General features: G+C 32.9%; 44 protein-coding genes and 1 pseudogene. 15 read left to right on the top strand and 30 right to left on the bottom strand.

All coding sequences use genetic code 11. The features are described from left to right. Positions 1–253 (bottom strand): annotated as a pseudogene (locus ACYSNW_RS17265) (glutamate decarboxylase); the annotation flags it as partial. A gap of 252 nt (positions 254–505) precedes the next feature. Between ACYSNW_RS17265 and ACYSNW_RS17260 the strand changes: the two are divergent. Further along, a complete protein-coding gene (locus ACYSNW_RS17260) occupies positions 506–2,005 on the top strand; it encodes a helix-turn-helix domain-containing protein (RefSeq protein WP_461746630.1) in 1,500 nt (499 codons plus the stop codon). A gap of 87 nt (positions 2,006–2,092) precedes the next feature. Here ACYSNW_RS17260 and ACYSNW_RS17255 read toward each other — a convergent pair whose 3' ends face one another. Beyond that, the gene (locus tag ACYSNW_RS17255) at positions 2,093–2,599 is read right to left on the bottom strand and encodes a QueT transporter family protein (RefSeq protein ID WP_461746628.1); all 507 of its coding nucleotides are present in this window, start codon (positions 2,597–2,599) and stop codon (positions 2,093–2,095) included. 247 nt (positions 2,600–2,846) lie between these two features. Here ACYSNW_RS17255 and ACYSNW_RS17250 point away from each other — a divergent pair, with 247 nt between their 5' ends. Beyond that, a complete protein-coding gene (locus tag ACYSNW_RS17250) occupies positions 2,847–3,806 on the top strand; it encodes a diacylglycerol/lipid kinase family protein (RefSeq protein WP_461746626.1) in 960 nt (319 codons plus the stop codon). Between the two features lie 327 nt (positions 3,807–4,133). On the opposite strand, the gene ACYSNW_RS17245 is transcribed toward ACYSNW_RS17250, so the two are convergent. From ACYSNW_RS17245 to ACYSNW_RS17235, 3 genes are all read right to left on the bottom strand, one after another. After that, positions 4,134–5,243 carry a PLP-dependent transferase gene (locus ACYSNW_RS17245; protein WP_461746624.1) on the bottom strand — a complete coding sequence of 370 codons (1,110 nt, stop codon included), beginning with the start codon at positions 5,241–5,243 and terminating at the stop codon, positions 4,134–4,136. Between the two features lie 223 nt (positions 5,244–5,466). Further along, the gene (gene recD2, locus ACYSNW_RS17240) at positions 5,467–8,070 is read right to left on the bottom strand and encodes an SF1B family DNA helicase RecD2 (RefSeq protein ID WP_461746622.1); all 2,604 of its coding nucleotides are present in this window, start codon (positions 8,068–8,070) and stop codon (positions 5,467–5,469) included. Positions 8,071–8,094: 24 nt separating this feature from the next. Continuing rightward, complete coding sequence (locus ACYSNW_RS17235; RefSeq protein ID WP_461746620.1) at positions 8,095–8,727, bottom strand: histidine phosphatase family protein; 633 nt, start codon at positions 8,725–8,727, stop codon at positions 8,095–8,097. A gap of 208 nt (positions 8,728–8,935) precedes the next feature. Here ACYSNW_RS17235 and gloA2 point away from each other — a divergent pair, with 208 nt between their 5' ends. Then, complete coding sequence (gene gloA2, locus ACYSNW_RS17230) at positions 8,936–9,316, top strand: SMU1112c/YaeR family gloxylase I-like metalloprotein (RefSeq protein ID WP_461746618.1); 381 nt, start codon at positions 8,936–8,938, stop codon at positions 9,314–9,316. A gap of 110 nt (positions 9,317–9,426) precedes the next feature. On the opposite strand, the gene trmL is transcribed toward gloA2, so the two are convergent. Beyond that, on the bottom strand, positions 9,427–9,942 hold the full coding sequence (gene trmL / locus ACYSNW_RS17225; RefSeq protein ID WP_461746616.1) for a tRNA (uridine(34)/cytosine(34)/5-carboxymethylaminomethyluridine(34)-2'-O)-methyltransferase TrmL: 516 nt from the start codon (positions 9,940–9,942) through the stop codon (positions 9,427–9,429). Between the two features lie 230 nt (positions 9,943–10,172). Next, a complete protein-coding gene (locus tag ACYSNW_RS17220; RefSeq protein WP_461746615.1) occupies positions 10,173–11,030 on the bottom strand; it encodes a methyltransferase domain-containing protein in 858 nt (285 codons plus the stop codon). A gap of 293 nt (positions 11,031–11,323) precedes the next feature. On the opposite strand from ACYSNW_RS17220, the gene ACYSNW_RS17215 reads away from it, so the two are divergent. Further along, the gene (locus tag ACYSNW_RS17215) at positions 11,324–11,956 is read left to right on the top strand and encodes a copper homeostasis protein CutC (RefSeq protein WP_461746613.1); all 633 of its coding nucleotides are present in this window, start codon (positions 11,324–11,326) and stop codon (positions 11,954–11,956) included. Positions 11,957–12,098: 142 nt separating this feature from the next. On the opposite strand, the gene mgtE is transcribed toward ACYSNW_RS17215, so the two are convergent. The 4 genes from mgtE to ACYSNW_RS17195 are packed head-to-tail and all read right to left on the bottom strand — an operon-like array spanning position 12,099 to position 15,864. Beyond that, a complete protein-coding gene (mgtE, locus tag ACYSNW_RS17210; RefSeq protein ID WP_461746611.1) occupies positions 12,099–13,460 on the bottom strand; it encodes a magnesium transporter in 1,362 nt (453 codons plus the stop codon). Positions 13,461–13,477: 17 nt separating this feature from the next. Next, positions 13,478–14,371, bottom strand: a complete 894-nt coding sequence (locus ACYSNW_RS17205; protein WP_461746609.1) for an RluA family pseudouridine synthase — start codon at positions 14,369–14,371, stop codon at positions 13,478–13,480. 6 nt (positions 14,372–14,377) lie between these two features. Then, complete coding sequence (locus tag ACYSNW_RS17200) at positions 14,378–15,175, bottom strand: NAD kinase (RefSeq protein WP_461746607.1); 798 nt, start codon at positions 15,173–15,175, stop codon at positions 14,378–14,380. Between the two features lie 2 nt (positions 15,176–15,177). Next, positions 15,178–15,864, bottom strand: coding sequence for a GTP pyrophosphokinase (locus ACYSNW_RS17195; protein WP_461746605.1), 687 nt, complete (start codon positions 15,862–15,864; stop codon positions 15,178–15,180). A 181-nt stretch (positions 15,865–16,045) separates the two neighbouring features. Here ACYSNW_RS17195 and ACYSNW_RS17190 point away from each other — a divergent pair, with 181 nt between their 5' ends. After that, entirely contained in the window at positions 16,046–16,627 is a 582-nt protein-coding gene (locus ACYSNW_RS17190) for a CYTH domain-containing protein (protein WP_461746603.1), read from the top strand. Between the two features lie 83 nt (positions 16,628–16,710). Further along, positions 16,711–17,355 carry a DsbA family protein gene (locus tag ACYSNW_RS17185; protein WP_461746601.1) on the top strand — a complete coding sequence of 215 codons (645 nt, stop codon included), beginning with the start codon at positions 16,711–16,713 and terminating at the stop codon, positions 17,353–17,355. A gap of 77 nt (positions 17,356–17,432) precedes the next feature. On the opposite strand, the gene pepF is transcribed toward ACYSNW_RS17185, so the two are convergent. From pepF to ACYSNW_RS17160, 5 genes are all read right to left on the bottom strand, one after another. Further along, positions 17,433–19,244, bottom strand: coding sequence for an oligoendopeptidase F (gene pepF / locus ACYSNW_RS17180; RefSeq protein WP_461746599.1), 1,812 nt, complete (start codon positions 19,242–19,244; stop codon positions 17,433–17,435). Positions 19,245–19,273: 29 nt separating this feature from the next. Further along, positions 19,274–20,464: a competence protein CoiA gene (locus ACYSNW_RS17175; protein WP_461746597.1), complete on the bottom strand. Its 1,191-nt coding sequence runs from the start codon at positions 20,462–20,464 to the stop codon at positions 19,274–19,276. Between the two features lie 142 nt (positions 20,465–20,606). Continuing rightward, entirely contained in the window at positions 20,607–20,882 is a 276-nt protein-coding gene (locus tag ACYSNW_RS17170) for a hypothetical protein (RefSeq protein ID WP_461746595.1), read from the bottom strand. Between the two features lie 21 nt (positions 20,883–20,903). Then, a complete protein-coding gene (locus ACYSNW_RS17165; RefSeq protein WP_461746593.1) occupies positions 20,904–21,074 on the bottom strand; it encodes a transposase in 171 nt (56 codons plus the stop codon). A 339-nt stretch (positions 21,075–21,413) separates the two neighbouring features. After that, a complete protein-coding gene (locus ACYSNW_RS17160) occupies positions 21,414–21,884 on the bottom strand; it encodes a GNAT family N-acetyltransferase (protein ID WP_461746591.1) in 471 nt (156 codons plus the stop codon). Positions 21,885–22,119: 235 nt separating this feature from the next. On the opposite strand from ACYSNW_RS17160, the gene ACYSNW_RS17155 reads away from it, so the two are divergent. After that, positions 22,120–22,881: a class I SAM-dependent methyltransferase gene (locus ACYSNW_RS17155; RefSeq protein WP_461746589.1), complete on the top strand. Its 762-nt coding sequence runs from the start codon at positions 22,120–22,122 to the stop codon at positions 22,879–22,881. Positions 22,882–23,081: 200 nt separating this feature from the next. Here the strand turns inward: ACYSNW_RS17155 and ACYSNW_RS17150 are convergent, their stop codons facing one another. Continuing rightward, entirely contained in the window at positions 23,082–23,732 is a 651-nt protein-coding gene (locus tag ACYSNW_RS17150) for an adaptor protein MecA (RefSeq protein ID WP_461746587.1), read from the bottom strand. A 328-nt stretch (positions 23,733–24,060) separates the two neighbouring features. Beyond that, positions 24,061–24,459 (bottom strand): transcriptional regulator SpxA, encoded by a 399-nt coding sequence (gene spxA, locus ACYSNW_RS17145; RefSeq protein ID WP_461746586.1) that lies wholly within the window; start codon positions 24,457–24,459, stop codon positions 24,061–24,063. A 345-nt stretch (positions 24,460–24,804) separates the two neighbouring features. Between spxA and trpS the strand changes: the two genes are divergently transcribed. Continuing rightward, positions 24,805–25,818, top strand: a complete 1,014-nt coding sequence (gene trpS / locus ACYSNW_RS17140; RefSeq protein ID WP_461746584.1) for a tryptophan--tRNA ligase — start codon at positions 24,805–24,807, stop codon at positions 25,816–25,818. Positions 25,819–26,034: 216 nt separating this feature from the next. Here the strand turns inward: trpS and ACYSNW_RS17135 are convergent, their stop codons facing one another. After that, positions 26,035–27,762, bottom strand: coding sequence for an ABC transporter ATP-binding protein (locus tag ACYSNW_RS17135; protein WP_461746582.1), 1,728 nt, complete (start codon positions 27,760–27,762; stop codon positions 26,035–26,037). A 350-nt stretch (positions 27,763–28,112) separates the two neighbouring features. Here ACYSNW_RS17135 and ACYSNW_RS17130 point away from each other — a divergent pair, with 350 nt between their 5' ends. After that, the gene (locus tag ACYSNW_RS17130) at positions 28,113–28,826 is read left to right on the top strand and encodes an HAD family hydrolase (RefSeq protein ID WP_461746580.1); all 714 of its coding nucleotides are present in this window, start codon (positions 28,113–28,115) and stop codon (positions 28,824–28,826) included. A gap of 125 nt (positions 28,827–28,951) precedes the next feature. On the opposite strand, the gene ACYSNW_RS17125 is transcribed toward ACYSNW_RS17130, so the two are convergent. The 3 genes from ACYSNW_RS17125 to ACYSNW_RS17115 form a co-directional block, all read right to left on the bottom strand. Continuing rightward, positions 28,952–29,509: an NUDIX hydrolase gene (locus tag ACYSNW_RS17125; RefSeq protein WP_461746578.1), complete on the bottom strand. Its 558-nt coding sequence runs from the start codon at positions 29,507–29,509 to the stop codon at positions 28,952–28,954. A gap of 158 nt (positions 29,510–29,667) precedes the next feature. Continuing rightward, entirely contained in the window at positions 29,668–32,883 is a 3,216-nt protein-coding gene (locus ACYSNW_RS17120) for an SNF2 helicase associated domain-containing protein (RefSeq protein WP_461746576.1), read from the bottom strand. A gap of 339 nt (positions 32,884–33,222) precedes the next feature. Continuing rightward, positions 33,223–33,846 (bottom strand): lysophospholipid acyltransferase family protein, encoded by a 624-nt coding sequence (locus ACYSNW_RS17115; protein ID WP_461746574.1) that lies wholly within the window; start codon positions 33,844–33,846, stop codon positions 33,223–33,225. A 636-nt stretch (positions 33,847–34,482) separates the two neighbouring features. Here ACYSNW_RS17115 and ACYSNW_RS17110 point away from each other — a divergent pair. The 3 genes from ACYSNW_RS17110 to ACYSNW_RS17100 are packed head-to-tail and all read left to right on the top strand — an operon-like array spanning position 34,483 to position 36,444. Beyond that, a complete protein-coding gene (locus ACYSNW_RS17110) occupies positions 34,483–35,397 on the top strand; it encodes a helix-turn-helix domain-containing protein (protein WP_461746572.1) in 915 nt (304 codons plus the stop codon). A 23-nt stretch (positions 35,398–35,420) separates the two neighbouring features. Then, positions 35,421–36,155 (top strand): tRNA1(Val) (adenine(37)-N6)-methyltransferase, encoded by a 735-nt coding sequence (locus ACYSNW_RS17105; RefSeq protein ID WP_461746570.1) that lies wholly within the window; start codon positions 35,421–35,423, stop codon positions 36,153–36,155. Continuing rightward, positions 36,145–36,444, top strand: coding sequence for a GIY-YIG nuclease family protein (locus tag ACYSNW_RS17100; RefSeq protein WP_461746568.1), 300 nt, complete (start codon positions 36,145–36,147; stop codon positions 36,442–36,444). Before ACYSNW_RS17105 ends, ACYSNW_RS17100 begins: the two co-directional genes overlap by 11 nt. 52 nt (positions 36,445–36,496) lie before the next feature. On the opposite strand, the gene ACYSNW_RS17095 is transcribed toward ACYSNW_RS17100, so the two are convergent. The 5 genes from ACYSNW_RS17095 to ACYSNW_RS17075 form a co-directional block, all read right to left on the bottom strand. Then, complete coding sequence (locus ACYSNW_RS17095; RefSeq protein WP_461746566.1) at positions 36,497–38,377, bottom strand: sortase family protein; 1,881 nt, start codon at positions 38,375–38,377, stop codon at positions 36,497–36,499. 773 nt (positions 38,378–39,150) lie between these two features. After that, complete coding sequence (locus ACYSNW_RS17090; protein WP_461746564.1) at positions 39,151–39,696, bottom strand: cysteine hydrolase family protein; 546 nt, start codon at positions 39,694–39,696, stop codon at positions 39,151–39,153. Between the two features lie 17 nt (positions 39,697–39,713). Further along, entirely contained in the window at positions 39,714–40,406 is a 693-nt protein-coding gene (locus ACYSNW_RS17085) for a 5'-methylthioadenosine/adenosylhomocysteine nucleosidase (protein WP_461746563.1), read from the bottom strand. A 23-nt stretch (positions 40,407–40,429) separates the two neighbouring features. Then, a complete protein-coding gene (macP, locus tag ACYSNW_RS17080) occupies positions 40,430–40,726 on the bottom strand; it encodes a cell wall synthase accessory phosphoprotein MacP (RefSeq protein WP_461746561.1) in 297 nt (98 codons plus the stop codon). Then, the gene (locus tag ACYSNW_RS17075; RefSeq protein WP_461746559.1) at positions 40,723–41,301 is read right to left on the bottom strand and encodes an NUDIX hydrolase; all 579 of its coding nucleotides are present in this window, start codon (positions 41,299–41,301) and stop codon (positions 40,723–40,725) included. Before ACYSNW_RS17075 ends, macP begins: the two co-directional genes overlap by 4 nt. Before the next feature lie 496 nt (positions 41,302–41,797). Here ACYSNW_RS17075 and ACYSNW_RS17070 point away from each other — a divergent pair, with 496 nt between their 5' ends. After that, a complete protein-coding gene (locus ACYSNW_RS17070; protein ID WP_461746557.1) occupies positions 41,798–42,460 on the top strand; it encodes a 5-bromo-4-chloroindolyl phosphate hydrolysis family protein in 663 nt (220 codons plus the stop codon). A gap of 28 nt (positions 42,461–42,488) precedes the next feature. Further along, positions 42,489–43,679 (top strand): toxic anion resistance protein, encoded by a 1,191-nt coding sequence (locus ACYSNW_RS17065; protein ID WP_461746555.1) that lies wholly within the window; start codon positions 42,489–42,491, stop codon positions 43,677–43,679. 100 nt (positions 43,680–43,779) lie between these two features. Here the strand turns inward: ACYSNW_RS17065 and ACYSNW_RS17060 are convergent, their stop codons facing one another. The 3 genes from ACYSNW_RS17060 to abc-f form a co-directional block, all read right to left on the bottom strand. Next, entirely contained in the window at positions 43,780–44,103 is a 324-nt protein-coding gene (locus ACYSNW_RS17060) for a CHY zinc finger protein (protein ID WP_461746554.1), read from the bottom strand. Then, on the bottom strand, positions 44,100–44,633 hold the full coding sequence (locus ACYSNW_RS17055; RefSeq protein WP_461746553.1) for a biotin transporter BioY: 534 nt from the start codon (positions 44,631–44,633) through the stop codon (positions 44,100–44,102). Before ACYSNW_RS17055 ends, ACYSNW_RS17060 begins: the two co-directional genes overlap by 4 nt. A gap of 383 nt (positions 44,634–45,016) precedes the next feature. Beyond that, complete coding sequence (gene abc-f, locus ACYSNW_RS17050) at positions 45,017–46,564, bottom strand: ribosomal protection-like ABC-F family protein (protein WP_461746552.1); 1,548 nt, start codon at positions 46,562–46,564, stop codon at positions 45,017–45,019. Between the two features lie 385 nt (positions 46,565–46,949). On the opposite strand from abc-f, the gene ACYSNW_RS17045 reads away from it, so the two are divergent. Next, positions 46,950–47,774, top strand: a complete 825-nt coding sequence (locus ACYSNW_RS17045) for an NUDIX domain-containing protein (protein WP_461746550.1) — start codon at positions 46,950–46,952, stop codon at positions 47,772–47,774. Positions 47,775–48,047: the final 273 nt, after the last annotated feature.

The following is a 48,047-nucleotide window of genomic DNA, read 5'->3' as shown; positions in this document are numbered from 1 at the left end:
GGTATTCTGATTTGTCGATCGCATTTTTTTCAAACGTTTCTGCCATTAACTGTTGTGCTTCAGGTTCCATATACGTTTGACAGAACGTTGCCATATTTTGGCGCGCATTTCCTTCATCAATTAATTGGTCCTTGATTAAACGATAAGCCAATTTTGATTCGACAGGATTTAGTCGTAATTTCTTTAAAATGACATTTTCAGTTGCTTCAACTGTACCAAAAAATGGTTCATTAGCACCATCCACTATAGTCATATTGTATTCCTCCTAGTAAATTTGATAAACTAAGTTTACACCTAACCTCCACTTTAAAATTCCTAATACTTGTCGTATCTTCCGCCATTTTTTTATACTTACCAATGCAATTTAAATAAATAAAAAAATAAAAACAGATAAAAATTCATTATTTTTTACATTATATTCGTAAATTTTCATATCACATGTTATATTTTAAATGACTAGTTTTCATTTTCAGTACAATTCTATTACAGAAAGTAGGTTAAGTAAGTGGACTATAAACTGAATAATTTACTATCAAGTAAACATCATATATTTTTAGAACTTCTTAAAAATATTTCCGAAAGTAAGAATTGGCTTCAAATGTCACAACTAAGTAACTCTATGTGTCTATCAACCAGAACGATTCAAAGATACATTAATCAATTAGATACTTTAATAAGACGATTTAATACTGAAAAAAATCAATCAATCAACTTTGAAATAAGTAAAGGTTTAGGAGTTAGATGTAATTTTTTCAACGAAACAAACAAACTTTTATTAAAAAATTATATTTATGAACAAGATAAAGAAATACAATTGTTAGTTTTTTTACTTTTTAATAAAAATAGCACGAGACAAAAATATTGTGAAGACCATTCCTTAAGTGACAACACGCTCTTTAAAAGCATAGGAAAAATAAATATGTTTTTATCAGAATTTAATTTGAAAGTTTCTGAACGTGGAATGACTATAATAGGACAAGAGAGTCAGATTAGAATGGTTTGTTATAGTGTGGCTTGGGTTTTATTTGAATCAACTAGTTGGCCGAGTGCGTTTGGAAGTATTTCTGAACATAAAATTAAAGAAGATGTTGACATTTTAATCGATGATCTCCATCTTTCAATCAACTACATAAAAAAAAGAGAGCTCGCATATCTTATTACCATTGCCATTTTAAGATATCGATTGGGGTTTACTGTGAAGTGTGAAGAAGAATGGCAGGATTATTTTCCTACCGAAGTAGCTTCTGAATTATCCCATGTTGTATCGAAAATTTTTTTTAATCATCACATTATTTCTAATGAAGAGATTCGTTTTTTTACTATAAATATGTTTACTCGTTCATGCATCTATGAGAACATCCCTTTAAAAAAAGATATTTTACGTTTTATACAAAAAGATACGATTGTTTATAGATCAACATTACTCTTTTTAAACGAGTTTAACGACAAAATACTTTCCATTCCTTTAGCACTTTATGATGAAATTTTTATTTTTGCCTATAGATCTCACCTTTATGCTCACTTATATGTAAAAATTGATTTTGATTACAATGCATATTACTTACTCGAAGAAATCTCACAAAAATTTCCAAGTTATCAATCAGAAATGTCTGCTTTTATAGATCAACTGTTTTCTAAAAATAGTTTTACTTTATTTTTAGAAAAAGACTACTTAACACAACGCTATTTCATGATTGAAACATTTATAAAACCGGAATTACTTATTGGCTCTCCAATAAAGGTTTCATTAGAAACAGATTTACCGGAAATCTACGAAAATACCATAAAAAAAATTTTATATGATTATTTTAAATATCAATATAATTTAATATTTTTGAATAACATGCACTTGCAAAAAATAGATTTAACATTAACAACAATGTTGCAAACTCAAACTAAGAAAAATCTAGTCTACTTTAATTATCCTTTTAAAAAAAGTGACTTTCTAAGTATCTCTAAAGAACTAGAAATAATTCATCAAGCATTGTACTATAACTCAGACTAAAGAACATTAAAAAAACCATAAGTCTTGTATTTAACAAATTTATGGTTTTTTTATCGTTATTATAAATGTAAAAAAGAAAATAGTCGGCTAGATTCTTTTGTCAAAATGAACTGCTGAATTAATCCAATACATCAACGGTGCTGAAATCGCCATAATAATGAATTCACTAGCTGCCAATGTACCATAAGTAATCCATAGTTGTTGCCCTCCAGTTGGCACTAACATAATAGCGATTAAAATCATACTAATCGTGAAAAAGAATGTGTTCAATGCTAATCGAATTTTAACATTTGACACTTTCTTTTGTAATAAGGCAGTGAGTCCTAATGATAAAAAGGTTTGAGTTCCGCCATATAAAGCATCAATCACACCAAATCCAAAAAAAACATTATAAATAATTACCCCACCCAGAACGCCCCACATCAACTTTCGATTAAAGACCACTAAATGATTTAAACTTTCAGAGATCCTAAATTGAATCGGACCTGATGAAACAGGCGCAACCAGAATAGTCAAGCCTAAATAAAGAGCCATAATTAGACCATTCATTGCGACACTACGAACTTTATTACTTCTTGAAACTGTGCTTTGCATATTTTCCCCTTCTTTCTCCGAGTTTTTTAACGAGGGATGGTTGATGAACCTCGACCACAAAAAAATATTTCCTTTTTTTGTAACAGCTTCATTCTATTATTATCCTCTTACAAAGTCAACTAAGTTATATACGGTAAATCACAAGAAAACTGGAGAAATTAAAAAGAATTAGGAAGGATTTTTTGCAAGTTGCTTCTGAAAACGGAAATTATCTGCTATAATAAACTTTCGCATAAGGAGGAAACAAATGAAGATTCATTTTTATCTCATTATAAATGAAAATGCTGGTAGCGGAAATGGTAGAAAAACCGCTAAAAATATTATTAAAAAATTGCAAGAAAAACAAGCTGACTATACAACTTTATATACTGAATATGCAGGACATGAAATCGAATTAACACACAAATTAGCACAAGAAAAATTAATTCCTTGGTCTGAAGAAAAAAAAGAAAATTTCTTTCCATTGCTTGTTGTTTTTGGCGGCGATGGCACTTTACACACAGTCGTAAATACGTTGAGTGACTACGATTCAAAAATCCCAGTTGGATATATCCCCTGTGGATCTGGGAATGATTTTGCTAGAGGGGTAGGGATTTCAAGACAAGCAGATCATGCATTTAAACAATTAATGTCCGCTTGCGAACCCAAAGAGATACAAGTCATTACTTATGAGGAAGCTGTTCAAGGAGAAAAAGGAATCGCAATCAATAATATTGGACTAGGAATTGACGCGGCAATTTCAGACACAACGAACAAGTCTTCAAGTAAGCAGACATTGAATAAATTTAAATTAGGTTCTTTTGCCTATATTTTTTCAGTTTTAAAAGTGCTATTTAGACAAAAAGGCTTTCCAATTTTAGTAGAACTAAATGGTGCAACATTCGAATTCAATCAAGCTTTTTTGTGTACTGTCACAAAACACCCTTATTTTGGAGGTGGTGTCGCAATTGCACCAGACGCAGACCCACGAAAAAATGTGTTGGATTTTGTTTTGGTTGAACGCGTCCATCTTTTTAAAATATTTTGGCTGATTATCCTGCTTTCTCGCAAAAAACAAAAACAATCAAAATATTTCCACTCCTTTCAAACAAGCAAAGTCAGAATTGTTTCCACGGTTCCACAAGCCATGCACGCAGACGGCGAATCTTTAGGAGAACGGAGTATTGATTGTTCTTTTGGTACCATGACTAGATTATTTTGGTTTTAAAAGCGAAGTAGTACAAAATTTTGAAAAAACACCGAACAAGAATCCTTCACTATCAAGTGATTCCAGCTCGGTGTTTTTATTCGTTTCGTGGTTTGTCGCTTACTATAGCAAAAGTCGTTTTACTACCACCATAAAAAAACTTTTGAATTAAGTAATCGGACGACGAATCATTCATTGCATAAACTCAGAAACTGATTTTGCAAAAATTCTTGCTTATTGCGGTAACTCACGAAGAATAAAGTGAGTTGCTAATATATCGCACTTACTTCGTTCTCAGAGCTAACCACTTTTTTCCAGATTTTTTGGAACAATTCTTAGTTGTTTATTTTATCCCAATTTTTGAAAAGCTTGTTTTAAATCATTAATAATATCCTCACTCGCTTCAATTCCCGTTGACATCCGCAACAAATCAGGTGTTAGTCCATATGATTCTCTTAAATCTTCTGGAATATCCGCATGCGTTTGAGTCGTTGGATAAGTAATCAAACTTTCCACGCCACCAAGACTTTCAGCAAAAGTCACAATTTTCAACTCTTTTAAAAATGGCTTGATATAAGCAACTTCTTTAATACGGAAACTTAACATACCGCCACGACCTGTAAATAATACATCTTTTACAAACGGCTCTGTTTCTAAATAGTCAACAATCGCCCGAGCATTTTCTTCATGACGTGCCATTCTTAACGAAAGTGTTTTTAAACCTCTAATCAATAACCAACAATCAAAAGGCGCTAATACAGCACCTGTTGTATTTAAATTAAACGATAGCTGTTCTCCCAATTCCTTTGAACGAGTAACTAATGCACCAGCTAGTATATCATTATGACCGCCTAAATATTTTGTTGCACTATGCATAACAATATCTGCGCCTAAATCCAACGGTTTTTGCAATAATGGCGTATAAAAGGTATTATCTACGATTAATTGTGCATTTTTTGCATGAGCAAGTTTGGCAATTTTTTCAATTGAAACTTCTTCCATCAATGGATTAGTTGGTGTTTCAATAAATACTGCTGTCGTTTCATCGGTAATAGCTTTTTCAAAATTAGCCTCTTCATCGACATAAACAAATTCATATAATCCTTGTTTTTCTAATTCTTTAAAATAGCGATAGCTTCCGCCATACAAATCTCTAGAAGCGACAATTTTACTTCCAACAGGAAATTGACTGAATGCTAATTGAATCGCACTCATTCCTGAACTTGTCGCTAAACCAACAGCACCATTTTCTAAAACCGCCAAAGCTTCTTGGACAACTTCTCTAGTTGGGTTTTTTGTTCTAGTATAGTCATATCCCGTTGACTCTCCTAGAGTTGGATGTTCATATGTCGTTGAAAAATAAATCGGTGTATTAATCGAACCCGTAACAGGATTCTTATGATTCCCAATTTGCGCTAAAAATGTATCTTCATGCAATTTTTCTTGATTTTCTTTCATCATACTCTCCCTTTCAAATAAATTTAACTATTCCCTCATTTTTTGTAAAATAAATAGTATAATTTATTATATACAGGGTTATTAGTAGATAGCAAGAACAATCCAACCTATTTTATTGCTTATTGTCCGTATTTAGAGGAAAGATAAAAAATATTACTCACTATTAAAAAAACAGGAAGAGTTATTGCAACCGACTCCTCCTGTTTTCATTTTAGTTAGCAATTCATTTCATAAAATCATAGGGACTCGTTTCTCCCATTCCAATCATAGGATCTACCGTATTTTGTTTAATCAATTGAATCGTCAAATAAGGCTCTCTTTCTTCTATCACTTCAACTGGCTCTTCTTGAGAATCACTCTGAAACAAAGAAATTTCTTCAACTTGTTTTTCAGTTTTTTGTTTTGAAAAATCATCGGCTTTCTCTTCCACAATGACTTGCTCTGGTTCTTTTTCAGTATATTGACTAGCTTTTTTTTCAGTTACCAAAGGCATTACAGAGTCAAATGGATCTTCTTTCGCTAAGTTTTCTTCATAATTTTCTAATTGTGTTCGAACACTTAATGACATCTCACTCGCTTCAGTGATTCGTTCTTTCAGCATCGTCAATCGACTAGCAGATTCATGAGCTACGCAAGTTTGAAAAGCAGGAACTTCCCCTAATAAAATCAATAATTCTTTACTTCGCGTAACCGCCGTATACAATAAATTTCGTTGTAACATTCGCTGATATTGATGAACCATCGGCAAGATAACCATTTTAAATTCGCTACCTTGAGCTTTATGGATTGAACAACAATAAGATAAAGTGATTTTATTCCACTCATTTCGCTTATAAGTGACCTCATTATTATCAAATTGAATTACTAATTCATCAACTTTATCATCGGATTCTTTCGCTAAAATAATTCCAACAATTTCTCCCATATCTCCATTAAACACGTTTAATTCAGGTGTGTTTACAAGCTGTAGCACTTTATCTCCAATCCGATAAACCGATTCATTCCATTTAACTTCTTTTCGCTTAGCATCACCAGGATTAAAAATTTCCTGCATCATTTTATTCAAAGCATCGATTCCCGCTGCACCACGATACATAGGCGCTAATAATTGAATATCTTGTGCTGTAAAACCTTTTAGCTTCGCTTTAGTTACGATCTGACGAACATAGCCTTCAATATGAGCCACATCGCTTTGGAAAAAAGAGCGATCTTTTTGATTAACAATAAAATCTTTCGGTAATTTCCCCTGTTTGATTTCATGCGCCAAAGGAATAATACTTGAACCATCATCTTGACGATAAATTTCTGTTAATTCCTTCTTAGGAATTTCAACAATCTGTAATAAGTCATGCAAAATTTGTCCTGGACCAACCGAAGGTAATTGATCCTTATCGCCTACAAAAATCACCTGCATATTTGTCGGGATTGCTTTAAATAATGTATTTGCCAGCCACGTATCGACCATCGACATTTCATCAATGATTAGTAACCCGCCTTCTAACTCTTTTGCCGAGATGCTGGTATTTTTTTCTCTACCTGTCAATCCAAGTAAACGGTGAATCGTACTTGCTGGCAAGCCAGTCGTTTCATTCATCCGTTTGGCAGCTCTGCCGGTTGGAGCCGCTAATAAAATCGGAAACATATCTTGGGAATAATCTTTAATATCCAAAGAAAGACCATTTAATTCAGCAAACAATGAAACAATGCCATTAATTACCGTTGTCTTTCCCGTTCCTGGTCCACCTGTCAAAATAAATAAAGGCGATTTGATTGCTTCTTCAATTGCTGCTTGTTGAGAATCTCCATAAAGAATTCCAAGTCGTTTTTCTAAAATTTGAATCGTTTTTTCAACTTCTTTTTTCTCATAGTTGATTTCTTTTTTTCGAGACAGTAATCGTTGAATCGACGTACCAATTCCCCATTCAGAGAAATACAAACTATTCTCAAACAGTTTAGTGCCTTCTTGCTGGATTTTTCCTTCTTCCGTCAAACAAATGATTTGATTGGCTACTTGATCCAATGAAATCTCATACGGTCTACTAGCTTCTAAAATGCGAATTGTCTCCTGCAAAAGAATTTCGGCTTCCACATATGTATTGCCGGAACGAACCGAATGCTGAAAAATTTCGTGAGCAATAGCCGCTCGAATTCGTTGGTCAGAATCTGCGCCAATGCCTAGTTGTTCAGCAATTGTATCCGCACGCTTAAAGCCTACCCCTTCAATATCTTCGACTAATTGGTAAGGATTTTCATTGATGACATTTAAGGTTTCTTCTTTATACGTTTGATAAATGGTAAACGAAAGTTGGCTCCCAAAGCCATAACGATTCAAGCCAACGATGACTTGTTCCATTCCATGATTCAAACGAATCGTTTCGATAATTGTTTGTCGTTTTTTTTCATTTAGTTGAGGAACTTCTTCTAAAACACTCGAGTCATCAATCATTCGATCAATCGCATCTTCACCTAGAATTTCAACAATTTTTTCAGCCGTGCGCTTACCGATTCCTGGAAATTTTTCACTAGATAAATAATTCACTACGCCACTTGCTGAAGTAGGTCGTTCTTGTTGGTAATTATCTACTTGAAATTGTCTTCCATAACGAGGATGATCTACAAAATGACCAAAAAAACGATAACTTTCTTCTTCTTGAATTTGACCAAAACTACCCGTAGTCACAATTTCTTTTTCAAGAAAGTCCGTATTTGTATCTGAAATTTTTACAAGTAACACTTTATAAAAATTACTAGGATTTTCAAAAAAAATCGCCTGAACTTGTCCTACTACATATTCTTTTTCGTTTTCTTCACTAAAAAAAGATGTCATCTATTTTTCCCTCATCTCACTGATCTATCCTTGCAAAAAAGAATCATCATTCCACAACTTTAATTCAAACGTCGTTGGATTTTCACTATTCGTTGTTTCAAGAATAGAAAGACTATTATTTTTCAGTCCGCCCATATCTCTTAATTCATTTAGCTCTTTTCCAGCTAAAAATTGAATTGCCGCAGTCAAAATTGCTCCATGACCTACAAATAAAAATGGTCCTTTTTCAGCTTCAATCGCCTGAAACACCACTTTTTGAATTCGTTCAATTGCTTGATCAATCGGCTCACCTGCAAAAGCCGTAGGGTCATATTTATCGAGTTGATAACGCATATTTTGTAATGCTTCCCCATACTCTTGTTTCATTTCTTCAATCAACTGCCCCTCAAGTTTGCCTAAACCTAACTCTTTTAAGTCATCCGTATAAACAATTTCAGTTGGCTTGGCTAATTCTTGATTGATTCCCTCAGCTGTTTTTCTTGCACGTAGTGAGGTACTAGAATATATTTTATTAAAAGGCACATCTTTGATTTCTTGCCCTAGTTTTTTGATTTCATCATAACTTTTAGGTAGCAGAGGTGAATCTCCAGTCCTGCCTTGGAATCTCATCTCTTGATTCCATTCAGTTTTTCCATGACGAGTAAAATATAGTTTCATACTTTGGCTCCCTTAAATATAGTTTCGTAAAATAAAGCAGTTTTTATCTTATCTAGTGTATCATTATCAAAAAAAAAATGCTATTGAACTTTATGTCTTTTAACAAGGTTCAATCTGAAAATTGCGAAAAAAAGATCTTAAAGTATAATAAACAAAAAAGGACTAAAATCAGTTTTCATAAACAGAGGTATATTAAGGAGGATTTATTTTGTATTTAGACACTATCCATCATATTGCTATCAATGCATCCGACTATCAGAAAACCAAAGAATTTTACGTAGAAAAACTAGGTTTCCAAATTATTAGGGAACACTATCGCAAAGATAAAAATGATCTAAAGCTTGATTTACAATTGGGAAATCAAGAACTAGAAATTTTTATTTCTGATACGTTCCCAGAAAGACCCTCTTATCCAGAAGCTTTGGGTTTGCGACATTTAGCCTTTAAAGTAGCCTCTGTCGAAAAAATGGTAAAAGAACTAGAAATGAAACAGATTTCTTGTGAACCGATACGAACGGATGATTTCACTGGAGAAAAAATGACTTTTTTCTTTGATCCTGATGGCTTACCTTTAGAAATCCATGAATAGTTTTTCAAAAGAATTAGTAAGTTGACCGCAAACGTAAAATAAAAGAAATTCACAACGTATTCCCATGACTTGTGAATTTCTTTTTAGTAATTTCAATACTACACTTTATTTTATTCTGGCGCATCCAGTTTGTCATTTTCATAATGATGCTTTTTTTCTAAATGTGGAAAGTCTTGTTGGCGTAATGCGTCATAAACGACTAACGCAACTGTGTTTGATAAATTTAATGATCGCACATGTTCATCATTCATTGGAATTCGGATACACTTTTCTTCATTCTCACGCATAAAGCCTTCTGGTAATCCAGTAGTCTCTTTCCCAAACATAAAATAATGATCTTGTTCATCGTTATATGTCACATCACTATAGGTTTGATTAGCAAATTTTGTTACCAAGTGTAGCGCATTATCTCCTACAAATGACAGAAATGCTTCTAAATTTTTATGATACGTAATATCTACGTCATTCCAATAATCAAGACCAGCTCTTTTTAAATGCTTATCATCCGTTGAAAACCCTAAAGGCTCAATCAAATGTAATGGCGAATTGGTAGCAGCACATGTTCGTGCAATATTTCCAGTGTTAGCTGGAATTTGAGGTTCAAATAAAACAATATGATTAGTCATTCTATACGATTCCTTTCTAAACTAAAACAGGATTTCATTTACTTATTACACTTTTCACATAAAAAAAAACGTACCGGCTCGGTGTCAATCACTGCGAGTCGCTACGTTAGTGAAGTACTTCTCACTAACTTTTATCAGAACAGGAACCTGATAAAAACCAATGAAAAATCAACTTGTATGTAATATAACACCAATATCGGAGCTTTGCAATAGTTTTAGGCAAAATTATTCTAATGTAAGCGTTTTTTGTCTCGACCAACTAACATACGAACGTCAATCGTGATTTTTTGTAACGGATCTTTCTGTAAATTTGCTTTGATTTGCGGATCGACCTGCCATTCCAAGGGAGACATTTCAAATAAATCAAGTCGACGATGTTCAGGAATCTCAAATTCAAATCGAATGCGTTCCTCTTTCGTTACATCCATTTCTTCAGCAAATTTTGCAAGAACTTTTTCATTTGAATATACCTGTTTTTGCTCATTATTAGGATAAAATGCTGCTCTTAATTCTTTTAAATAATCCCCTTCAGGAATTACTTTAATCACGCAACCATCCTCACTTAGAACACGTTGAAACTCTTTATAATGCGATGGAGAAAAAATGTTAAGGATTGTATCAATTGATCCAGTTGAAAATGGTAAATTGGTAAGATCAGCCACGCACCAAAACGCCTCAATAGGTTGGTTACTCGCAAGATAAATTCCATCTTTTGAGATATCAAAGCCTATTTTTTCACCTGCTAAACCACCCATCGATAATTCTCTTAAAAAACTACCTTCGCCACACCCTACATCAACCGTTTTACCTGCTTGGTGCATCTCTATTACTAGTTGATCAATCAAAGGACGGTACATCCCACTTTGAATCATTGCACCACGATGAGTCAACATTTTTTTATTGTAGTCAGTTTTGATTGTATGCTGTAAAAAATAAAGTGTGCCTTTTTTCGATAAATCAAATTGATGGTTATTTTCACAAACCAACCCATAATTTTCGACAACTAAATTTTTTGTACACACGGGACAACGAAAAATTGTTGCTTGCTCTTTTAAAAATAACAAGCCACGATCGATTTTTTTTAACATCTAATAACTTCCTCACCAAAGAATTTTTTTGAAGTGATTGAAAATATAATAACAAAGATATACACCATTTAGTCGAGATTTATTGGTAGAAAAACTCATTGAATATAAAGTTGATGATTATTTTTGTAATTTCTAACAAAATCACTGAATAATCCACCTAGACTAATCCTTTTCAACCATTCCATAGCTCAACATCCTCTATCGCTTTTCATCTTACAGTTTTATCGACATTTTGGCAATACTAACAATTATGATACAATGCTTTTGATACTATATTTTGAGGAGTGACAGACATGCTAAGAGAGTTTTGTGCAGAAAATTTCACAGACATTCCCACTGCGATTCGAAATGGTGCGGGACGCATTGAATTATGCGATAACCTTACCGTAGGAGGAACAACGCCCAGTGCTGGAGTCATTGAAGAAGCATTAGCGTATGCTGAAGAAAAAAGTGTGCCGATTATGACAATGATTCGTCCTCGCGGTGGCGATTTTATTTATAATGATATTGAATTAAAAATCATGCATACAGATTTAATTGAAGCAAAAAAAATGGGTACAGACGGTGTCGTCTTTGGTTGTTTAACGAAGGATAACTGGTTAGATGAAGAAGCATTGGAAGTGTTAATTGAAACTGCAGAAGGTCTACAAATCACCTTTCATATGGCTTTTGACTTATTGTCGCTAGAAAATCAATTTAAAGCCATTGATTGGCTCGTTGATCACCATGTTGATCGAATCCTAACACATGGCGGAGCCGCGGGAACAACTATTGAAGAAAATTTACCCCATTTAAAAAAATTGGTAGCCTATGCTGACCAAAGAATTATCATTCTACCTGGCGGTGGTATCACAGCTAAAAATGCGACTGCGATTGCAACTGAATTAGCCGTAAATGAACTTCATGGAACTAAAATCGTTGGCTAACTAGGAGGTTGAGACAAACAGCCACATTATTTTAGAGCGCAACCATACAAAATAAACCCGAAATATTCGTGAATCTTTTGACATTGTTAGGAGTCGAAAAACGATTACCAATATTCGGGTTTTTTTATCTAAGTAACTATAGCTAAACAAAGTATTGCATGAACAAACTTGCAATATTAAAATAAATCAAAACACTGGTCAAATCACTTAAAGTCGTAATGAATGGACCACTTGCAACCGCTGGATCAAACCCTAACTTATCCATCAACATTGGAATCAAACTACCTGCTAAATTCGCTACAGTAATCGCGCATAACATTGCCATTCCAATCACAAAACCTAACGGGAAGTTTCGTTGCCAAACCCCTACTACGACAAAAATCGATAGTCCTGTGATTGCTCCCGTTACCAATCCAGTTAATACTTCACTAATAATCAAACGAAAAAAGTTACTCTCCTTACCATCGGTTACAGCTAAACGACGTACGGCAACGGCTAAAGACTGCGTTCCTGCGTTTCCTGCGGTACCTGTAATCAGTGAAATAAAAACAGCTAATATACTAGCTTCACTTACTAATGCTTCGTAATGACTAATCAAAGTTGCCGTTGACATCCCCAAAAATAATAAGGTAATCAGCCACGGTAATCGTTTAGAAGCGGCTTTGATTGGATTTTCGCTAACCTCTTCGATATTTACTCCAGCTAGTCCAGAGTAATCACTGGCGGCTTCATCATCGATAACATCAATAATGTCATCAACGGTTACAATTCCTAACAAATGATCCTCGTAATCTGTAACAGGTACCGCTAGGAAATCGTAATCACGAATCGTTTGCGCAACATCCTCTTGATCATCTCCAACATGAACAGAAATAACACGCTCACTTAAAATATCTGCAATCAAAGTATCATCATCATTAACAATCAAATCACGTAATGAAATAACACCTACCAATTGATTTTCTTGGTCAACAACATAAACATAATAAATCGTTTCGGCTACATCTGCCTGATTTTTTAATACATACATCGCTGAACGAACCGTCTGATTCGCAACAATCGAAACAAACTCCGTCGTCATAATTGCGCCGGCCGTATCATCTTCATAGTGAAGCAATTCTTTTATCTCGCCAGCATCTTCTAAGCTCATTAAGCTTAAATATTTTGCCTTTTGACTTTTATCCAACATATTCAACAAATCGACCGCATTATCTGTAAACATCTCTGATAGCATCTCAGTTGCATAATTTGGACGCATTTCAGCCAAATAGTCTTTCATGTTCTCATTATCTTCTTCAATCATATCAAACATGTCAGCTAATTCTTTAGGTGATAAATAATTATATAGCAACTGACGGTCTTCTGCGCTCAACGACTGATAAAATTGTCCTTGTTCATATATATGAAGAGACAAGAACAACTCACGAAAGTCATTCATTTGTTGCTTTTGTAAAGCTTCTAGCAATAGAGCAAAATGTTCTTCTATTTCTTGACCCTCATTCATGAGTCTGCCCCTTTCTGCTATAATTGTTCAACGATTTTTTTCATATCATCTGGCAAAGGAGATACTAGATGAATTTTTTGTTTCGAAAATGGATGGGTAAAACTCAATTCACAGCAATGAAGTGCTTGTCTAGTAATCCCTTGCTCTAAATCTCCGTTATACATTTCATCTCCTAGCAAAGGACAGCCAAGTGCTTCAAAATGAACCCGAATTTGGTGCGTTCTTCCTGTATGCAATTGGATTCGAACTAACGCAGCATGCTCAGTCACTTGCTCTAACCAATACTCTGTTTGCGCTGTCTGCCCATCTTGAGAAATTGTTCTTTTCAAAATAGAAGAATAATCTCTCCCAATCGGTAAACAAATCGTTTCATGATTACTTAATTTCTTTAAATCACCGCTTACTAGTGCTTGATATATTTTGATAACTTTTTTCTGCCGTAGCTCCTGATCCAACATTGCGTGAGCAAATCCATGTTTGGCAAAAAGCATCAGCCCTGTCGTGTCGCGATCTAATCTTGTAATGACATGAACAACTTGATCTGAATACTCTTTTTGTTTATAATAAGCCTTCACTCGATTCGCCATAGTTCCATTTGGATGATATTGTGATGGAATAGAAGCGATTCCAGCTGGTTTTTCAACAACTAAATAATGCTCATCTTCAAAAACAATCGAAATTGGCTTGTCATCACACAATAAGGTTTCATGCTCTTTTTCATCAGGAATTGTTATTTTTATTGTATCGCCAAAAATCAATTCGTGTAAAACATTTTGCCTCTCTTGACCAACTTCAATCCGACCACCTTGAAATTTTATTTTTGCTAAAAGACCTTTAGAAACCCCTTGTTCCTTTAAAAAATATTTAATTTGTTGCGGCTCTTGTTTATTATACTGCCAACTAAATTCCATTCTTGTTTAATCCTCACTAATAAAAGCATCTTTAACACGACGCCAAAAAGGCATATGTCGATAAGATGCAAAATGAATTCTTTCGTCGGCAATCCGATATTGGATAGATGCAATCGATTCTTGATAAATATCTAATTGATCGACAGTAATTAAATAATCATTACTCTCCTGTAGGTTAATCGTCACATGTTCCGTATTGGCAATCACGATGGGCGAACCTAATGTACGAAAGACTCGGTTATTTAACGAAGCTATTTCAGCTAATTGAAAAGCATTAATACTAGGGTGCAAAACAGCACCACCAATACTTTTATTATAAGCAGTTGAGCCTGTCGGAGTCGAAATCGATAATCCATCTCCTCGAAAACGTTCAAATAATTCATCTTTAATGAATATATCCGCAACCATCGTTCGATTACTTCGTTTGATTGTTGATTCATTTAAAGCTAAAAAATGTTTATTCGGTTTATTATCTCTAAAAGTTATTTTTACATCTAATAACGGATAACTAATACTTTTTTCTTGTTCTATAAGTAAGCTCTCTACCAATTCATCCAGTTCATAATCACGCCAATCTGTATAAAAACCTAAATGACCTGTATGCACTCCCAAAAAACTGACTTCATGCAATCGATGACTAAATCGGTGAAAAGCAGACAATAACGTGCCATCTCCGCCTACCGAAATAACTAATTCTGGTTGTACTTCGTCGACTTCAATATGATTTTTTTTGAAAAGCATCAACAAATGACGAGTAACTTTTTGCGACTTTGCTTCATTATTATGAACAATAGCTACCCTCATAATTACTCCTCCTGATCTTCAACTACGTTTTTATTTTCTGAGAAAAACTGATAATAACTGTCATCAACTTTTCCACGCCCGTGTGAGAAAAAATGTTGCGCTTCTTGTATCTCCTCACGAATCGTTGACATTTCTTCATCTAATTGATATGCTGCTTCAGCGGCTCTCTGCAAACGAACTTTCATTTCTTCTGGAAAAACTCCTTGGTATTTGTAATTTAAAGAATGTTCAATCGTTGCCCAAAAATTCATCGCTAAGGTTCGAATTTGAATTTCAGCTAAGATTTTTTTCTCACCTGTAATCAATTGCACAGGATATTCGATTACTAGATGATAGGAACGATAACCACTTTCTTTTTTATTTGTTATATAATCTCTCTCTTGGAGTATTTGTAAGTCTTTTCGATTTCGAATGATATCGACTACTTGACGAATATCGTCGACAAACTGACACATGATTCGAAGACCCGCAATATCTTGCATCTCTTCTTCTATACGATCGATTGGAATATTACGTAATGTCGCTTTTGTCAAAATACTATCGACTGGCTTCACTCGCCCTGTAACGAACTCAATAGGGGTATGTTTATTTTGTTCTCTGAATTGTTTACGAATGCCCCTTAATTTTACTTTCATTTCTCCAACAGCCTGTTCATACGGTGCTAGAAAAAGTTCCCACTCTTTCTCCATTGCCATTCCTCAATTTCTTTTGAATTTGATTCAAAGTATATTTTACCATATCCCCACTTAAAAAAGGAATTTTTGATTAAGTCTATACATTTATTTATTTAACTTCGAGTTCACTTCTCTTGACGGATTTAGTTAAAATATGTAGAATTTAAAAGAAAGATAGGAAAGTAGGATTAATTTAGTGAGTAAAAACCTAGAGATAGAGTTCAAAACATTAATATCAAAAAATGATTTTTCACGACTAAAGAACTACTTTCGATTAGAAGAAAATGATTTTTTTATGCAAGAAAATCATTACTTTGATACAATCGATTTTATACTTAAACAAAAAAATAGCGGGCTAAGAGTTCGACTATTTTCCAACAGCGCAGAGCTAACTTTAAAAACTCCAGAAATCGTTGGTTTATTAGAAACAACGGATATTCTTTCACTTCAGCAAGCACATCACATCATCTCTAATGAAAGATTACCCCTTGAAGGATTTGTTTATGATAAATTAATCAGTTTCGGAATTAATCCATCGGCTTTACGTCTGATTGGTAGTTTAAAAACCAAACGAGCAGAAAAAAAACTTCCCCAAGGTTTACTCGCGTTAGATGAAAGTTGGTATAACCAACAACACGACTTCGAATTAGAATTAGAAGTAGTTAATAGTATTCATGGAAAAGCTGATTTCCTTTTGTTATTAGATCAGTTGGATTTAACAGAAAAACCAGCTCAAAATAAAATACAACGAATGTTAGCTAGTTCTAAATTTGGTTAAAAGTAAAAAAACGACCCACCATAGTGGGTTAAGAAAACTAAAAAAGGCGTCGGTATTAAAGAGTCAAATTGGAGGAAGTATGAATGATTGAAATCTATTTATTCGTTAATCCTTTGGGAAACATTTGTCTAAATCTAGAAAAGGAACTTTTGAAATTTATCGAAACTCAAAATAAGAAAATTCAGTTTCGGTTTATTCCTTTTGTAAATATGAAGACAATTGATCGGTTAATGAAAACAAGCAATTCTAATGATATTGATGAAAGAAACAATTTATTTGAGAATATTTATTCTGCTGCACTAGACTATAAAGCAGCCCAACTACAAGGTAAAAAGAAAGGTCGTCATTTGTTACTAGGTTTACAAAAAGCAAATTCAGTCGACCATATTCCATACTCTCCTGAATTATCAGAGACACTCTTGGTAGAATCAGGCGGAGATTTGGATATGTTTCGCTCTGATCGTCAATCTAATTTTGTCAAAGAATCTTTCCAGACAGATCAACAAATTGCCAGAGAAATGGGCATTGTTACGCATCCATCAGCAGTTGTTTATAATTATGCATGTGAAAGAGATTTTGGTGTTTTAGTAGAAAATTGTCGTTCAGTTGAAGATATCAAGCGACTTTGTGAAACGAAAAAAGACAAATTATGCGTTCTATCAGAAAACTTTTCTTTATATCAGTATTCTGATCAAGAAGAGAACAATAAGCATTTACACTTATTATAGTGACGCTATTACTATAATAATAAACAGTATAAGACTTTAACTTAAAAAAGTTGTAGTCTTATACTGTTTATTATTTTTTATAGCGTTTGAATCAATGCTTCTAATTCATCTAACCTTTGTTCAAATAGAGTCATTGCATCTTCAATATATTGCGGTTTTGTCATATCGACCCCTGCACGTTTCATCACTTCGATTGGATAATCACTGCTTCCAGATTTTAAATAAGTCAAGTATTTATCTAATGCTTGATCCTCTTTTGATAAAATTTTTCCTGCCAAAGCAGAAGCTGCAGAAAAACCAGTAGCATATTGAAATACATAATAATTATAGTAAAAATGTGGAATTCTAGACCATTCTAAGGAAATTTCCTCATCCTGAACAATTCCAGAACCATAATATTTTTCATTCAGCTTACCATAATTCTCACTTAAAAACTCGCTTGTTAATGGCGTTCCTTTTGTATCTTCTTCATGAATAAAATGTTCGAATTCTGCAAATTGAGTTTGACGGAATATCGTTCCCTTGAAACCATCTAAATAATGATTTAATACATATGCTCTAACTTTAGGATCAGCTTCTGTTTCTAACAAATACTCTGTCAAAATATTTTCATTTGTTGTTGAAGCAATCTCTGCTAGAAAAATAGAATAGTCGCCATAGACATAAGGCTGATTTTTTCGACTAAAATAACTATGCACACTATGACCCATTTCATGAACTAATGTATATAATTGATCTAAACTATCATGCCAATTCAACAAAATATATGGAGCCGTATCGTAAGCACCTGATGAATAAGCACCACTTCTTTTCCCTTGATTTTCAACGACATCAATCCAACGAGAAGCAAACGCTTCTTCAATAACATTCAAATACTCTGTACCAAGCGGAGCTAAAGCTTGTTTCGCTTTTTCTTTAGCCTCTTCGTACGAATATTTAATTGAAACTTCACCCAAAATCGGCGTATACATATCGTACATATGGACTTCATCTAAGTTCAACATCTTTTTGCGTAGCTTCACATAGCGATGTAACAACGGTAAATGGTTATTGACCACTTCTACTAATGTATCATAAACAGACTCAGGAATATGATTGTTACTCAATGAAGCTGCTCTAGCAGATGAATAATGGCGAACTTTTGCCTTATAATTATGCACTTTAACATGAGAACTTAAAGTTGAAGCAAAGGTATTAGAAAATTGTTCATAGACACTATATAGTCCTTTAAAGGCAGCTTCTCGTACAGAACGATCAATATTTTCCATTAACTGACCATATACACCATGAGTAAGCTGAATTTTTTCTCCATTTTCATCTTTGATTACTGGAAATTTCAAATCAGCATTATTCAAAATTGAAAATGTATTGCTAGAAGCGCCAAAAATCTCCCCAGCTCCCGCCAATAACGCCTCTTGATCCGCCGAAAGAACATGAGGACGATCAGCTAAAATATTATCAACGAAATGCTTAAATCCGTCTAATCCAGAATTTTCTCTAAAATAGGCTTCGATTTGCTCATCGCTTAAAGTCAATACTTCTGGTTCAAACCATGAAATAGCTTCACCAGCCTGTGCTAATAATGAACTAGCTCTAGCATAAAGTCCTTGATTTTCAGTATTTGCTGTATCCTGATCATTTTTTAAGTGCGCATACACATAGATTACTTCAATTTTACGATAAACACTTAACATCCCTTCGATTGCCTGTAAGAAGGATTGACTGCCCTTATCCAAACTTCCTTTTAATTTCGAAATTTCTTGAATTTCTTGTTCTAGTGCCTTAAAAGCTTGATCAAAGTCTTGATTACTTTTAAAAATTTTAGTTAGATCCCACGTCATTTCTTCTGACAATTCAGATCGATTTGGTAATTGTTTGGTTTCGCTCACAGCGCTCGCTCCTTTTTTATATTTATAGTTTATCTTATCATATTTTTAAAAGGAGTAGCAGTCTTTACGCTTTTATTTTTATTCTCGAACAGAAACGTCTTCAACGAATCCTGTTTATTTATTAAACAAGCTGTATTCACTTGATAGCATTTGTTTTCCTTAATCAATAGATCACATTCTACCCATTGTTTTATCAATTGATTAAAACAAATCAATTCCAACTCATTTTTTTTGATACTTGGAAAATCATAAAAAAAAGATTCCTCTTCTTGCTTGATTTCATCATGAAAAAAAGCAGCAACTTGATTGATAGAAAATTTATTTTTAGTTTTTTGCTCTAAAATCATCCAAAGTTTCTGTTTTAACATCAAATCTGAACCTTTTGATCCAAATAAGCGAATACCAGGATAATAAAACCAAAAAGGTAAATTTAAAATATGTTGAAATCGTAGATAAAAAAAGGCTTGTATCTTTCTAAATTCTTCATTTCTTCTCACTAATTTTTCTTCTAAATCTTGATAAAAACTTTTCATAAATTGCTTTGCATCATAACTTCTTCTACTATAAACTTTTGCTTTCTCAGGATAACGAAAAACTGCAAGCAGTCCTTCTGTAAAAAAAGGCCATCTTTTACTTGTATAATAAATAGTCCCCGCCCAATCTTCTTCAATATGAAATAATAGACAGATTTCTTGTTTATGCCAATCGATAAGCCAAAGATAGAAGCCTAAACGATAGGAAAAATAACAAAATTTTTTCGATGATTCTGTAAATTTCTTTTTTGGAGCTAATTTATTTCCCAAAATCCAAATAGGCGTATACCCATAATTCAAATAATTTTGTGTTCGTTCGTACATTCTTTTATAGGATAGTGGACTACATTGAATTTCAATCGCTAGATTCTCAATCAATAGATCCGGGCGTTGCTTTAGTTGTGCTAGATAGGGTTCTACTTCAAAGGAAATTTTTTCTTTTATGCACCACTTTACTAGTATTTCTTTTAAAGCAAGATGCTCTTCTGTCTCCCCTTCTGATGAACTAAAACAGTCACTCGTTTTATAATGAGCAAAATGAGGCCGTTTTACCTGACCATTTTTAATAATAACGGGCGCTTCACATGCTGGACAAAAATAACGAGATTGTTTCAATTTATCAATTTCATCTCGTGAAAGATTGAATAAAGATTCTATTTTCCGTTCAGTTGTCATTGCATTTAACATATTATCACCTCGTAATAAATATACGCTAAAATAATCATTTTCTTTTATTTATTATTCATTTTTTATGACGATATCTTAGAAAACGCTTGATACCCTCTCATCACTTTATTATAATATAAGAGATAGGAAATGATTCACTTCATCAGTAAAATATACCTCCAAGCAAGCGCTTACTTGTGAATTTATTATCAATATCCATTGAAACAAAATGCTTTTGAGCAATCTGTTTTCTAGAGATATTCTTTTTTAAATCAAGCATGATTTGAAGACAAAGTTGTTTTGATAAATGATGATGTTCTTCAATCAAATCAGTATGTGCATGAAAGGTTTTCCCGCACTCATGACAAAGAAACCGTGAGCGTCTCAGTTCTAAGAAAGTCAAGCGCCCATTAAACACAGGCAACTGAGCGCGTGTCAAATGATACCCGTTCTTAATAATTTATCCTTGATTTTTTATACCACAATGTTCACAATATGTCGGAATATAAGTAAACGTTGCTTTGATGACTTGAGATTGAATCCCCTTTGTTTTTCTGTATTCAATCCAATCCTCTCCGAAGGAGAGATGTTTATCTGTTAGTCCAAGTAACTTTCTGGTATTCTTATCCATAGGGAACAACCTTTCTGATAATTTGTGGTTTTAGTCGATTTCATTTTATCAATTTGTTGTTCCTTTTTTTGTGTTTGAACACTCAAAAAAGTGTTGATGGGTTTTCCTTTAGGAATATCCACCAACACAAATTATTATAGAGCCAATCTTTTTAAATTCCTATTTATTTAGAAACATTCAGGTTTTTTTATTTGGCTAAATGCTAGATGCATTCGTTTGGTTTAGTCTGCTTGATATAAAATAATTCTGTGAATGACGAAGTCAAAAAAACACTAAGATATTAACTCTCAGAAATAAACTCGATTGAAAAAAATTCTTTACCTGTCTATCTACTAAGTCCTATAATCCCTTAACAAAATAAACAACATCCATTTTTTCATTAATCTTTTCTACAGTATTAAGTTGCTGATAACCATTTTTTTCGTAAAAATGAATTAACTTACCTTCTTGACAAATTGTTGATAGTTGCCATATTTTTATCTCACTAAAATGATTTTCAATCGCTGATAACCCTTCGCTACCATACCCCTTATTTTCGAAAACTGGTCTAATTGCAATCGGTGCAATCCTACCAGTTTTCCTTTCAACATCCACAACAATTCTTACAAAACCAATCTTGACATCTTCTTTCGTTAGAAAAAAATAATAATTGTTTTCTTCAAAAAACTTTTTCTTCGTGGACATCATCGTCTGTCTATAAGGTGATGTCTCATGGTCTTGATATTTTTCGTACAATTTTTTAAATGCCTGTTTTTGTATCGTTTGAATGAGCTCTAATTCATTTTCGTTGACAGAAACTAATTTGATCAATACTACTCTCTCCTTCAATTATCAAAAAACTCAAACTATTTTAACTTATTTGGCTATTCCTTAGCAAAAAACAACTTAGATAGTGAAAAACAAAAGTATACGAAAAATCTCGTTCTCTATTCCTTCTATCTATTTATGATAAAATAAAAATTGAACATCTTGAATCAAATAGCTTTTCATGCTAATTTGATACTAACAACGTTAAAATAAAACTAATCGTACTGGAGTGAAATAGATGGATTATACAAAAGAAAATGCTAAAACAATTGATGCTTGGGTTGCTGATGGTTGGGAATGGGGAATTCCAATCTCCCATACACAATATTTAGATGCTACTAAAGGTCAGTGGGAAATGGTTCTGACTCCCACAATTCCAGTCCCTAAAGAATGGTTCTTTTCAGATTTTACTAATAAAAAAGTTCTTGGATTAGCTTCTGGAGGTGGTCAACAAATGCCTATTTTCGCTGCTTTAGGAGCTGATTGTACCATTTTAGATTATTCAAGCCAACAAATTAATTCTGAACTGAAAATAGCTACTCAAGAAGGCTATCAAATTACGACTATTCAAGCAGATATGACAAAACCACTGCCCTTTCCTACTAATCATTTTGATTTGATTTTTCATCCCGTTTCTAATTGTTACGTCGAAGAAGTTCAACCCATTTGGCAGGAATGCTTCCGGATTCTAAAACCTGGTGGTCGTCTACTTGCTGGCTTAGACAACGGAATAAACTATTTATTTGATGAACCAGATGAAAAACATGTTGTTAATCGTTTACCTTATAATCCTTTAAAAAATCCAGCATTAATGGCTAAAATCAATCTCAAAGAAACTGGAATTCAATTTTCGCATACGTTGAATGACCAAATCCGCGGACAGTTATTAGCAGGATTCCAATTAAAAGATCTTTATGAAGATACAAATGGTGCAGGATTTTTAGATGAAATGAATATTCCCACTTTTTGGGCAACCTTTTCAGAAAAACCTGAAAGATAGTTAATCAACTATAATTTTAGCTTTCAACGACTGATTTTCTGTCTAATCACTAAATATAAAAAAAGCCGAGATTTACCAGATTTGTAAAACAATTCATGGTAAGTTCCGGCTTATTGTAATCGTATAAAACAAAAACTGACAATCGTTTTACTGATTTTCAGTTTTTAGTAATTCATACTAAACAGATAGATCTTCTAAGCTTAATTAAAATAGTAACGTGTTAAATCCAACGCATTTCGTTCCATAACACAAGTACCATATTCTGTTAGAGTTTCAGAAGTAATTGGCGATAAACTAGAGTACTCTAAAAGCTGAGCGACCTCATTATCAATTTCATGTTTTCCCTTTTCATCCAATAAAAAGATAACTTGTAAATAGTAGTTATTTTTAAAAGTATATAAATTTGTCATGACAGATTGCAGGTAAACTTCATTTGAGAGTTGCACCATCGCTTCAAAATCACTTAATTGAAAAACATACGTTTTAATTGTATCGTCAGCAAATTCCTTGGAATCTTCTACAAAATCCTCTTCGATTTGTTTTCGAATCATATTGCTCACTTCTTCAGAATTCAAGTCATTAAACCCTTCAAAACTTGAGATTTCATCTAATGATGCGTTTTTACTAATAAATAACTCTAACCCATCACTTTTTGGTAAAACCTGGAATGTGACCGCTTCGCTTCCTTGGAATTCATCTTCTATATCAACTTCTTCTAAAATGCTATAAAAGAAATTTTCGACTTCTTTCTGATTTCCTAATAAATCCAGAAAAGTAATTCCTCGGTCAGCAAGATCTTCATTACCAATCAGAACTCTAATTGTATTTTCATTAATATGTTCCATTTCCATATCGCTACACCTCGCTTTTGCTCAATCTGGAAACTTATTCTTAGCTACATTGTAGCGGAATCTAGCCAAATGTAAAGAAAAAAGTAAGATTATTATGAAATTAAAATTTTTTTTCCCATTTTTTCGCTTCTCTAATTTTATTCCAAGCAAACTTTCTAAAATAGAAAACCAAAACCCTACCATTTTAATCAGTATATATAAAAAGCTGGGACAAAACTTTAAAACAGTTTTGTCCCAGACTAAAAAAACAATCAAAAGGTGAGAAAAAAGCCCCTCGTACGAATTATTTTCAAGGCCAACCGCTTCTATCTCTATCTCAACCTATTTTTTATAAACCTGCCATCAATTGTGCTTGACGTAACTCTAACTGACGAACACCTCTTGGTAAGAAACGACGAATTTCATCTTCATTGAATCCAACTTGTAATCTTTTTTCATCAATCATAATTGGTCGGCGCAACAATCCTGGATTTTCTTTAACTAGCGTAAGCAAATCTTGTAATGGAAGATCATCCAAATCCATATTAAGTTTTTGGAATACTTTAGAACGAGTAGAAATAATTTCTTCCGTCCCATCCTCAGTCATTCGCAAAATTGCTTTCAATTCAGAAATATTCAATGGTTCTGAGAAAATATTTCTTTCTTTGAATGGAATTTCATGTTCTTGTAACCATGCGCGCGCCTTACGGCATGATGTACAACTTGGGGAAGTATAAAGTATCAACATGGTGCATCACTCCTTTTATGGTCATTACCATAGTTTTGAAATAAGAAATATTCTAATTTCTTATTTTAATTAAGTATACCTAATTACAAATAAAAATACTAGACTATTTTCAAAAAAATTCATACTTTATTGCTTTTTTTATTTTTTTTGTACTTTAAAAGCTTTCTTTCCTCTTTTTATCATTAAATGTATGGAAAAAATAAATATAAATCACAATAAATTTATGGATTTTCTCATAGATAATTGAAATTGAATATTCCCATTTAGTCTCCTTCTTCTTTTTTTGATTCAATAAGAGTATAATAGAGAGAAACAACTTTTATTAATTAATTAGGATGGTAAAATATGGATACTATTTTTTCAGGAATTCAACCAAGTGGAATCCCAACAATTGGAAATTACATCGGTGCAATGAAACAATTTATCGATTTGCAAAATCATTATGAGTGCTACTTTTGTATTGTGGATGAGCACGCGATTACTGTTCCTCAAAACCCAATCGAATTACGTAAGCAAATTCGTAGTTTAGCTGCTTTATACTTAGCTGTCGGCCTAGATCCAAGTAAAGCGACTATTTTTATTCAATCTGAGGTTTCTGCTCACGCTGAAGCAGCTTGGATTATTCAGTGCAACACAACGATTGGTGAGTTAGAACGCATGACTCAATTTAAGGATAAATCACAAAAAAATGGTCGAACAGGTGTTAGTGCAGGTCTTTTGACTTACCCACCATTGATGGTTGGAGATATTATTTTATATAATGCAAATCTTGTTCCTGTGGGTGATGACCAAAAGCAACATTTAGAATTGACCCGTGATTTTGTTGAACGATTCAATAAACGTTACAGTCAACCAAATCAAGAGATTTTAGTTATGCCTGAGGTGAAAATCCCCGAACAAGGCGGTCGCGTCATGAGTCTACAAGACCCGAACAGTAAAATGAGTAAGTCTGATTCAAATCCAAAAGGATATATTTCAATGCTTGATGAGCCGGCTGTGATTCGCAAAAAAATTAAATCGGCAGTGACTGATTCTACTGGTATCATCGAGTATGATCCAGAAAATAAACCCGGTGTATCAAATCTATTGAGTATCTATTCAGTTGTAACCGATCGCTCAATCGATAACTTGGTAGCTGAATACGAAGGAAAAGGGTACGGCGAATTCAAAACAGATGTTGGTGAAGCTGTTGTCGCATTACTTGCTCCAATTCAAGAAAAATACCATGAATTGCTGGCCTCAGATGAACTTGATGACATCTTAGATCAAGGAGCTGAACAAGCTCGTCTAGTCGCAAATAAAACGCTCCAAAGAATGAAAAATGGCATTGGTTTAGGTAGAAAGCCTAGACGTAAATAAGTAAACAGATTATTTTTATTCGTTAACTATTAATGATAAAAAAAATAAGCAAAAATCCACTATCAATTGTCGTGAATTTTTGCTTATTTATTTAGATTTTTATAAACCAAGTAGAAAATGACAAAAATAATGATGCAGCAACCAAATATGGATTAGTTAATCTCTCAATAATGTGCCCATTATCTTTCACACTATTTTTCTTTCGTAGAATATAAATCATTCCTTTAAATTCTTACCAAATTGAGCTTCATATAAACGGCGATAATGACCATGTTTTGCCAATAATTCTTTATGCGTTCCTTCTTCTAAAATCCCCTTATCACTAACTACTACAATTCTTGTTGCATGTTTAATCGTCGCCAAACGATGCGCAATAATCATTGTTGTTCGACCTTCTGCTAATGAATTCAACGATTCTTGAATCACTTGCTCTGTTTCTGTATCTAAAGCGGATGTTGCTTCATCTAAAATCAAAATAGGAGGATTTTTCAAAAACATTCGAGCAATTGCAACCCGTTGTTTTTGTCCACCTGAAAGTTTTATTCCTCGTTCGCCAATAATCGTATCTAACCCATCCGACATATTTTCAATCACATGTTCTAAATGAGCTAATTTTACTGCTTGTAAAATTTCCGCTTCTGTTGCTTCTAATTTCCCATAGGCAATATTTTCTCGAATCGTTCCTGGAAAAAGAAACACATCTTGTTGGACGATCCCGATTTGACTTCTCAAAGAGGCCAATGTCATTTCTTTGATATTGATACCATCAATCGTAATTTCTCCATCCGTAACATCGTAAAACCTTGGCAATAAATTACATAAAGTTGTTTTCCCAGAACCACTTTGCCCTACAAAAGCAACCGTTTCTCCAGGAATAATATGCAAATCAATATTGCTCAATACTTTTTTTGAATCCGCATAAGAAAAAGAAACATCTTTATACAAAATATCACCATTTAAATGATCAACTTTCATTGCATTAGGCTCATCTTGAATCATTGGTTTTTTATCTAATTCTTCTGTAAAACGTTTAAATCCAGCAATTCCTTTCGGATAACTTTCAATCATCGTATTAACTTTTTCAATAGGACGAATAAACACATTGGATAACAAAATAAAGCCAACGAAAGCTCCTTCAGTAATTTCGCCTCTGATTGTATAATACGCTCCGAAAATTAACGCAAACAAATTAATCAAGCGAATCAAAAAATAGTTATAGGCAGAACTAATTCCCATTACTTTATAAAAAAGAATTTTAGACTGTCTATAGGCTTGGTTTAGCCCTTTAAATCGGTGACGTTCAAATGGCTCATTAGCAAATGATTGTGTTACACGAACGCCACTAACAGAAGCTTCTACCCCAGCATTAAAATCACCTAAATTATCGTAAATTCTCGTATTAACATCTGTCATTTTTTTATTGAAAAAAACTAAAGCAATCGTTATAAATGGTAACAAAATAAATGTTGCTAAAGCTAATTGAACATGTATTCTGAGCATCAAAATAAAGGCGCCGATTAAAGTCATCACGGTAATAAAAACATCCTCTGGTCCATGATGCGCCACTTCAGAAATCTCAAACAAATCAGTCGTCAATTTACTCATCAACTTACCTGTCTTTTGATTATCATAATATTCAAATGGCTGTGTTTGCAAATGTTCATATAGCTCTTGTCTCATATCTGTTTCGATATTTACCCCTAATTTATGACCATAAAACACAACGATATACTGCAAAAAAGTGTTGATTAAATAAAATAAAAACAAGCCCGCGCAGACAAGCGCAATCAATCTAAAATTACCTTTTGGCATAATTTTATCAATTACTTGATTAACTACCACTGGAAAGGTCAACTCTAAAAGACCTGCCAAAATCGCACAACCAAAATCTAATATAAATAAAGCCTTATAAGGCCGATAATAACTAAAAAATCGCTTTAACATCTAATTCCCCCTTCGTTGTATAACAAGCCATATTATACGCAATGAAAGCACAGTATGTAAAGAAATAAACAATGAACAAAAACAGTTCAATCAGCGTAAAGTATAAATAATCGCAAAGAAAAACGATTAAATTCATCACAAATAAGCTAGAAATTGTCTGAAAATTCTATTTAATTTATAAATTAATGCAAAACTCTCCTTTACTTTCGTCTCTTTTATCGAATATACTGTAAAAAAGCGATAATTAACGAAAAGAGAATCATTTTAGTTAATTAAAACAAACAATCACAAAAATTAATTTGACTCAAATAAACTGACTTTAATACTAAATTTTTTTTGGAGGAATTCTTTTGATAACAACCATTATTTTTGATGTAGACGATACCATTTATGACCAACAAGAACCATTTGAAAAAACAGTTCGAAAAATTTTCCCTCATGTTTCATCAAATGATTTTGACAAACTTTATATTCGTTTTCGTTTTCATAGCGACGGCTCTTTTTCAAAATCAACTTCTGGTGAGTGGTCAATGGAACAAATGCGTACCTACCGTATCAACGAAGCACTTAAAGACTTAAACTATCCAGCTATAACAGAATTACAAGGAGTCGCCTTTCAAACAGCTTATGAAGAAGAATTAAATCAAATTAACATACATAAAGAAGTAATTAAAGTGTTAGATTATTTAAAAGAAAACAAGATTCCGATGGGCGTGATTACAAACGGTCCCTCACTTCATCAACAAAAAAAAATTCAGCAACTAGCCTTAGAAAAATGGATTCCCCATAAACATATGCTAGTCTCTGGAGATACCGATTTTCATAAACCGCAAGTGGAGTTATTTAATCTTGCTACCCAAAAAATCGATTTGATTCCAGCAAATACTTTGTATGTAGGAGATAGTTTTGAAAATGATATGATTGGCGCTGCGAATGCTGGTTGGCAAGGGCTTTGGTTTAATCATCGTTCACGAAAAAATCCTAATAAAGAGATTGAAATTAAGGCAGAAATAAACGCATTCGATCAATTGTTGCCAACAATAAAAAAAATAATTCATAACTAATTTACTCTAAGGTTTATTGCTTATCCAAAACCAATTTCTAGTACGAATCGCCTTAGAAATTTTACTAATAATCAAAAAAAGAAAGGGAAGACAACAGTCAAAAAAACGTTGTCTTCCTCTTCCTTTCAATTAGTTTTATCCAAATCAAACAACGAAAAATAAACTAACAATGCTGTTAAACTTAAACCATCTTTAATTTGATTATTCATAATCATCTCTTTGACTTTTTTACAATCAATCCATAAACATGAATTTATTTCAGCTGCATCTATTTCATTTTTCTGGTTTTGATTTTCAGCTAATTTACCAAAAAACAGCTGAAACTTTTGATTTGAACTTCCATTACTCGGAAAATACGAATAGCTTTTTTCTTGCAGAGATACTACATACCCCGTTTCCTCTAAACACTCTCTTTCAGCAGCTTTAAAAGGCTCTTCTCCAGGTTCAATATTTCCTGCCGGAATTTCTAGGCTTAATTTATCAGAGATATAGCGATACGCGTTTACAAATAAAATTTCTTGCTTTTCATTTTGAATCACAGTTGCTACAGATTCCTTTTGAAAATCAATCACATAGTAGTTAGGAAAATTAAACCCATTTTTAGTTGTAATATTATCTAAATAAACATGAAACCATTCATTTTCTAGCAAAACTTCTCTACTATTACGAATAAAATAGTTCAACTATTGTTCCTCCTTTTTGAGAAAACATAGCTAAGGAATGTCCGAAAACTATTTAGAAGTACCTATGTCCAGCTAAATAACGAAACTATTCGCCGTAGCATTTTTCTATTCATTGTGATTTTGCACTCAAAAGCTACTAGCCATGTTTTTGCGCAATTTTATATTTCTGGAGAAAGTTCTTCTCCAATACTTAATATACTACGAATATCATCTTCTGTTAGTTTAGATAACTGTTCTTCGCTTCCTTGAATTACCTTTTGGAACAACTCTCTTTTTTCTTTTTGTAATGAATTCATTTTTTCCTCGACGGTTCCTTCGGCAATCATCCGCCAAACCTCAACGACATTTTTTTGACCCATACGATGAGCTCGCCCAGCAGCTTGTTCCTCAACCGCAGGATTCCACCAAAGATCATAGAGAATAACCGTATCCGCACCTGTTAAATTCAGTCCCGTTCCACCCGCTTTTAGGGAAATCAGGAAGATATCTCGTTCGCCTTCATTAAACGCATCAGCCATTTTGATTCGCTCTTTCGGTTTTGTACTACCTCTTAAGTAAAAAGTAGTCAGCCCCAGCTCATTTAATTCTTTTTCGATAATCGATAACATACTGGTAAATTGAGAAAAGAGCAACACTCTGCGATTATTTTCTTTCGCACTCACCAATAAATCTTTTACTTGTTCAAGCTTTCCTGAACCACCTGTATATTCATCAATAAACAAACGCGGATCACAACAAATCTGCCGTAATCTAGTCAAGCCCGCTAAAATACTTAAACGATTTTGCTTAAACGCGGCTTGGTCCATTTTACTCACATCTTCTTGCATTTGTTTTAAATAAGCTAAATATACCGTTTTTTGTTCTTCCGTTAAAACACTGTATAAATTTGCCTCAATTTTTTCTGGTAAATCGCTAAGCACATTCTTTTTATCTCGTCGTAAAATAAATGGTTGAATGATTTTGGCAATTTCTTCTGGTCGCATGCTCCTAAAAGCCGTTTTCGTTGGAAATAGACCTGGTAAAATCATCTGGAAAATCGACCATAGCTCATCTAAATTATTTTCTATTGGAGTTCCACTTAAAGCAAATCGTTGCGGTATTTTAAGACTCTTTAACGCTTGAGCTGTTTTTGTACTACTATTTTTGACCATCTGCGCTTCGTCTAAAATCAAATAGCCTAAATTTAGGGCTTGATACATTTCAATATCTTGTCTTAAACTTGCATAAGAAGTAATCAAAATATCTAAGTTCTCTTTTTCCACTATATTTTGCCGTTCACTTTTACTCCCTGACACTACAACTGCTTTTAAATCTGGTGCAAATTTTTTGATTTCAGCTGCCCAATTATACGTTAAACTTGCAGGCGCAACAATCAAGGCAGGCCCTTTTAAAATCCCCTCTTCTTTTTCAGAAACAAGATACGTAATCGTTTGTACCGTTTTACCTAAACCCATTTCATCTGCTAAAATACCGCCAAATTGATAATAGCTCAACATTTTTAACCATCTAAAACCTTCAATTTGATAATTTCGCAATGTAGCATGAATTCCTTTAGGAACTTCAACTTGAAAATTTTCTGGTTGAGTTAAATTACTGACCATTTGCTTAAAGGAGTCTGAAAAATGAGTATTGACCTTTTTTTCTAGCATATTTTCAATAACAAGTCCTTGATTTCTAGGAACTTGGATGGTTCCTTGAACATTCTTCATATTTTTTCGCAATAACGTTAAAATTTCACTCGTTTGATAAAATTCTTCCGAATCAAAAGATAAAATTTCGCCAGATTCAAGCGTATAAAAGCGATCATTTCGTAATAAACTAGCCAAAACAGCATCGATTTCCTGTTCTGCAATTCCCGAGATATCAAAACGAACATCCAGCCATGAATCAGAATCAGATACTTCAATAGTTGGTTGATGTTGTTGGGCATCTAAAAAGAGTTCTCGTAATTTTTTACCCATCATCACTTCGCCCATTTTACGAAAAGTTGGAATTTCGGCTTTAAAGAAATAATATAATCGTTCGCCAGCAGGTAATTCTTTCTCATAACCTTCAGCAATATTTCGATAATTAAATTTTTCCAACATTGAATGAATTTCTGCCTCTTTTTTCGTTTCTCGAATAACCTCTTGTTGCTTTTCAATTTTAGTTGTAAACGATGAATCCGATGAAAAAACAACATCTCCATACATAAAATCTACTCTGACTTTGATCATTCCTTTTATCTTTCGAAAAACAAAAAGAACTTGTAATGGATGATAAACAATGGTTTGTTCAACTGCTGGACTAATGGAAAGAGATCCAATTTTTTCAAGTAGCGGAATAACCGAGCTGAACAAATCAGATAATTCCTCTTTTTTATATACAATTTGTGGTTTATCCACTCGTTTAAGTAATTGGACTAAAGTTAAATAAATCATTTCTTGCTCTTGCGTCACTTGATAAATTTCATTTTGCTTAAAACCCCAATAATAGTGGGATAAGAATAGTGTAAATGAATTATAGATTTGTAACTGATAGGTATCTTCATCCACTTTATCAACACTGAAACGAATTGGTAATGGCTCATCTTTAAAAACTAGTTGACGATATTTATTTTTTCCATCACTCATATAAAAATGATTCGTTGCACACATTTTAGTTACTAATTGTTTGTCTTGGTCAATTGGTAAAATCAAATAGCGTTTTTCCAATTTTCCTTTTACTTGAACCCCATTTGAGGTCAACAATTGACTCGTCTGGTAAATCGCTGCTAGTTGCTCTAAAATTTCTTGGTCCTCTGCTAAAAAACTACCTTCACCTAAATCGAATTGATGCTTCTTATTAAGCATGAATAACGTTCTTTTTTGATATGCAGATAAAAATTCGCCAATGTTTTTTACAATATATGTTTTAGGTTTTACCCCTTGGTTGCCAATTCGCAAAGATATGCCTAAAACTGATAGCTCTGGATAGTAACTATTCGTTTCAAGCGCATCTAAACAAAATTCCACATGCAAAGGAGAAACAGCTGTTTCTTGCGAAGTTTGAGTTAGTTTTTCGAATCCTTTAGTGAACATTTTTGCTAAGGAAGTATCATTTTTTTGGAGTACTTCTACTTGTTTTTCTGTAATCACCCTAGAAAGACCTTTTTGGCGCAAATACAATTCTACTGCTACCGTATGCTTACAATAACCATGTTCCTCCCAATAAGGACATTCACATTGATCTTCTTCCTTTGTTGTGCCATCAAGTTGAACCAAATATCGTTCTCTACCTAAAACTTCTGCATGCCAAACTTTTTTTGAATGATCTTGTACAACGGAAATCACACGACCTTCTTTCATATAGTTGCGTCCACGATCCACAATTCTTTCTGGTATACTCCACTTCATCGACTCACCTCCAATTTACAACTAGCATCCTGATACTTTTTATTTTTACTTTTTAAATATATGTTGTTCCTAGCTATAACGTTTTCTCTATGTATAACCATTGATTCGTCCACCACCAAAAAAAGTCCTTCTTACTATTATAACAAATTTGATCGCAAATAAGTAAACAGAAACAAAAGAAAAACCAAAGAGAGACAAAAACGAATAATCGACCTCTTTGATTTTTCTTATTTTTAATATAAAACAATTTCGATTTCTATCTACTGCAAGTGAAATTAAGAGCTAAAAACCTTATCCTCCATTAATACGAATCAATGAATTCTTCAGAAAATAATTGAATCATTTATCTTCAATCGTATAAGTAAAATTAGGATTGACTTCTTTGTCCAATTGATCAAAAGCTACTTGCATTCTGCGTTCAACTTCAGCAATTCCTTCTTTATCCATTTTTTTTATATCACTAACATCAATAGGATCACCAAAGCAAATTGTCACACGGCGTCTTTTAAAAAGATCTTTCAGTGTTAAAGGTCCTTGATAAACAGAGGGAACAATCGGAACTTTAGCCATTTTGGCAATTAATGCCACGCCGCCTTTTAAATCTGATGAATGACGAGTTCCGCTAGGAAACATAATTAAGCTTAAATCTGTATTTTTTAAAGTTTTAACTGGCGTTTTGATTGCACTCGGTCCAGGTTTATCTCGATCCACAGGAAATGCATTCGCATGTTTTAAAATAAAACTCAATATAGGGTTTTTAAACAATTCTTTCTTTGCCATAAAACTAAATTTTTTTGGAGTACCTCCAACGGCTAGATATAAAGGTTCCCACCAAGTTCTATGTGGAGCAACCAAAATATAATTTTCATTTTCTGGAAGCCTGTCTTTCTTCTCATAACGAACATTTCCGTTAATAATAAATAATACTACACGAACGACCCCTCGCATAAATCTATAAAACATGTTTTTCTTCCTTTCCTTGTTCCTGTTTATCAGTATGACGAACAAAGATAAATTTGACAAGTCTTTTTCACTATCTTTTAAAAATCTCATAAGAGTTTGGAAAAGCGATTTTTATTTTATCCTCTATTAAATAGATATTGATAACTATCATCCTTAACTTTTAGATATTAATCGATTGTTGGAACATTACTTGCATTTAAATGAGAATCAAAAAAACTCTATCATTAGGTAGATGACCAGTCCACCATGATAGAGCGCGCGTTTTTTTACATATTTCTACTATTTTTTTATTTTTGTACTAAAATTATATGTTTGACTATTTTCGACAAATTTAATGGTTACGTCGAAAAAAATTAAACACCGCCTTTTATAACTAAAACAGAGACAATTGATGCTATAGCTACGAAACTGAACATGATAAAATCCCTCCACTTCCTATTAAAAAATGCAAATCTTTGTGCAAACAAACTATTTGTTAACAGGTAAACCATACCAAACAATTAATAAGAATAAAAGCGCGAAAGATAAAATTTGCCATTTTAGCAAAAATAACTTAAATAATCACATTTTTATACAAAAAGAAATTAGTTTTCTATTTATTATATGCTATAATAGCAAACAGGAGGAGAGAAACCCATGAATATAGGCGATACTTTACATTTTTTTAGAACACAAGCTAATTTCACGCAAAAAGAAATGTTATCCAATCATAGTGATCCATCCATATACTCTAGGATAGAAAACAATAAAAGACCTCCGCGGATAGGAGAAATTAAAGATATCCTAAATAAATTATCAATTGAATCCGAAGAATTTTTTTCATTTGCATCTCTTGATATAGAACAAGACGAATTCAGAAACTTATTTTATTATTGTGCAAATCACTTAGATAACAGTCCAAAAAAGAAAAAAATTTTAAGCTATTATAAAAAATTGTCTGCCCAAAAAAATAAAAGCTTAAAAGAATTATCAAATTATATAGGTATAAAAAATTATTTTTATGATCACTGGGAAGAAGTTACTGAGATAACTGTTGATGAATTAGAATCCATTTTTAATTACTTAATGAATAAAAAAGTCTATTTCCAATATGATTACATATTGATTTCAAACTTAATTCATCATTTTACTGTAAAACAAGCTGATTTAATTATATCTAAAGCTATTCCTATTGCTTTTGAAGAGAAAAGAGATTCTATTACTAAAAATTTTGCTTACAATTCATTGATTAATTTAATTTCTATTCGTTTACATGATAAAGACTATGAACGTGCAGCAAAATATATACGCCTGGCAAAAAAACAAGACAAACTGAATAATAATTATAATTACCGTATGAATATACAATATTTAAGTAATCTCTTATCTTATTTAGAAAAAGGAGAACCCATTTATATGGAACATATTTATAATTTCATTCATATTTTAGAAGATATTGGAGACTATACACAGGCTGACAATATAAAAAAAGAACTGAAAATATTAACTCATAATACTATTAATACATCTAACACAAGACGATATCCAGTTGCATTACTAAATAAAGAGTGATTTTTATCATGGAGGACTATTTAATGTTACACTCAGATGAACGTATTGATCAGTTATTCGCTGACGATATTAAAATTATTCAAAGTAAAGAAGTTTTTTCATTTTCTATAGATGCAGTCTTATTAGCTAATTTCCCAAATTTTCCGAAAAGTGGAAAAATCATTGATCTTTGTGCGGGAAATGGTGCGGTAGGTCTTTTTGCTAGCAGAAAGACCCAAGCTGCCATTACTCAAATTGAAATTCAATCTAGATTAGCCGATATGGGCAGAAGAAGTATTTTACTAAACCATTTAGAAGAGCAGTTGACTATGCTCGAATTGGACTTAAAAAATGCCTCTACAGTGATTAAACCCGATTCAGTTGACTTAATACTATGCAATCCGCCTTATTTTAAGGAATTGGCTAAAAGCCAAAAAAATCCGAATATGTATCTAGCGATTGCTCGTCATGAAATTGCCACATCTTTAGAAGAAGTTATTCACGTGTCTGCTAAGCTTTTAAAAACAAACGGTAGATTAGCAATGGTTCATCGACCAGATCGTTTTCTTGATATTCTTCATGCGATGGAATTGGAAAATATTGCTCCAAAAAGAATTCAATTTGTTTATCCAAGAGTTGGTAAAGAAGCAAATACACTATTGATAGAAGGAATCAAACAAGGAAAGAAAGACGGTTTTCGTGTACTTCCGCCACTTTATATTTATGATGAAAACAATGAGTATCAACCCGAAATGAAGGCGATGTTATTTGGAGAATAAACACTATTTTTATGTTCTGCTTTGTAATGATCAGAGCTTCTATGGCGGCTACACTACCGATCCAACTCGAAGACTAAAAGAGCATAATAAAGGGGTTGGTGCAAAATATACCCGCATTAAATCTCGTTTACCAGTAAAAATGATTCATTTAGAAGCTTTTGAAACGAGAAGTCAAGCAACTAAAGCAGAAGCTGCGTTTAAAAAAAATACACGTAAACAAAAGGAAGTTTATTTAGTAGAAATGAAGTCTTCTAGCTGTTTAAATCATATCATCGATTCTGATTCTTAAACTCTTGTTGATTTCGTAGGGAATGTGACAAAAAAACTCATTCCCTTGAATCTCAACCTTCCCGAATTAAATTTAAAAAGATAATTGGTAAGACAAATAATAAAAATAATGGAACAACTGTTTGGACTGGATCAGACAAGATATTAGCTGCTAAATTCATGCCAAATTGCTGTAAAAAAGAGACTGGATTCTCATTAATAAGAATCCCATCTAATTGTTCACTTTTGTTCTTAATCCCTATTTTTTGAATAATTTCTTGATCTACTTCTGCGATAGGAAGCTTCTGAACTAAACGTCCCTGAACCAATCTTCGATAGATAGTCCCAATATCTCCTTCACATCTAATCAAGGTAATAATTGGTTCTTTTTGTTTATCTAGTACCGAAACTTCTGTATCACGTATCACTTCATTTTTTGTTATTTTATAAAAATAAACCTCTTTAAAATCTGTCGCATAGATCATCTCTTCTTGTTGTACTTTATCCATTGCTTGCAATAATACCTCTTGTCCATAAATACTATGCGACATTAACACATAATTCCCCGCTCCTAACTCTTGATCTTGATAGTAGGTAGCCACCCCATTTAACAGATTTTCATTATACAAACCTGCCAAAATAGGCAAATCAATGTTTACTGATGGAATCGTAAGTTTTCCTATTCCCCAACTATTGATATTTTCTTGCATATCAGATTTCGCTTTTGCGTAATTTGCAATATTAACGCTGGCTATTTGACGTTCTTCATAAAAAGAGTTCATGATTTTATCCGTATTATATGCGTACAATTGATCAGAATTGCCTACATCGATTACTTCTAACTCCGGTTCTTGAGTCATTTTGAAATAACCATAAATAGCAATCACTAAGACGGTAATCATTGTGACTAACAAGACAACAAATAATCCTCTCGTAATCAGGATCAAACGGTGCAAGTTTCGTTTGGCACGTAAAGAAATCTCAGGTACTTTAGCTTTAGATTTTTTTACTAAAATACGATAAATAATACCTAACGTCAAAAAAATGACCGCACATAAAATCAAAGTGGATAGAACAATGTTTTGATAGCTCCACAGATTTCTTTTTTCTACTTTCCTTTGAAGCGCTTCTTCATAGGGAATACGGTGTCCATTTACTAATAAGCGATAGGTGTTAATTCCAGGCGGTGTACAAGTCAACAAAGTAACCATGTCCTTTTTAGGTGTTATTTGCACCTTATCAACACTTTCAGGCAGTACTTCTTCAAACGATTCTATCTCGTAAGCCAAACGCTTCCCTAAAATATTAACAAAAAAAAGATCCTTTTCTTTTAAATTACGAATATCTGTGAATAACACTTGATTCTGAACCCCGCTGTGTCCTGTAATAACTGAACGCGTATTTTCCCCACCAATTGGAATGGACGAATTTTCAAAGTGTCCTAAACCTTTATTAAGTGTTTTATATGACGTTCCATGATAAAACGGTAAATTATCAATGCCAATTGCTGGAATGTCAATTGTTCCCATCACACCTCCTTCATTAATAATTTGTTGATAATCAATAGCATCTTCAGCACCTGATAAGCCTTGTTGCTTATTAAAAATTGCTTTATTGTACGTTTCAGCTGCTTTCATTTGTTGATCTAATTGTTCTTTACTTAATTTCTCTTGGGTTTCATTATAAACACTGACTGCTTCACTTCGAGTACGATTAGCTAAGTAGTTCGCTACAATAGGATATAATAATAACAGTAAACCACTAATAATCATCGTAAGGGCAAAATATAATAAAAATGAATGCTTTTTCTTTTTTGACTGTTTAGAAGTGTTCCCTATATTTCTTTTTTTCCTGTTATCAGAATGAGGGGATTTAAGCTTTTTTTTCTTTCTAGGTGCTTTTTTACTTCGTTTTTCTCTATCAAGAAGAGTTTGTGCTTTCTTTTCTTTTTTCATAAATTCCCCTCCTCAATGAATTTAAGCTTGTTTCAGACGAAAAATTGTTGTACTTCTTTATAAAATATTTTTTTATGATACGAAGATAACTATTCTAAGAAAAATAACTCTATAATCTAAACTCATTTAATTCTTTTTTGCTCACCGTCCGATACTTTGTGCTACAATTTTCTAAAAACAAACTATGTTATTTATATTTTACAACCAACGATTTTCTTGTCAATTTCAATTTAACTCAATAAATACTTAACAACAGAAACAAAATATTCATTCCAGTGAAATTAACAAAAAAAAACAAAAATAAATTTTCTTGAACCAGCAAAAAAAGCGAATCAAATTTTCAAAAAAAAGTATGTATAAATCGTTATTAAATAAAGAGAAAAATAAAAGAAAATCAGAAACACAACTTTTCTTAAGAAAATCTTAATATAAAACTGAAATAGCCTAATTTTTGTAAGATATTGCTTTTTAGATTCTATAAGTTATGGTGTTTCATTCCAAACAAAAAAAGACCAAACTATCAGCCAAAAAACGCCTAGTTTAGTCTTACTTGTTTATATAAAAATCAAGCATTAAATATTAATTTTAAATTTATTCCTATTTTCCGAAAAACTTACTCAAAAGCAAGAAAAGAATCATTTTTTGTAATGAATAAACGAAACTTACTTCCAATAATGAAGTCTATAAAATAACATAAACGAATACTTTAGTTTTAAGGCGAGCTTTAGTTACGCTAAAAAGAATCCGTTTTTATTTATAATTCCCATTTTTTCTTAAACAATTTTAGCACCTAGAACATTCTCAAAATGTTTTAATGCCCACTCATGTCCAATTGGATCAAAGCTCGCTACTGCGGATTGATGTACGTATATTTCATACCCTAAATTATAGGCATCTACTGCCGTATGCAAAACGCAGATATCAGTACAAACACCAATCAAATGAAGTTCAGTAATTTTTCGTTCTCTTAATCGAATATCTAAATCAGTTCCACTAAAAGCTGAATAATGACGCTTATCTAACCAATAAACAGACTCTTTTTCCTTGCTCGCATCATAGAGTTGAGCTACTTTTCCATAAAGAGCTCTCCCATTAGTTTTTGCAACATTATGAATAGGAAAAAGATTACGCTCTGGATGAAAAGAGTCATTAGGATCATGACAGTCAATAGCATAAACAACAAACTCATTTTCATCGATAAATTTTTGCGTAATTTGAACCATTTGATTTTCGATGGCTTGACCGACTATCCCAGTAGTCAACAACCCATCTGTGGCAACAAAATCATTCGTATAATCAATTGAAATTAAAGCTTTCATATAATTCCCTACTTTCATCAAACAAGATGTTTAACAAATTCAATGACCATTTGGGCAGATCTTTCACCCGCAACTTCTATAAATTCATCAAATGTCTGAGTTGCTTGTTGGTCAGCTGTATCGCTGATTGCTCGTACTACCAAAAATGGCGTATTAAATTGAGTAGCCGCTTGAGCAATCGCAGCACCTTCCATCTCACAAGCTAAAGCTTCTGGAAAATCATTAAGTATTTCTTTTACTCTTTCTGTATCATTTACAAAGGAATCCCCCGTAACGATTAGACCATATCTAGCTGATAAGCCTGTTTTTTCAGCCGCTTTTCTCATTTCACTTTTTAAATAATCACTACATTCATAAAATAAAGGCATACCTGGTAATTGACCTGGCGCATAACCAAAATTTGTTACATCTACATCAAAATAGGCAAGCTTATCTGCAATGACAACATCTCCAACTGAAAGACCTTGGCCAATTCCACCTGCTGACCCTGTATTAATGACCATATTCACTCCATATTGATGAATCAATAAAGTTGTCGTTACCGCAGATAACACTTTTCCAATACCTGAACGAACCACGATTACTTCATGACGACCTAATGAACCAGAAATAAACAATGCATCTGCTCTTTCCCACGATCGAGTATCCGTCAATTGTTCTTTTAAAATTTTTACCTCTTGATCCATCGCACCAATAATTCCAATTTTCATTACAGTTTTTCCTCATTTCTTTTCTATAAATTTAAAACAATAAATATAACGATGATCAACAACAAAGCAACAATGATAATCGCTTTCGTCAACGTGCTACTTCGTTCACGTATCTTAGTTCGCTCACCTGCCCGACTCTTCGTTATCTCTTTTTGCTTTTTGTGTTCTTTACGATAAAAACTAGAGATTTCTTTTTCACGTTTTTGAAATTCTTTGTCTGCATCTTTTTTTTGTTGCTGGTAATGCATTTCTTCTTGTTTCTCTTGTTCTTCTTTACGCTTTCGTAATTCAGCCCGAGTAACTAGCGGACCTTTGCTCATGGAGAGTCCTCCTTATTTTTCTTCAATTGTTTTAATTCCCAATACATAATAGCAAAAACAGTTTTGGCATCACATATCTGACCGCTTATTATTTTTTCTTTTGCTTCATCTAAAGTTAATTCATAGAGTTCCAATACTTCGTCCTCATCTTGTGGTCGAGGATGTTCAACTTTTTCTAATCCTTCTGCATAGAAAACATGTAAACATTCATTCGCAAAACCTGGAGATAAATACATAGATTGAACACATGCGATTTTTTCAGGACGAAAGCCAGTTTCTTCTTCTAATTCTCTTTTGGCCGCTTCAAGCAGCTGATCTTGCTCCCCTGACTCAAGTTTGCCAGCAGGAATTTCTAAAATGATTTTTTCTAAAGGTTTTCTAAATTGTTTAACCAACAGGATTTTATTATCTTTGGTGATTGGAATCATCGCTACTGCACCAGGGTGAAAGACTAATTCACGTTTTCCCATTTTCCCATTCGGCAATTCAACTTCATCTACGACAACTTCAATGATTTTACCTTTATAAATCGCTTCTCTAGAAATTGTCTTTTCTTCAAATGCTTCATCATTCAAGTTGCATTCTCCTTTTTTCTACTATTATAAGTTGTAAAAAATTCCTCTTTTAATTTGTTTTTTTCGGCTACTTCTTCTACAATTTAAAACTAACTTTCCTTTGATTGTAACGCATATAAAAAAAATTTTCACTTTTTTTAGAAAGAACTTAGCATTTCTATACAGATTTTAACAAATTTTCGCGCTAAAAGTCTTTTTGTTTTACACAATTGAACAACAGTTGTAACTATTATTAAGAGATGGTTGAACAAGATACGGTTGTGTCACACGTACAGTTTTATTGGTAAAGGATCAACTATCCATTATTGAATCAAATACAAAGTTTACTACTGCTAAAGTCTTAAAAAAACACTAAAACGAGCAAGTAATTCTTACGTTTTCACTAAATATTAAAATCAACCTCTAGACGGATATTCTTTCTAAGGTTTAATGTGATAAAATGATTTATGTAGCGAAGTAGAACTTCGATGAAAAGAATGATTGGAGGGTATTAAAAATGAGAAAACGAAATACGATTAAATTAATTGCTGGGTTAATTTTAGTTTCTATAGTTTTTAGATCAACTGTAGTGGATAGACCAATATTTTTTGCTGCGGTCATCTTAATAATCGCTTTTCTATTTTTAGTTAGAAGACCAGGCAAGAAAAAAGTTAAAAAAACGGATAAATTACCTAACTTAACAAAAACAAAAGAAGATCATTACGCTCAATTAGGGCTGACCGATCAAGAAATCACTTTTTTTAGAGATACAATGAACATTGCCAAAAAGCAAATCGACCAACTACAAGAAAATATGACTAGCTCTACAAAATTACGTGCGATTGATTTAAGAAACGACACCTTACGAGTTTCAAAAGCTTTATTCAAAGAATTAGTTAAAGAACCTAAAAAACTACATTTAGCGAATCACTTTTTGTATACTCATTTACCAAACTTAGTCGATTTAACCAATAAGTATTTAGAAATCGACGCACATGAAATAAAAAATAAACAAACCTATGAAAAATTGGAAGAAAGTGCCCAAATCATCGATCAAGTTTCTAAATTGATCAAAAAAGATTATGAACAGTTTGTCGCTGATGACTTAGAAGATTTGGATGTTGAAATTTCCGTTGCCAAAAACAGTCTAAAAAGAGATAATGGAGATAACAATATTTAACACTTATTATTTTTAGGAGGTAACTTATATGGAAGAAAACAAATCCAAAGATGTGACACCAGTTAATGACACACTGGATGATTTATTGAACAATCCTTTTTCAACACCTGTTGATTCATTAACAAGTACACAACAAAATGAAATAACAGCTCTAAAAGAACAACAAGCAGCTGCTCGTTTAGTAGATAAATTACCTGAGGAACGCCAAGCACAAGCGAGAGAACTTGCAGCTAAAATTGATGCGCAAGACTCGCAAGCTGTTATTACTTACGGTTCTGCAGCTCAAACCAAACTAAGTGAGTTTTCACAATCTATGCTAAACCATGTCCAATCACAAGATATCGGTCCTGTTGGGGATTCACTTACTGATTTAATGTACCGCTTAAGTGAAGCAAATCCAGATGAACTAAGAACTGGCGAAGGTAATTTTTTACAAAAAATGCTTGGTAGAGCGAAGCAATCAATTTTTGAAATAACGGCTAAATACCAAAAAATCGGGGCTCAAATCGATAAAATTGCTGTTAAGCTTGAAAAAGAAAAAGATGGCTTATTAAAAGATAATTTGATGCTTGATCAACTATATAACAAAAATAAAGATTACTTTGATGCATTAAATATTTACATTGCTGCTGGCGAGTTGAAAATGGAAGAACTTCAAATAACCACTATTCCAGAAGCTATGAAAAAAGCTGAAGAATCTGGTGATCAGATGGATGTTCAAATCGCAAATGATTATACACAATTTTTAGATCGTTTAGATAAACGAACACATGATTTACGTTTAGCTCGTCAAATTACGATTCAGCAAGCTCCTCAAATTCGTTTAATTCAAAATACAAATCAAGCGTTAGCGGAAAAAATTCAAGCATCTATTAATACTGCTATTCCACTTTGGAAAAACCAAGTAGTCATTGCATTAACCTTGCTACGTCAAAAAGATGCAGTTACCGCACAACGTCAAGTTTCAGAAACAACGAATGATTTATTGAAGAAAAACTCTGAAATGTTGAAAATCTCAGCAATTGAAACAGCTAAAGAAAATGAACGTGGTATCGTTGATATCGAAACTTTACAAAAAACACAAAACGACTTAGTTGAAACAATCCAAGAAACATTGAGAATTCAGCAAGAAGGAAAAGAAAAACGTCGTGCAGCTGAAATTGAATTAGGTACGATGGAAGAAGATTTGAAAAACAAACTATTAGAATTGACACAATAATCAACAAAAAAACCACCAAATGCTATAATTCGCAATTGGTGGTTTTTAATTGTGCTACACGAGTTTTCGAGATTAATGTTCCCAATATTTATCATAACTATTAATTTTTGCTTTGAAAATAATAATCAGCATGAAGAGAACAATTTGGGTTAAATTTATGGTAACAATTCGGACAGTTCGGACTTTTTTTATATTCTAAATAATTCATTTGATTGAGACAAGCCCCACACATCACTATCTTATCGCTATTTTGTCGTTCAACGGGCCACGGTTTAAAGGTATGCATCTCCTGTTTATTATGACATTGGTAACAAGCATAATATTTTTTACAATCAAAACATTGATTCGCAATTATATCTTCTGCTGAATGATAATGAACGCAACGTCCAAAATAATCAACCAATTCTCCATAAATCACGGTCATTTAATCATCCCTTTTACCCGTTTAGCAATCACAACTGTCAAAATTGCTTTGATTGTATCCCCTGGAATAAAAATCAAACTAGCGAGCAAACTACTAGTAATAGAAATTTGAGAAATGAGGCTCACCCCTAACGCACCACAAAAATCAATAAATAGCACACCCAAAAGAAAAACTATCACAAATGATCGCCAACTATTCTGATTGTTCGGATTAAATTTTTCTGTCATTAAACCAATCAAAAAAGTAGAAATAGGATATGCATATAAATATCCTGCTGTTACATTGAAAAAGACACCCATTCCACCTGATCCGCCTGACAAAAAAGGAAAACCAACAGCTACTAATACTAAAAATAAAACAGAAGCAATAGTACCGTTTCTTTTTCCAAGTATTAAACCACTAAGCATAAAACCTGCATTCTGAAGAATGATTGGCACTGGTAAAAGTGCTATCGGGATTGGTGGAAATAATCCTAAAATAATTATAATACTGATCATAATCGCTATTCTTGTAATATCACGTGCTTTCAAACTATTTCCCCCAATAAACTAAATTTATAGTCTTACAATACTCTTATCAAACAAGTTTGTCAACTTAAAAATAAAAATAGGGTGACTATTCTTTTCTAGTTAGTTTTTGTGAGAAAAAATATGCGATTCTTCAAAAAAATTACGAAATAGCTGAAAGCTATAGTAGTGAATCTATTTTCAAGTTAACTGAAATGCACGAACTTATGTTATGTTTTTAGTCATTATTATCAACTATATTTTTTGAAAATTAAAATTTTTGATTCATTTTCAGATACCTTCTAGGAACATAAAACGTTTATACTCAATAGAAATGATTTCCACTTAATATATTTCACTTTTTTATGAGTTACCGCTTATTTTCGCGCTATCACTTACTCAAGCTATTAAGTAGCCAACATTTTTAACTCCTCTAAAACCTCTTGAAACTCAGCTTCCAATTGATCTTTTTCACTTCCTGAAACCATTGATAATTGAGTCATCAAATAGACCTTACGATTTTCTAAAAGTAGTTTTTCTTGATGCTTTTGTTCTTGTTCGATTGTACGATTTTTATCTTGATCACTAATGATTTTTTTCTGATTAAGTTCCCATTTTTCAGTGGCTACTTGATTAATAAATGATTCATCATGCGAAATAAATAAAATCGTTCCTTGATAGGCTATCAATGCAGCTTCTAGTTCTTTAATCGACGAAATATCCAAGTGGTTCGTCGGCTCATCTAAAAGCAATACATTACAATCGCTCAAAAGTAACTTGGTGATTGCAACTTTACTTCGTTCTCCACCACTTAAAACATGTATATTCTTATTGACCTCTTCTCCGCGAAATTGCATATGTGCTAGTAAATCTCTTACTACTTGCTCATCATACACGGTTCCTTCTCTCACTGCTGACAAAATAGTCTGTCCTTCTTTAAGATCTTCAAACGTTTGGCTAAAATAACCAAATTTGATTCCTTGCGCGAAATCAAGTCCTGCGTTTTTAGCAAAAAGTTGTTTTAATAATGTCGTTTTACCGGCACCATTTGCGCCAACTAAAGCCGTTTTAGAACCATTTTTCAAAGTAAAGGAAGCATCTAATAATAATTTTTTGTGTTTTACTTTTAAATTGTAATGCTCTGCGCGAATTAGTTCCTTACGATGAATCCTTTTAGCAGCTGAAAAAGGAATCACTAAACGCTTTTTTTCATTTGGTTTGTCAATTACTTCTAATTTTTCTAAGCGACTTTCCAAAGCTTTTACTTTGTTATCTAGATTTTTCTTCGCACGTTGATTTCCCATCTTATGCAATCGAGCTTCTGAATTACCCATTCGTTTCGGTGTTTTCCGAGTATTCTTACTTTTATCACTAACGGTTGACATGGCTTTTTTTATCTGTTGTTGCTCTGTTTGATACTGCTCATACTTTCTTTGTTGCTCCAAATCTTGTCTGTTTTTTTGTTCTTCGTAAATATCATAATTACCCTCATACATCGTTAACTGTCCTTCTTTAATTTCAAGAATTTTATTAACTACTCGATTCAAAAATGAACGATTGTGAGAGATTACTAGTAAGGTCCCATCATACGCTACTAATTTCTTTTCTAAAAATGAGAGTCCCTTTTTATCTAAGTGATTGGTCGGTTCATCTGCTAAAACAATACCTTTAGGAATCCGTAAAGCTTCTTGAATTCTTTTTTTCGTCTGCTCTCCACCACTCATTGCAACTTGTGCATCAATCAATTGATCAATACTTGCAATTTGATCCGTTATAACTACTTCACCCGTTGTAGGCAGACATGTTCCTTGGATAATTGAAAACAACGTTGATTTTCCACTACCGTTATCTCCTACAATCCCGATTTTACTTCCGGTTGGTATGTTTAAATAGGTCGTGTGAAATAACTCCTTTGCCCCAAAACTGATACTAATATTTTTTAATTCGATGGACATAAAAAAACCTCCTTCAATCCTGAAGAAGATGCCTTTTCCTATTTAAATAGTCACTTTCAAGATATAAGATTTCCCCTATAAAATAAACACAACAAAAAAAGGTCGTTTACTTATTTATAGCGAAATATCCTACATCATATAGTTAAAGGACATTATTCTAGGCACACTCATCTACTTACAGAATTTAATTTTTCGCAAATGCGGATTAAATTAGTTGTTTGCAGATGTATTGTACATATTAGAATACCTATCCCTTTCTTAAGTTGAATCCAGTTTACCAAAAATAGCTTAAAATTTCAATAAAAACGTAAGATTAGTTGTTTTTATTGCTCTTCATGATACAATATAGTAAAAATTACTTTTATTTGTTAGAAAGGATGATTAGATGCCTCGTTTTAATTCAAAGGAAGAAGAAAAACGATACTATGAACAAGAAGCAACTGAAGCTGAGTTTTCAAGTTGGTATCATCAACAAGAGCTTCCAGAATATGAAAAACCCTCTTTAACTGTTGATATAGTTTTAATGTGTTATAACAAAGAAGAAGACCAATTGAAAATTTTATTGATTAAGCGTATTGGTCATCCCTATAGAAATTCTTGGGCATTACCTGGCGGATTCGTTAATCGCAATGAATCGACTGGAGAAAGTGTATTAAGGGAAACACAAGAAGAAACGGGAGTCGTTATCTCTAAAGATAATATTGAACAATTACACAGTTTTAGTCGTCCTAATCGCGATCCTAGAGGTTGGGTCGTTACAGTCAGTTACTTAGCTTTTATTGGCGAAGAAACGCTGACGGCTGGAGACGATGCAAAAGAGGTCCGCTGGTTTACTATGGAACGTAAAAAAGACACCCTTTACTTAAAAAATGAAGATGTCGAAATTATCTTATCGTTAAAAACAGGTGAATCAACTGGAAAAGACACACTTGCCTTTGACCATAGTGAGATTATTTTAAAAGCCTTTAACCGTGTTGCAAACAAAATGGAGCATGATCCGCAAGTATTACAAGTATTGGGAGAAGATTTTACTATTACCGAAGCTAGAAAAATTTTCGCTAAATTTTTAGGCGTTAATTACAAAAACATTGATCATTCGAATTTTAAAAAAGCCATGCTACAACATTTTGAGGAAATCGGTGAACGTCCTGTCGGAATCGGTCGCCCATCGAAAATTTATCAACTTAAGGCAAAAGATTATTTACATTGATTGTTTACAACAGTCAATGTAAATATCTTAATTTAATAAAAAACAAAATAATTATATTTCTTATAAAATTGAAAAAGCTATGAACATAGAAAAATCGGCTCTATAATTTATGGGACTGATGAATCAGAAATGATTCTTCAGCCCCATTTTCATTTTAAGTATAAAAAAACATATCGTTCTCATGTATGATTAATTTACCACAAAAAAACAAACAGAGAGGACGATATGTCTATGTCAAATGATATCAAAAAAATGCTAAGAATTACAGATAAA

Source organism: Enterococcus sp. LJL99 (assembly GCF_054871725.1).
Note: the sequence above shows the minus strand (reverse complement) of the source record. Positions and strands in the feature narration are given on the sequence as shown.

Coding starts and splice junctions, on each gene's coding strand:
- ACYSNW_RS17245 (WP_461746624.1), bottom strand. CDS start 5,243: ATGAAAGAAAATCAAGAAAAATTGCATGAAGATACATTTTTAGCGCAA.
- spxA (WP_461746586.1), bottom strand. CDS start 24,459: ATGTTGATACTTTATACTTCCCCAAGTTGTACATCATGCCGTAAGGCG.
- ACYSNW_RS17095 (WP_461746566.1), bottom strand. CDS start 38,377: ATGAAAAAAGAAAAGAAAGCACAAACTCTTCTTGATAGAGAAAAACGA.
- ACYSNW_RS17165 (WP_461746593.1), bottom strand. CDS start 21,074: ATGGATAAGAATACCAGAAAGTTACTTGGACTAACAGATAAACATCTC.
- ACYSNW_RS17155 (WP_461746589.1), top strand. CDS start 22,120: ATGGATTATACAAAAGAAAATGCTAAAACAATTGATGCTTGGGTTGCT.
- ACYSNW_RS17215 (WP_461746613.1), top strand. CDS start 11,324: ATGCTAAGAGAGTTTTGTGCAGAAAATTTCACAGACATTCCCACTGCG.
- recD2 (WP_461746622.1), bottom strand. CDS start 8,070: ATGACATCTTTTTTTAGTGAAGAAAACGAAAAAGAATATGTAGTAGGA.
- macP (WP_461746561.1), bottom strand. CDS start 40,726: ATGAGCAAAGGTCCGCTAGTTACTCGGGCTGAATTACGAAAGCGTAAA.
- mgtE (WP_461746611.1), bottom strand. CDS start 13,460: ATGAATGAGGGTCAAGAAATAGAAGAACATTTTGCTCTATTGCTAGAA.
- ACYSNW_RS17135 (WP_461746582.1), bottom strand. CDS start 27,762: ATGTTAAAGCGATTTTTTAGTTATTATCGGCCTTATAAGGCTTTATTT.
- ACYSNW_RS17065 (WP_461746555.1), top strand. CDS start 42,489: ATGGAAGAAAACAAATCCAAAGATGTGACACCAGTTAATGACACACTG.
- ACYSNW_RS17085 (WP_461746563.1), bottom strand. CDS start 40,406: ATGAAAATTGGAATTATTGGTGCGATGGATCAAGAGGTAAAAATTTTA.
- ACYSNW_RS17120 (WP_461746576.1), bottom strand. CDS start 32,883: ATGAAGTGGAGTATACCAGAAAGAATTGTGGATCGTGGACGCAACTAT.
- ACYSNW_RS17250 (WP_461746626.1), top strand. CDS start 2,847: ATGAAGATTCATTTTTATCTCATTATAAATGAAAATGCTGGTAGCGGA.
- ACYSNW_RS17150 (WP_461746587.1), bottom strand. CDS start 23,732: ATGGAAATGGAACATATTAATGAAAATACAATTAGAGTTCTGATTGGT.
- trmL (WP_461746616.1), bottom strand. CDS start 9,942: ATGACTAATCATATTGTTTTATTTGAACCTCAAATTCCAGCTAACACT.
- ACYSNW_RS17200 (WP_461746607.1), bottom strand. CDS start 15,175: ATGAGGGTAGCTATTGTTCATAATAATGAAGCAAAGTCGCAAAAAGTT.
- ACYSNW_RS17205 (WP_461746609.1), bottom strand. CDS start 14,371: ATGGAATTTAGTTGGCAGTATAATAAACAAGAGCCGCAACAAATTAAA.
- ACYSNW_RS17255 (WP_461746628.1), bottom strand. CDS start 2,599: ATGCAAAGCACAGTTTCAAGAAGTAATAAAGTTCGTAGTGTCGCAATG.
- ACYSNW_RS17090 (WP_461746564.1), bottom strand. CDS start 39,696: ATGAAAGCTTTAATTTCAATTGATTATACGAATGATTTTGTTGCCACA.
- ACYSNW_RS17185 (WP_461746601.1), top strand. CDS start 16,711: ATGATTGAAATCTATTTATTCGTTAATCCTTTGGGAAACATTTGTCTA.
- ACYSNW_RS17110 (WP_461746572.1), top strand. CDS start 34,483: ATGAATATAGGCGATACTTTACATTTTTTTAGAACACAAGCTAATTTC.
- ACYSNW_RS17060 (WP_461746554.1), bottom strand. CDS start 44,103: ATGACCGTGATTTATGGAGAATTGGTTGATTATTTTGGACGTTGCGTT.
- ACYSNW_RS17045 (WP_461746550.1), top strand. CDS start 46,950: ATGCCTCGTTTTAATTCAAAGGAAGAAGAAAAACGATACTATGAACAA.
- ACYSNW_RS17070 (WP_461746557.1), top strand. CDS start 41,798: ATGAGAAAACGAAATACGATTAAATTAATTGCTGGGTTAATTTTAGTT.
- abc-f (WP_461746552.1), bottom strand. CDS start 46,564: ATGTCCATCGAATTAAAAAATATTAGTATCAGTTTTGGGGCAAAGGAG.
- trpS (WP_461746584.1), top strand. CDS start 24,805: ATGGATACTATTTTTTCAGGAATTCAACCAAGTGGAATCCCAACAATT.
- ACYSNW_RS17195 (WP_461746605.1), bottom strand. CDS start 15,864: ATGGAGAAAGAGTGGGAACTTTTTCTAGCACCGTATGAACAGGCTGTT.
- ACYSNW_RS17175 (WP_461746597.1), bottom strand. CDS start 20,464: ATGTTAAATGCAATGACAACTGAACGGAAAATAGAATCTTTATTCAAT.
- ACYSNW_RS17105 (WP_461746570.1), top strand. CDS start 35,421: ATGTTACACTCAGATGAACGTATTGATCAGTTATTCGCTGACGATATT.
- ACYSNW_RS17220 (WP_461746615.1), bottom strand. CDS start 11,030: ATGTTAAAAAAAATCGATCGTGGCTTGTTATTTTTAAAAGAGCAAGCA.
- ACYSNW_RS17115 (WP_461746574.1), bottom strand. CDS start 33,846: ATGTTTTATAGATTTATGCGAGGGGTCGTTCGTGTAGTATTATTTATT.
- ACYSNW_RS17235 (WP_461746620.1), bottom strand. CDS start 8,727: ATGAAACTATATTTTACTCGTCATGGAAAAACTGAATGGAATCAAGAG.